Origin of the sequence: Pseudomonas sp. BF-R-26 (assembly GCF_019947395.1) — a bacterium.
Classification (GTDB): Bacteria; Pseudomonadota; Gammaproteobacteria; order Pseudomonadales; family Pseudomonadaceae; genus Aquipseudomonas; species Aquipseudomonas farris.
In genome coordinates this window covers 57,187-114,857 of record NZ_JAGYGK010000017.1, presented here as the reverse complement: position 1 = coordinate 114,857, position 57,671 = coordinate 57,187, and the positions used below count along the sequence as shown (strand labels likewise).

The following is a 57,671-nucleotide window of genomic DNA, read 5'->3' as shown; positions in this document are numbered from 1 at the left end:
GAAGCCAGGAGCCCAGTGGCATCGTGCGCATTGCAGCGATGGCTGATTTCTTCGACTTCTTCCCTATGGAATGGGTGGCCGATTTTCTAGCCTTGCATCCACGGGTTCAGCTTGACTTCGTACTCAGTGATGCACGCGCCGATTTGATCGCTGATCGGATCGACATCGCGTTTCGAGGGGGCACTTTGCAGGATTCGGGATACGTCGGTCGCCAACTCATTGGCGCAGGTAATGAAGGTTTGGTCGCCAGCCCCAAGTACCTCAATAACCGAGGTGTGCCCGCTACGCTAGAGGATCTGGTCAATCACGACTGTGTGAGTTTCGGTCATCCTAGCGGCGTCACCACGTGGCGTCTTAATGGGCCAAACGGTGTTGAGGAAGATGTGCAGATGACCAGCCGTTTCAATGGAAACACGGCTCAGGCATTGCGTAAGGCCACGGTGGCTGGCTTGGGCATTGCGTTGCTGCCGTCCACGATAGTTAATTTCGATCTTCAGGCTGGCCGCCTTGTGCCTGTATTACCGCATTACCATCGCACTGGATACGGCCTGCATGTGCTTTATCCCAGTCGGCAACATTTGCCGTTGGCGGTATCAGCCTTTATAGGGCTGGTGATGGAGAAGCTAAAAGTGGAAGCATTCCCGGCAAGGGTTTTACCTGAGCAGGTTTGACACGGTATTTGGGCTTATGACTTCTCTGTTGGACGCCTCAAGCTCACAGGTTCATCCTTGCCCCCTGTGAAAAGATCGGGACAGTTGAATGAATGGTTTGTGGGCCAAGGCTCTGTTTGCTGGAATGTTACTTTCGTTAAGCGCGGCCAGCTTTGCTGGTCAGGAAAGCGATCTTTATTCAAACCTTGATGCTGGCAAGGCGCAGACCGTCGTAGCTTATGGTACGAGCTTGACGGCCTCCGGCGCCTGGGTGCAGCAGCTTGGGGATGATCTGAATCAGCGTTACCCTGGACGTGCCACGATTATAAATAGTGGCAAGGATTCGATGTGGTCGGGATGGGGTGTTGAAAATCTCGAAAGTCGAGTCATCTCCAAAAGCCCGGATACGGTGTTTATCGAATTCGCGATCAACGACGCTTTCCTTCCCAACAAAACCACCGTCGTACAAGCACGGAAAAACCTCGAGCTAATGATTGACCGGATCAAGGCTGCCAAGTCATCGACGGAGATCATTTTAATGGTGACGAATCCAGTGATTGGAGGCTCTGGAGTGCAGAGACCGAAGTTACTGGATTACTTCCAGATGTACCGGGATGTTGCAAAAGCCAGGGGACTTCGTTTGATCGACAATTACCCAAGGTGGGAGGCGGTCTTGAAATCAAATCCCGACCTGTTTAATCAGTATGTTGCGGATGGATTGCACCCAAATGCTGATGGATATCGCGCAGTGGTGACCCCGTCATTGATTGAAAATTTGAGTGGCGTCTCGCCAAATTGACCTGAACATAGGGTTGTCGAAGTGGCGCAAGTCGGTACGCAGGATGCCGGGGCCGACCTGCCAATCGTATTTGAGGTCCAGAAAGTTCTGTTTGTAGAAGTCCGGTTGCCGTAGTAGTACTGCTGCGCTCAACCAACGCCGATCAGCCGAAAAGCTTCTTCAAAGACAAGCGCATCAGCTCCACCAAAGGCTCGACCTCCGAGCAGTCGATCCGAATTGCCGGGGCAACACCGGTGACGTTCCAGGACCCCGGTTCGGCTTACATGGCTTTGCAACAGAACAAAGTCGTGGGTGGCTGTGTGAATAACGCCTGTGATATCTCCGATCGCTGTCTGGATGCCAGACGGCTACCGAGTCACCCATTCTCTTTAATAAGTGGCATCAAGAAGTAGGGAGCAGCGCTCAATCAATGACGGCGAAACCTGCTCCGAACTCCGGCATCTCGCCCTCGCACCTTCCGGTGACGCGGGGCTTGTCGGCCAATGTGGCTATTGCAAATCACCCTTCGTACGCATGACAATGCGAGTCATTATCACTCGCGAATTATTCCATCGTCATGTCCGCCAACGATTTATCCCTGCGTAGCGCCGTCAATGATCTGTATTGCGACCATCACGGTTGGCTCAATGGCTGGCTACGCAAGCGTCTGGGCAATGCTTTCGATGCGGCAGACCTGGCGCAGGACACCTTTGTTCGGGTAATCAAGGCGCGAAACGCGCTAGAGATTTGCGAGCCGCGACCTTACCTGTCGATGATCGCCAAGGGCTTGCTGATCGATCTGTTTCGCCGACGCTCATTGGAACAGTCCTACCTGGAAGCCTTGGCCGCTATGCCCGAATGGCAGCAGCCTTCGTTGGAGGAACAGGCGATCCTGTTGCAAGCCCTGATGGAAATCGACCGCCTGTTGCAAGGATTGGGGACGAAGGTCAAGCAGACGTTCATCCTGTCTCAGTTCGACGGTCTGACCTATCCGCAGATTGCCGAGCGCTTGAATATCAGCGCCCGCACGGTCAACAACTACATGGCCAAGGCCATGGAGCATTGCTGTCTGATGCAGATTCAGTTGCAACTGGCGTGAGCCTTTCGCCCGCTGAGTTGAAGGCGATTGGCGTCGCTGCCCAGTGGTACGCCCGACTTCGGTCTGGTGTCACCACCGATTCGGATCTGGCAGCCTGGAACGACTGGCTGGTCTCCGATCCTGCTCATCGCCAAGCCTGGCAACGCATGGTGGACGTAGGCGAGCAGATGGCGAGTGTGCCGGGCTCCCTGGCTTCGCCAGCGTTGCGCGGCGCTGATCGATCCCGGCGTCAGGTGTTGCGCAGTGTGTTGGTGCTCGCGTCAGCCAGTTCGCTGGGCTGGTTGGGCTGGCGCAGTGAAACGTCCCAGAACCTGTTTGCCGATTTTCGCACCGCCGTGGGTGAGCGCCGTGAATTTCGGTTGGCCGATGGCAGCTTGTTGCTGCTCAACACCGACACGTCAGTCAACCTTCGTTTCGACGGTCGTCAACGTGTACTCGAACTGTTACGGGGCGAGATCCTTGTGACGACTGCTGTCGATCCCTTGCAGCGGCCGTTCAAGGTGCTCACCCATCATGGAGAGGTGCTGGCGCTCGGGACGCGTTTTATCGTCCGGTCCCATGAGCAGGGCGGTGGGGTGGCGGTGATCGAGAAGGCCGTAGAGGTCCGTTCGGCTGGCGGTGGCTCGACGGTGCGTGTGGAGGCCGGCCAGTCCATGGACTTCGATGGCCACTCGTTGGGGGTTGTACGGCGCAACGATGCTTCGGTCGGTGCGTGGCAACAGGGAAGCATCATTGCCATTAATCGTCCCTTGGCCGAGTTGCTGGCCGACCTTTCGCGCTATCGCACAGGCGTGCTGCGCTGCGATCCGCGTATCGCCCAACTGAAGGTGTCAGGCGCGTTCCCCATTAATAATACCGACCTGGCGCTGGCTGCGCTGGAGAGTGGATTTTCGCTACGGATCACCCGGTACAGTCGCTACTGGGTCAATGTTTCAGGCGGTGATGTGCATTAGCGTGCGCCGCGCAAAAAAAGTTTTAGGGCTTTTGCACTTTTCATACGCATCGTTCGGCTCATCCCTCAGTGAGTTTTTATTGATGGTCTTTGGGGGAGGGTGAGCATGTATCGGGTGTACGCGCCAGGTCGTCTGGCGATTGTAGTGAAGGTCGGGTTGCTCGCGGCAACGTCGATTTGCGTATGGCCGGTCGCCGCGATCGCGGCGCCGACGCAACAGCACAATCAGCTTCAATCCTTCGACATCGCCGGGGGCAGCCTGACTGAAGTCCTCAGCCATTTCGCCAGTGCGGCGGGTGCCGCTATTTCCTTTGATGCGCGGCAGACCGACGGGTTGAAATCCCCCGGGCTCAAAGGTGCTTTCGGGGTCGGCGAAGGGTTTGCACGGATTCTGGGTGGCAGCGGTCTGCAAGCTGAACCACAGGCCAACGGTACTTACGTTTTGCGCCCGGTACCGGCTGCCGGGTCGGCGCTGGAACTGGGCGCCACCAACATCAACGGGCAGATGTTGGGCGCAACGACCGAGAACAGCGGTTCATACACCACCGGCGCGGTGACTATCGGCAAGGGCGAACATTCCCTCAAGGAAACGCCGCAATCGGTCACGGTGATGACCCGCAAGATGCTGGATGACCAGAACCTCAACACCATCGATCAGGTCATGGAAAAGACCCCGGGCATTACCGTCTACGACTCGACCATGGGCGGCAAATATTTTTATTCGCGCGGTTTCCGGATGTCGGGCCAGTATCAGTACGACGGTGTACCGCTGGACATGGGCAACCTCTATGTTCAGGCCGACAGTTTCAGCGGTGACATGGCGTATTACGACCGGGTCGAAATTCTTCGCGGCGCAGCGGGAATGATGAAAGGTTCAGGTGGCACTGCTGGCGGCGTGAACTTCGTGCGCAAACGCGGCCAGACGGCCCCGCACACCGACATCACGCTGTCCGGTGGCAGCTGGGACAACTATCGCGGACAGGTCGACACCGGTGGCCCGCTGAACGACGCCGGCACAGTACGCGGACGGGCCGTCGTTGCCGAGCAGAGCCGGCATTACTTTGTGGACGACGCCAGTCGCAAGGATCAGGTGTATTACGGCGCGCTCGATGTTGATCTGAACCCTGACACGACGCTGGGGCTGGGCGTTGCCTATGAAGACGTGGACGCCAATCCATGCTGGGGTGGCCTGCCGCGCTACAGGGATAGCAGCGATTTGAAGCTCAGTCGTTCGACGTGCCTCGATCCTTCCTGGAACACCTGGCGCAGCCAGCGCACCACGGTGTTCAGTGATCTGAAACACCAGATCAACGAAGACTGGGCCTTGAAGGTCGCCAGTGTTTACACAAAAAACACTCAGGACATCAAATACGCGTTCGCCTCCGGCGCCGTGACTCCCGGCACCAACACCACCGGTGTGCTGGGCAGTATGTACGATTACGATCAGGTCGATTACGGCCTGGACGCCTACGTGGATGGCAAGTTCGACGCGTTCGGTCAGCAACATGAATTGGTCGTGGGCTTCAACGCCAGCCGTTCGAAAAAGGACGACTTCTACTCGGTGGCGTTTTTGCCGCAGCGCCAGAATGTGTTCAACCCCGACAAGCATATACCGGAGCCGGATGACAGTTACTTTATCGACAACTCATCTCGCGGCGGGCCGGTCAGTTCAGTGACTAAACAGAAGGGCATTTACTCGACACTGCGTTTGAAACTGGCTGATCCGCTGACAGTTGTCGTCGGCAGTCGGGTGAGCTGGTACAACTCCGATACCGACTCCGACTTCATCGACACTGGCACCTCGGAACACTCCAGCACTACAGAGACCGGGCAGGTTACGCCGTTTGCCGCTGTGCTGTTGGACCTGAACGAGAACCTGACGGCCTACGCCAGCTATTCGGATATCTTTACCCCGCAAGGCAATTACCGCTCAGAAGGCGGTTCGGCGCTTAAGCCGCTCGTGGGCCAGAGCTATGAGCTGGGGATCAAGGGCGCCTGGTTCGACGGTCGACTGAACAGCTCCTTCAACCTGTTCCGTACGATCCAGAAAGATCAGGCGCAGACTGACTACAATTCGTCCTGCCCGTCGTCCGATGGTTACTGCTACGTCAATGCCGGCAAAGTTCGCGCTCAGGGGGTCGAGGCCGAGATCAGCGGGGAAGTCATTGAACGCCTGCAAGTACTGGCAGGTTACACCTATACCCAGACCAAAACCCTCGACGACATCGACACCAGCCTGAACGGAGCAGCGTTCAACAGTTATGTGCCTCGGCATGTATTGCGTATGTGGGGCGATTACGCGCTGAGCGGGTCACTTGAGCGGTTCACGATCGGCGCTGGCGTTAACGCGCAAAGCGATAACTTCCGGGTTTCACCCTCCAGTGGTGAGAAAATCAGCCAGTCGGGCTATGCGATCTGGAACGGCCGCATTGGCTATCGCATCGACGACACCTGGTCGGTTGCGCTCAACGGCAACAACCTGTTCGACAAGCGCTACTACGCCACCATCGGTACCGAGACCTTCGGTAACTACTACGGTGATCCACGTAACTTTATGTTGTCGGTCAAAGCGAGTTTCTAACGCAGACAGAGATAAAAACGCCACTCAGCCGGTGAACGAAATGCCCGGATCGCAAGACGCGGGCATTTTTGTTATGCATTGCATCCCAGACGATTTCAAGTCCAGGGTTAGGGCCTGAACCGACCGCCTTCACCGAAAGGCCTTGGCCTGTTCAATGAAGGCGACGATTACCCGATCAGCTTTGCGCCGCGCTAACGGCACCCATTGGCATGGATTTATTCCGAACAGTCCTATACAGCAAGCTGGACACCATGAACCCAAGAACGGCCAACAGGCTCATCAAGCTGAAGACGTAGTTGTAGCCTTGTTGACCCGGGAAATGGTCGAGGATTGCGCCGTAGATGACGTAAGCGAACATGCCCGGTGCGTAGCCGATCAGGCAGCCGATACCGAAGGCTGAACCGGTGATGTGCGAAGGGATGCCGACTTCACCCATGGGCGCCCAGAATACGCCGCGCATGGAAAATACAATCAGCGCGAAGGACAGTGTGGCTGCCATGCCCGCATAGATAAAACTCGGGCTTTTCGGGATCAGCAGGATGACGCCCATCAACGGCAGCAAGGCCAGGAATGCCCACTTCAAATAGCGGCTGGTGCTCTTGAACTGCTTGTCGGCAATGAAACCACCGGCGGGGCCACCGAGGATCTTGAGGAAGTACTGATTGATGATGCCGTAGGCGCCCACCAGTGCCACGGGCAGCCCGTACACTTCCTTGAGGTAGGGAATGAAATAGGTCAGGCCACAGTAGACGATGTAGACCATGAACACGTTGAGGCTGACCAGCCAGATACCGGGTACCTTGATGGCCTCGAGCAGGTTCGACATACCGTTCTTCGGCTTGGCAATCGTCTGCGCGCTGCTGCCCTTGAGCAGGAACCAGGTCAGGGTTCCGGCAAGAATGTCGATGACCGAGTAGAAGAGGATTGCCGATTTCAGACCGGTTTCACCGGAGCCCATGGCGACGAAAACGCCCAGCGCCGAAAAAGCCACAAGCGTATCAATGACGCCACGCCCACCTTCCAACAGTCCAAACAACCGACCCTGTTCCTGATCGTCACCCAGATTGCGGATGGCTTTGAGCAGCGAGGGCCAGAAGATGCAATCGGCGCAGACGGCCAACAGGCTGAACACGATCAGCAAATTGCTGAACGGCGGAAAGGTCGCCAGATACAGCCCCAGGCCACCGGTACCGATGAGGCCGATGGGGATCAGTTTTCGCGTGTCGTAGCGGTCGGCGAGCATGCCGCCGACGACAAACAGTGCGGTGGCGATGATGGCGTTGGCGCTCAGCAGCATGCCGATTTCAGTGTGGCTCAAGCCCATGAATTCTTGCATGGGGATATAGAAGGCGTCTTTGAGGTTCGCCAGCTTGTAGATGGTGCCACCACCGAGGATGAGAATCAGGAATCTGAGCCATTTGGCCTTGTCACGAGTTGTCATTATTGTTCTCCAGGCGTGTTCGGGTAAGCAGTGCTGGTTGTCGTGTCAGGTTCAGGGATTAGCGGGGTTGGCCAGGGTCAACTCGGCCAGGGTTCGGAACTCGGCCAGCAGGCCTCGTACATAGGCGACCTGGTTGTTCGCCCAACGGTGTTCGTCGGCGAGCATTCGTTCGAGCGAGTAGCCGTCCGGGAGTGGCGTGTCACTCATTTCCCGGTACGCAATGAATGGATCGGCAGCCTCAGAGGTCTGGCGGAACGCCGGGGCGACGTAGTGGTTTTCCTGCTCAAGAATGAACGCGATCACCTGCGGGGTTGAGTCGCCGAGCATCAACAGCTCGAACAGCATGCGAGCGCTTGGCAGGTCGTCATCGTCGCTGCCCTGCAGCACGCCGAAATGGCCGAAGCCGTTGTGCTCGGGGACGATGCGCACACCCTTGAGGTGGGTCTGGCGTATATGCGGTGCCAGGGTCCGCAGCGCCGGCAGGGGCTGTTCGCAGGCATTGATCATGTTGCCGAAGTCGAACAAGGCATGCAGCCGTGGGTGGTTTAGCCGGCTCAGCAGTTGCGCGATTTCGGCGCTCTTGAGTTCCTCATGCTGCTCGAAGTCGAAGAACAGGTCGTGCTCGTCTGCTTGCTGCGCGAGGTAGTGCAGGTCTGACTCGATCACGTCCATGACCCGGGACAGCGTCCCCTCGTAACGTGAGTAAACGCGGATGTTGCGAACCCCAAGCGCTTTGGCAATGGCGATCACCTGATCGACATCTTTTTTCAGCGTGCTGCTGATTTCCAGGTGCACATCCAGTCCGAGCGCATTGGCCTTGTCGGCAAACGTCTGCAGCTGTGCGGGTGTCATTTGGCTCAGGCTGTTTTCCTCGCCGTCGAGCAAATGCAGGCTCAGACCCTGCAATTCGTGGCGATAGGCGAAATCCAGCAGGTCGGCAGGCGTGACACGGCCATGGGTGAGGTTGGTCAGCAAGGGATAGGCATGTGCAAACAAGCGCATCTGCCCAAGGCGGTCGAGCAGTTGGCGAGCCAGTGCTTCTGTCAGTAGGGGAGGTGTTCCGGCCTCGGCAGCCTTGTGGCTGAGCAAGGCATTGAATCGCTCTTGGATCTTATTGTTCATTCGAGTCGTTCCTGGTCAGACGCCGGGTCTACCGGCGCAGCCTTTATCGCGCCAGTCAGGAACTCTCGATAGATCCATTATCAGTTAAACCATAAGACCACTTGCCTTGCTCAAGTGGCCTGCAGGTACCCCATTTTGCTCAAGGCCCGGGCCAGCGCTTCGACGCGTTCTTGCGCCTGGCCCTCAGGCGTACCGGCGAAACCGATGAGCAGGGCAGGTGGCAGGACATGCTCAAGGCAGTAGTCGCTCAGGGCGTAGGTGTGGATGTTGTGCCGGGCCAGTTCTCTGGCGATGGCATCGTCATCAAGCGTGGGTGGCAGCCAGGCGATCAGGTGCATGCCGGCTTCCACCGGGGTGATGTTGAAGAAGCCGCCCAGTTGTTGCTGGAGTTGCTTGAGCAGTGCTTGCTGGCGAGCCTGGTACAGCGCACGCATGCGGCGAATATGGCCGAGGAAGTGGCCTTCGCGCATGAAGTCCGCCGTCGTCGCCTGGAGAAGCGTGGGCGGGCTGCGATCCATCACCGCGCGCAGGGTACAGAAGGGTTCGACCAAGGCTTGCGGCAATATCACATAGCCCAGTCTTAGCGAGGGGAAGAGCACTTTGCTGAAGGTGCCGACATAGATCACTCGAGCCATCTGGTCCATGGCGTAGAGCGCGGGGAGGAGGCGGCCGCTGTAGCGAAATTCACTGTCGCAATCGTCCTCGATGATCCAGCTTTGATACTGCGCAGCCCAATCGATGAGCGCCTGGCGCCGCGCATAACTCATGGTCACGCCCAAGGGATGCTGGCGAGATGGCGTGGTGAATACCAGGCGGGCGTCGGGGCACTCGGCCAGGCCTTGCTGAATATCAATCCCTTGTTCATCGATCCGCAACGGGACCACCTGAGCCCCTTGGGCCTGCAACGCAATGCGCGCCGCGATGTGTCCTGGGTCTTCCATCCACACGCTGTCCTGCGGATTGAGCAACAGCATGCCCAACAGGTTGAAGGCTTGCTGGGCGCCGGAAACGATCACTACCTGTTCGGCGCTGCAGTCGATGCCACGGGCATCAAAGACGTACTCGGCAATCGCCGTGCGCAAGGCCTGTAACCCTTGCAGTTCGCCATAGCCAAGCATGGCCTTGGTCGGCTTGAGCAGGTGGCGGTTCATCAAGCGCCGCCACACAGCGAGGGGGAACGCGTCGTAGGTACTGTGGCTGGGCAGGAATGAGGTGGGGGTCGCGGGGTCCCAATCGGTATAGGAAACCCCGCGAAAGTGACTGCTGCGCAGCGACAGCATGGACTGGCTCAGGTCGGACAGGCGAGGTGGCTGGCGCTGCTCTTCGTCGGCAATCCCTCGGCTCTCCCACTCATCGCCGACATAGGTGCCCGCCCCGGTACGCGACGCCAAAAAGCCTTCGGCAATCAGCTGATCGAATGCATTGAGAATGGTGATCCGCGACAGCGCCAATTCTTTGCTCAGGGTCCGCGTCGACGGCAGGCGCACGCCCCCTTGCATTTTTCCGCTGAGAATCTGTTTGCGAATCTGCAAATAGAGTTGGCGGTACAGGGGGATGGCGCTGGCACGGTCCAGCTCAATAGCCGACAGCAGCAAACCTGCAGGGGATTTCATCACATGCTCGTCTGGAGGGAGGGTGGTTTGACCTGGAACACCATCATACCGAGGTGCGCAGGGTATCGAGAGGCACTGGATAAGTCATCCATAGCAGACGTTGATGCAACGCACACTGTCATGAAATGAAAAGCCATTGTCGTCTGATGAGAAGCGACTCGCCAGACGGCGTCCTACAGTCCAATCAGCGCAATTCGACGCAGCACGCCCAACTTGAGACTGGAGAATAAGAAAAAATGGCCAAAGCCGTACGCTTCTACGAAACCGGTGGTCCCGAAGTCCTTCGTTATGAAGAGGTCGAAGTCGGCGATCCCGGTCCAGGCCAGGTTCGTCTTCGTCATGTGGCGGTGGGCCTGAACTATGCCGACACCTACTTTCGCAATGGCACTTACCCGATCCCGATGCCCAACGGCATGGGGGTTGAAGCCTCCGGTGTGGTCCAGGCCATCGGCGAAGGGGTGACCAACGTACAAGTCGGTGATCGCGTTACTTACACCGGTTTTCTCAATACCTTGGGTGCCTACAGCACCGAGCGTCTGATCCCGGCCGCGCCGCTGATCAAGCTGCCGGAAACCATCAGTTTCGAGACCGCCGCGGCCATGACCATGCGCGGCCTGACATCGTCGTACCTGATGCGGCGTATTTACGACTTCAAGGCCGGCGACAGCATTCTGTTGCACGCCGCTGCCGGTGGTGTAGGCCTGATTGTTTCGCAGTGGGCCAAGCTGCTCGGTCTGAACGTCATTGGCACCGTGTCTACCGAGGCAAAGGGTGAAATTGCCCGGGCCCATGGCTGCGAGCATGTCATCAACTACAGCCATGAAGACGTCGCCCAACGCGTTCGCGAGCTGACGGACGGCGTGGGGGTCAACGTGGTGTTCGACAGTGTTGGCAAGAACACCTTCATGGGCTCCCTGGATTCGCTCAAGCGCCGCGGCCTGATGGTGTGTGTCGGCACGGCATCCGGTCCGATCCCGGCCTTCGATCCGGTACTGCTGGCGATGAAAGGCTCGCTGTTCATGACGCGTCCGGCCCTGGCCGATTACATCGCCGACCCGGCGGAAAAAGCCGTGTTGGCGGGTGAGTTGTTCGACCATGTCGGCAGCGGTCGGATCAAGATCGAGATCAACCAGCACTATGCTTTGCAGGATGCCGTGCAGGCCCATCGCGACCTGGAATCACGCAAGACCACGGGCTCATCGATTTTCGTCATTTAAGGGAGTCGTCTGCCATGAAAGTCGAACAATTGACCTGCAGCATTGGCGCGGAGCTGGTGGGCGTCAACCTCGCCGACGCGGTGCATGACGACGGTCTTTTTGCCGAGATTCGTGCTCAGCTGCTCAAGCATCGGGTGGTGTTTCTGCGTGATCAGGACATCACTCGCGCCGAGCATGTGGCATTCGCCCGGCGCTTTGGCGAGCTGGAGGATCATCCGGTGGCCGGCAGTGATCCGGATCATCCAGGGCTGGTGCGCATCTACAAGCGGCCGGACCAGCCGATGGACCGTTACGAAAACGCCTGGCACACCGACGCTACCTGGCGCGAGGCGCCGCCGATGGGTTGCGTGCTGCGCTGCGTAGAGTGCCCACCGGTGGGCGGCGACACCATGTGGGCCAACATGGTCGAGGCTTATGCGCGCTTGCCGGAAGACGTGAAGGTGAAGATCGCCGACCTGCGCGCCCGCCACAGCATCGAAGCGAGTTTCGGTGCCGCCATGCCGATCGAAAAGCGTCTGGCGCTCAAGGCGATGTACCCGGATGCCGAGCACCCGGTGGTGCGCACCCACCCGGAAACCGGGGAAAAGGTGCTGTTTGTCAACGCCTTCACGACGCACTTGAGCAACTACCACACCCCCGAGCGGGTGCGCTTCGGCCAGGACGCCAACCCGGGCGCAAGTGAGCTGCTGCGCTACCTGATCAGCCAGGCCTACATCCCCGAGTATCAGGTGCGCTGGCGCTGGAAACCCAACAGCATCGCCATCTGGGACAACCGCAGTACCCAGCACTACGCCGTCATGGATTACCCGCCGTGCCATCGCAAGATGGAACGCGCCGGCATCATCGGCGACAAGACTTACTGATCGACCGCCGCTGCATTCGCTCTCGTAGACATGCCTGCCCGGCACGATCTGGGCGTGCGTAACAATCATAAGAACAGGAGTAACTCATGCAATTCTTCGACGATTCCCTGCACCCGGAAAATATGGAAAAGGTGGTGATCACCGTGGCCCCGTATGGCCCCGAATGGATGCCGGAAGATTTCCCTGAAGACATCCCGCTGACCATGGACGAGCAGGTGCAGAAGGCGGTTGATTGTTATGAGGCGGGCGCAACGGTATTGCACCTGCACGTGCGTGAATTGGACGGTAAGGGTTCCAAGCGTCTGTCCAAGTTCAATGAGTTGATCGCCGGTGTGCGTGAAGCCGTGCCGGACATGATCATCCAGGTCGGTGGTTCGATTTCCTTCGCCCCCGAAAGCGATGGCGAAGCCGCCAAGTGGCTGTCTGACGATACGCGCCACATGCTGGCCGAGCTGACGCCAAAACCGGATCAGGTCACGGTGGCCATCAACACCACCCAGATGAACATCATGGAGCTGCTGTATCCGGAATACCTGGAAGGCACGTCCCTGGCCAATCCTGCCTATCAGGCGGCCTACAGCGAAATGACCGTACCGGCGGGCCCGGCCTGGGTCGCGGAACACCTCAAGCGTCTGATGGACAACGGTATCCAGCCGCACTTCCAGCTGACCGGCATGCATGCCATGGAAACCCTTGAGCGCCTGGTGCGCAAGGGCGTCTACAAGGGCCCGTTGAACCTGACCTGGATCGGTATCGGCGGCGGTTTCGATGGCCCCAATCCGTTCAACTTCTTCAACTTCATCCACCGCGCGCCGGACGGTTGCACCCTGACTTCCGAGTCGCTGCTCAAGAACGTCATGCCGTTCAACACCATGTCGATGGCCATGGGGATGCACCCGCGTGTGGGCAATGAAGACACTATCATTGATCACAAGGGCGATCGTTTCGGCTCAGTTGCGCAGATCAAGCAAACCGTACGCATCGCCCATGAACTGGGTCGGGAAATCGCCACGGGCAAAGAAGCCCGCGCGATCTATCGCATCGGTGTGCAGTACCAAAGCATCGAAGAAACCCTATTGGCCAATGGCATGGCCCCCAACCGCAAGGCCGGGCAGAAAGGTGTGCCGCAACGCGGCTGATCGGCAGACGACGCGGGAGGTCAATGGCTTCCCGCTCGCTGCATTGCAACACGCTTGATAACAACAATAAAACAAAGCTTTGAGGAGGCTGCATGGCCTTTCACCCAATCGCCGCAGACGATGATGACTGCAGTGGCGTCGGCGTTGCGCGCAAGTATGCCTGGATCGTCTTTGCACTGACGTTCGGCTTGTTGATTTCCGATTACATGTCGCGTCAGGTACTGAACGCGGTGTTCCCGATGCTCAAGGGCGAATGGGCCCTGAGCGACGGTCAGCTCGGCCTGCTCAGTGGCATTGTCGCCCTGATGGTGGGGCTGCTGACAATTCCCCTGTCATTGCTGGCGGATCGCTTCGGCCGGGTCAAGAGCCTGGCGCTGATGGCTTTGCTGTGGAGTCTGGCCACGCTGGGCTGCGCGTTGGCGCAGGACTATCAGCAGATGTTCATTGCACGGTTCATGGTCGGCGTCGGCGAAGCGGCGTACGGCAGCGTCGGGATCGCGGTGGTGATTTCGGTGTTTCCCAAACACATGCGTGCAACCCTGGCCAGTGCCTTTATGGCGGGTGGCATGTTCGGTTCGGTATTAGGTATGGCACTGGGCGGGGCAATCGCCGCCAAGCTTGGCTGGCGCTGGTCGTTCGCCGGCATGTCGCTGTTCGGCCTGCTGCTGGCGGTGCTTTACCCGATCATCGTCAAGGAAGCACGCATTGCGCCGCAACGTGCCGCCCAGGTGGCGAACAAAACGGCTGCTGCGATCAAGCGTCCTTTGCGCACGCTGTTTTCCAGCCGCTCGGTGATCGCTGCCTACATCGGCAGTGGCTTGCAACTGTTCGTCGGCGGCACCGTCATTGTGTGGATGCCCAGTTACCTCAATCGTTATTACGACATGGCCACGGACAAGGCGGGCGGCGTCGCGGCGATCATCGTGCTGTGCAGCGGTGCGGGGATGATCCTGTGCGGCATGCTCAGCGATCGACTGTGTCGCCATTCGCCGGAGCGCAAAGTCGCTTTGGCCATCGCCTATTGCCTGGGCAGTTGTCTGCTGTTGTCGGCAGCGTTCGCCCTGCCGGCAGGGCCTGTGCAATTGGCGCTGATCTGCCTGGGCATGTTGATTGCCGCCGGCACGACCGGCCCTTGCGGAGCCATGGTTGCCAACCTGACCCATTACTCGGTCCACGGCACGGCGTTCGCCACGCTGACCCTGGCCAACAACATGCTGGGGCTGGCGCCTGGGCCGTTCATCACCGGCAGGGTGTCCGACCTCATCGGCTTGCAGGCCGCTTTTCAAATGGTGCCACTGGTCAGCATCGCGGCAGCGGCCGTGTTCTTTTATGCCAAGTGTCACTACCACAAGGACATCGCCCGGCTTCGAGGCGAGCAAGTCCACGATTCGATTGGCAAAGCGGCGTTAGAGGTGAAGTTGTGAGTGGTCGTTTACGTATTGATGTGTTCTTCGATTTTATCTGCCCGTGGTGCCTGATCGGCAAGCGTCAACTGGAGCGCGCGCAAGACCAGCTGCGTGTCCAGCAGCCCTGCGTGGAAATCATCACGGTGTGGCACGGGGTGCAATTGCTGCCGCAGCTGCCGGCACAGGGTGAACCCTTCGCCGAGTTTTATCGCAAGCGTCTGGGTAGCCCTGAAGTTGTAGCGATGCGCCAGGCCCAGGTGCAGCAGGCCGCCATGGACGTTGGGCTGGCCATCGATTTGAGCCGCATCACGACGATGCCCAACACCGCGGACGCCCATCGTCTGCTGGAGCGTGTCAGCGTGTTGGGCAATGTTGAGCTGCGTGATGCCTTGCTTGAGCGTTTGTTCGCGGCGTATTTCCAGAACGGCGAAGACCTGGGTTGCCGTGAGACCTTGATCGCCATCGCCCGGTCGTGCGGCGTTGAAGCGGGCGCCGTGTCTGACTGCTTGCTGGGCGACGCCAGTCCCTTTGATGGTTTCCCCTGGGCCACCAACGGCGTGCCCAGTTTTCGGTTCGACAATCGCCTGACGGTGGTGGGCGCACAGCCTGCCGAAGCGCTGCTTGATGCCATGTGCGAAGCCTTGCTCAAAAATGCTCATGAGCGGCAACCGATATGAGTCTTCGTATCCCCGTGCCTGCCGGAAAACTCCCGCAGGCGGGTGGTCGTGCGCTGTTCGAATTCGATGGCAAAAGCCTGGCGTTATTCAACATCGAAGGTGACCTGTTCGCCATCGACGACAGTTGCCCGCACCAGGGCGCCTCGCTGTGTGGCGGGCGCCTTGAGGGGCGAGTGATTCAGTGCTGCGCCCATGGCCTGCGCTTCGATTTGCGCAGCGGTTACTTGCTCAATTCAACCCAGCTCAAAGTCGCCAACTACCCGGTCGAGATCATCGACGGCCAGGCATTTATCGTCATCGTTCCCGAGGAGTCCGTGCCATGAGCGCTATCGCTCTTACCCGTATCCATAGCCGAACGCGCGAACTGGCGCCGGGTTTTGTCGTCAGCCTGATCGTGGCGGCGGCTGCGTCCTTTTTGTCCGAGCATTACGGCGCGCCGGTGATGCTGTTTGCCTTGCTGTTGGGCATGGCGCTGAACTTCCTGGCCGGTGACGGCGCCTGCAAGGCGGGCATCGAGTTCACCGCACGCACGGTGTTGCGCATTGGCGTGGCGTTGCTGGGCATGCGCATCACGCTCGAACAGATTGCCGCGCTGGGCTGGAAGCCTGTGGCGCTGGTGGTGATTGTTGTGGTGGTGACGATCGGCGTTTCGGTGATCGCGGCAAAGGCGCTGGGATTCCAGCGTTTGTTCGGCATGCTCACCGGTGGGGCTACTGCGATTTGTGGTGCGTCGGCCGCGTTGGCGCTGGCGGCGGCATTGCCGAACCATCCGCAGAAAGAACGCGCAACGTTATTCACGGTGATCGGGGTGTCGGCGCTGTCGACCCTGGCGATGATCGTGTACCCGATGATTGCCAACTGGCTGTCGTTGTCGCCGCAAGTGGCGGGCGTGTTCTTGGGGGCGACCATCCATGATGTCGCCCAGGTGGTCGGTGCCGGTTACAGCATGTCGACCGAGACCGGCGATACAGCCACGGTGATCAAGCTGATGCGGGTTGCCATGCTGCTGCCGGTGATCGTCTGCGCCGCCATGATTACCCGCATGCAGGGCGCCGACCCGGCCGGCAAACGACCGCCGCTGCTGCCATGGTTTGCCGTCGGGTTTCTGATTCTGGCGTGTATCAACAGCACCGGCTGGATAGCCCCGGTGGTGCAGGGATCGGTCAATGAATTGTCGCGCTGGTGCCTGGTGGTTTCCATCAGCGCCCTGGGCATGAAGACCCAGCTCAAGGAGCTGGCCGCTGTCGGCATCAAGCCCATCCTGCTGATGGTGGGGGAGACGGTGTTCCTTATCGTGCTGGTGCTGTTGTTGCTGCGCTGGGGGCTGTAAGACCGTTAAAAAATACTGGCTGCGGCGCACTTTTTGTAGCAGCTGGCGCAGCCTGCGTTCGAGGACGAAGTCCTCGCAAATCCGGTATGCGCGGGTTGACTGACACACCGCGTTGCATGGTTTTACGACTGCTTCGCAGCCGAACGCAGCCTCGCGGGCTCGGCAGCTGCTACAGGGCCGCACTGCGTTGACTCCTCGGCCGGTGCTATAAACACCGGTTCTTTTGCGGCGACTGTACCAGCAGTCGCCGCTTTTTTTTTCATGCCCTGCGTCTGTTGCGTCCGGTTCAGGGCTCGCGGGAGCCGGGCAGGGTGGTCAAGTCCGGCGGAGCTTTGACGGTGTGCTTTTGCGCGCTGCGCCATGCGGCGGGCGGCATGCCGAACTGGGTGATGAACCAACGGGTGAAGGAACTCGCCATCGAATAGCCGAGCATGTCGGCAATGCGCCCTAGCGAATAATTCGGGTTTTCCAGGTAGCGCAACACCAGGTCGCGGCGCACGTCGTTGATCAGGTCGTTGAAGGCGCAGCCGTCGTCTTTCAGGCGACGTTGCAGGGTGCGTACGTTCATGCCCTGGGTCTGGGCGATCTGCTCGATGGTGGCGCGTCCCATCGGCAGCAGCAGGTAGATGGCTTTGCGCACCTCGAACAGCATCGAGGGACCTTCGTGACTCAGCAGCGAGTCGAGGTAGCTCTGGGCATAGCGCGCCATGGCCGGGTCGGCATTGGGGTTGGTCACGTCGAGGCTGGCGTCGGAGCAGACAATGCCGTTGAACTCGCTGCCGAATTCCAGCTTGCAACCGAACAGGCGGCGATGCAGTTGCAGGTTGTCGGGAGGCTGGTGCGTGAAGTTGACGCTGTAGGGATGCCAGTGGGTGCCGAGCAGGGCGGCGCACAGGCGGAACATCACCCCGATGGCCAGTTCATTGGCTTGCCGGCAAGGCATCGGCGATTCAGTAACCACCTCTTCGCGAATGATCACCATCTTGCCGGCCTCTTCGATGAAGAGGGCCAGCGAGTCGTTCATCAGATGACGGTAATGCACCAACACTTGCAACGCATCTCGCAGCGTTCGCTGGTGGCTGAGTAACAAGCTGACCACACCGAAGTCCGAGAGCTGGCGCGACTCAGCCATGCTCAGGCCGAAGCTCTGGCAGCCACTGGCGGCGGCCGAATCTTCCAGCAGGCGTACGGCGGCATCAATGGGGATGCGGTGTTCGGGCGCTTGCAGCAGCGCTTTGCTCAGGCCGACGCCGGCCAGCACATCGCGCGGATTGAACCCCAGGTACTGGGTGACCTCCAGGTAGTTGGTCAAGACGGCGGCGCGAACAAGCTTGGGCATGCGAAGGTCTTTCCTGGGCCGGTTGCGATTCAGATGAGCGTGGCGACTATATCCAGCACATCAGCAATTGAACAGTTGTGACGTTGTCGAGGGCGCTCGCCCGATTCTGTCCAGAATCACCTCCGTTGTTGTCGAGCAATCGACGCTCACCCATTGATTACAGTGACCCACAGCGAAGCTGCGGGGTTTTTCGACCAATGGTCGGGGCACGCCAACACCTGGAAATTTGTCATGAAAAGAAAAGTGCCTGACGTCCAATGAAAAGCACCTCGGGTGGGCGCTCTTTAATGTCAGTCCTACAAAAAGCCCCTGGCGATAGAGCCAGTCGAGTCATCGAGAAAGCGAAGGTGTTGAAGTGGACAAACTGCAAACTGTCGCAACCGTTCTGATCGTACCGGGTCTGCGTGAGCACGTTGCCGAGCATTGGCAAACGCTGCTTGAGGCAAGGCTCTGCAAGGTGCGCAGTGTGCCGCCGCTGGAAACCGACAAGCTCGATTGCACCAAGCGGGTCGAAGCGATTCAGCGCGAGCTGGAGCAGATCGAAGGGCCGGTGATTCTGGTTGCTCACAGCGCCGGTGTGCTGATGGTCGCGCACTGGGCTGCGCAGCACAGTCGGCCGATCAAGGGCGCGCTGTTGGCTACGCCTCCGGATCTCGATGCTCATTGGCCGCAAGGCTACCCATCCGCTGAAACCCTGCGCACCCAGGGTTGGAATCCTCTACCAAAAGGGCCACTGCCGTTCCGCAGTCTGGTGGCCGCCAGTACCAACGACCACCTCGCCAGCCTGGACGCCGTCACTCGACTGGCTGAGGGCTGGGGCAGCGAACTGCTCAACGTGGGCGAGGTGGGTCATCTCAATCCGGTTGCAGGGTTTGGCCACTGGCCGCAAGCCGAAGCACTCATCCTGGCGCTGGATAGCTAGTTCAGGCGCCGGTTGGCCCCAGCCATCCGGCATTTGCCCTCACTCCTGAAAAACGCAAATCCCTGGAACAAGGGTTGCGCGAGGGCGGCTGCGCTTAAAACAAATACAAAAAGGCGGAGACAACGCAATGCACAACAATAAGAGTCACGGGTTCGCACCCTCGCGTTACACCTTGTTGGCCTCGGCCATTCTGGCCGCCGCCGTGCCGGTCGCGCAGGCGGTCGAACTCGACACAGGTAACCCGGACTGGACCGTGCGTTTTGATAACACCGTGAAGTACAACTACGGCGTACGCACCGAAAGCGCCGACAAGCGCATGTTGGCGACACCGAACAACAACGATGGCGACTACAACTTCCGCAAGGCCGGGACCAACATCACCAACCGTGTTGACCTGTTGACCGAAATGGATGTCGTCTACCAGAACCACATGGGCTTTCGCGTCAGTGCCGCCAGTTGGTACGACAGGGCGTACGAGAACACCGGTTCCAATTCCAACCCGTTCGTCAACGGCAATGACGCACGGTCGGGTCTGGTCGCCAACGATCCGCGCCTGGCCGGGGTCACCGGCGACAATGTCGGCAATGGCAGCCCGCACCTGAGCAACTACGCCCAGCGTTACTACACCGGTCCTTCCGGCGAAATCCTCGATGCCTTCGTGTTCTACAGCACCGAAGTGGGCGAGGAGTCGCTGTTGAGCGTCAAGGCCGGTCAACACAACGTGTTCTGGGGTGAAACCATCCTCAACCCGGTGCACTCGATCAGCTACGGCCAGTCCGGCCTCGACCTGGCCAAACTGGCCGCATCGCCGGGAACTGAAGCCAAGGAACTGTTCGTTCCGCGTAACCAGTTGTCGATGTCGTTCACGGTCAATCCCGAGTTGACCGTGGGCGCTCAGTATTTCCTCGATTGGGATGCCGCCCGCCTGCCTGAAGCCGGTACTTACTATGGCGGCTCCGATCTGGTCGGCTTCGGTGCGCAGTCGTTCCTGTTGGGCAACACCAATGGCGTGGTGCCGGGCAGCCCACTGGGTTGTGGTCTGGCGCCCTGCAACGGGCTGACCAATGTGCGTCGCGGTCACGACCTGACGCCGGACAAGCGCGGAGACTGGGGCGTGATGGCCAAGTGGTCGCCGGCCTGGCTGGATGGCACCCTCGGTGTTTACTACCGCAATACGTCGGAAATCCTGCCGCAAGCCTGGCTGAACGCCACCGGGCTGACCTCGGCCAATCCCAACGGTACCCCGCCTGCCGGCATGGTGCCGGCGGTGGTCAACACCCTAAATTCGTTGAGCACCAGCACCTATCAATTGGCCTATGCCGACAACATTCAGATCTTCGGCCTGAGCCTGTCCAAGGATGTGGGCGGTATCAGTGTGGGTTCAGACCTGAACATTCGTCACAACATGCCGCTGGCCAGTATTCCAGCCGTTGTCAGCTCGACAGGGCCGCGGGGTTTGGGCGCAGGTCTTGGGCTGTTGCCGGCCCGCACGGCGGCCACCGGGGTGATCTACGACACCCCGCAAAAGGGCGACAGCATGAGTGCCACTGGTGACACGTTGCACTGGACGCTCAACGGCCTGATGACCTTCCCGAAAACACCGGTGTTCGATTCGGCCAGCCTGCTCGCCGAGTTGTACTACAGCAACCTGCTCAAGCTCGATAGCAAGAACGAAGCGCTCTACAAGGGCAAGGACACCTATCGCGGCATCGACCAGCCAACCCGGGACAACTGGGGCATCGCGGTCAACTTCACGCCGACCTGGTACCAGGTGTTTCCCGGCGTCGATCTCAACGCACCGATGTCCATCAACGTCGGCCTTGACGGCGTGTCACCGGTGTCTGGTGGCGGTGCCAAAGACACCGGCAACTATGCCGTGGGCGTGGGTGCCGTTGTGTACAACAAATACTTCATCGACCTGAAGTACGTGGACTCCTTCGGCAAGACCGACAAGTGCGACGCCAGTGGTCTGAGCACCGGTGCGGCCAATGCCGGCAGCGGCGACGGCTCCACACCCAATGCCTTTAGCGGCAATGAAAACTACGCGTGCTACGGCGGTGGCTACTCGGCCTTCTCCGGTGGTGGTGCCACGACTGAGGACCGTGGCGCCGTTTACCTGACGATGAAAACCACTTTTTGATTCACCACTGATTTGCTCAATGCAAGCAGGAGAATAACAAGATGAAATTCGCAAAAACCGTGTTGGCCGCTTCGCTGGCCATGGTCCTTGCCGCCCAGGCACAGGCCGCTGTTTCAACTCAGGACGCTGCCCGGTTGGGCAGCAGCCTGACCCTGGTGGGGGCCGAAAAGGCCGGGAACGCTGATGGTTCCATCCCCGCCTATGACGGTGGCTTGACCACGCCGCCGGCCAGTTTCAAATCCGGTGACAGCATGCGTCCGGATCCCTTCGCCAACGAAAAACCATTGCTGGTGATCGATGGCAAAAACGTCGATCAGTACAAGGGCTTGCTCAGTGCAACCACGGCGGAACTGGCCAAGCGTTTCCCAAGCTTCCACGTCAATGTCTACCCGACCCACCGTACAGTCTCTTTGCCCAAGGCTGTGCTGGACAATGGGGTGAAAAATGCCACCGGCGCCAAATCCCTTGAGGGTGGGTTGGCCGTCGATAACGTGCTGCCCGGCGTGCCGTTCCCGATTCCGCAGTCGGGCAACGAGGCGATGTGGAACTTCCTGTTGCGTTATCAGGGCGTCAACATCAACTCCAAGTACGACTCCTGGAACGTCGATTCCGCTGGCGTGCCGACCCTGGCGACCACCGGGCAGGCGTTCATTTCCTATCCGATCTACGAGAACCTCGCGCAGCCGATCAGCAGCGCCGACGTGTACTACCAGATGAAGCTGTCCTATACCGGGCCTGCGCGCCGGGCCGGTGAAGCGGTGATGCTCAAGGACGCCGCCAACCCGCTGCAGCAACCGCGCCGCGCCTGGCAATACTTGCCTGGCCAACGTCGGGTCAAGCTGGCACCGAACCTGGCTTACGACACGCCTAACCCTGGCACCGCCGGTGCCGGCACCTACGACGATGTTTTCGTGTTCAACGGGGCGCTGGACCGCTACGACTGGAAGCTGGTGGGCAAGCAAGAAATGATCGTGCCCTACAACACCTACAAGCTGACCTACGCCCAGGATCCCAAGTCGCTGACCACTGCCAATCACCTGGCACCGGATTATGTGCGTTGGGAAAAGCACCGGGTCTGGGTGGTGGAGGGCAACCTCAAGTCCGGCGCCCGACACATCTATCAGAAGCGTCGCTTCTACCTCGATGAAGACAGCTGGACCGCTCTGGCCTCTGACCAATACGACGCTCGTGGTCAGCTGTACCGTGGCTCGTTCGCGTTCCTCAGCCAGAGCTACGACAAGCAGATCCCGGACTCCACGCCCTTCATGATCTACGACCTGGTGGGTGGCTCTTACAACATCAACGGTGTGGTCGGCCCTTACGGCGGCATCAAGTACATCGATCCGCTCTCCAAGGCGCAGTGGTCGCCTGAGTCCCTGGCCGGTAGCGGGATTCGCTAAGCAAACCGTGACAAAGCGTCTGTTCGGTCTGCTGCCTGCAAGGCAGGGGACCGCACGACGGTCGGCGCATGCCGATCGTTGCGGGCGCCAGGTTGGAACGTCAGGCACACGGACGTGTGTCCCGGCGCGGTTATCCGAAGAGGACGCGGTATGTGTTCGTACAAGAATTACCTGCAGCTGGCGCTCGGCGCTCTGCTTGCAACGTTGCAGGGCCTGAGCCAGGCGTCCGCTTATGTCGACGTGCTGGATCTGCCGGCCAGGGTCAGCGCCTTGGCCGCCAACAGCCCGTTATCCGGTATGGCTCGCGCCGGCGATCGTCTGATCGCAGTCGGGCAGCGTGGCCACATTCTGTATTCCGATGATGCCGGCAAACACTGGCAGCAGGCGGCGGTGCCGGTCAGTGCCGACCTCAATGCCGTGAGTTTTCCTTCCGCCACCCAAGGCTGGGCGGTGGGCGGCGACGGCGTGGTGTTGCACAGCAGTGACGCTGGCGCGACCTGGCGCAAACAACTGGACGGCCGCGAGATCGGTGCCTTGCTGGTCAAGCATTACGGCGCGTTGGCCAGTGCAGAACCGGGCAACGAGCAATGGCCACTGCTGGTTGCCGAAGGTGAGCGCCTGATGGCGCAGGGGGCCGACAAACCGTTGCTCGATGTCTGGTTCGCCAACGACCGCCTCGGCTATGTGGTCGGGGTGTTCAACCTGATCCTGCGCACCGAAGACGGCGGCCAGAGCTGGACACCGTTTCAGGACCGCACCGACAACCCGCAGGGCTTTCACCTCAACGCCATCGCCTCTACCGGCGATGCGCTGTACATCGCCGGAGAGCAGGGTCTGCTGCTCAAGTGGAATGACACCCAACAGCGGTTCGCTGCCGTGCAGACACCCTATCAGGGCAGTTTTTTCGGTGTGCTCGGCAAGCCCGGCGAAGCGCTCGTCTACGGCTTGCGCGGCAATGTGCTGCGCAGCACCGATGGCGGTCACAGCTGGACCCCGCTGAAGAATGGCCTGCACGTCAGCATCACCGCCGGCATCGTCGATGCCCATGGTAATTACCGCTTGTTCACCCTGGGCGGGCAGATGCTGGTCAGCCAGGGCGCAGGTGCGCAATTGCATCTGGTTCAGCAACGGGCACCGACACCGGTGACCGGCGCCACTCAGTCCGCCGACGGTGCTCTGGTGGTGGTTGGCAGCCGTGGTGCACGGATGCTGTCCGTTGAATAAGCCCTCGAACCCTTAGAGCGAGAACCCAGACATGGGCCATACCAAACAAGAAACCATGCCGGTGATCCGCGATCTGCGGGATTTCGACCGCCATTCCGGCAATCGGTTGGAGCGGTTGGTGTTCAACTATCGCCCGCTGTTCATGCTGCTGATGGCGCTGGCCACCGTGGTGCTGGGCTACATGGCCGCGACTCGCCTGGAGCTGCGTCCCAGTTTCGAAAAGATGATTCCGCAGAGCCAGCCGTACATTCAGAATTTCCTGGAAAACCGTCAGTCGCTGCGCGGTTTGGGTAACTCGGTACGGGTGGTGGTGGAGAACACTCAGGGCGATATTTTCGACCCCGCTTATCTTGACGTACTCAAACAGGTCAACGATCAGCTGTTCGTCACCGAAGGCGTCGACCGCGCCTGGATGAAGTCGTTGTGGAGCCCGGCGGTGCGCTGGACCGAAGTCACCGAGGAAGGTTTTCAGGGTGGCCCGGTGATGCCCGATACCTACCAGGGCAAGCCTGAAGAAATAGAACAGCTGCGCCAGAACATTTCCCGCGCCGGTATCGTCGGCAGTCTGGTGGCCAGCGACTACAAATCGAGCATGCTCATTGTTCCGCTGCTGGACAAAGCCACGGCCAGCGGTCAGCGCATCGACTACCACGCCTTTTCGCAAATGCTCGAGGAGCAGTTGCGCGACAAGATCGAGTTCGCCGGTGACAGCGCGGCACGCAAGGCCGGGGAGGAGGGCAAGGGCCAGTACAAAGTCCGGGTGATCGGTTTCGCCAAACTGATGGGCGACCTGATCGACGGCCTGATTCAGGTGATGATGTTCTTCGGCCTGGCCGTCGTCACGTCGCTGATCATCATTTACGCCTACACCCGATGCGTGCGCAGCACCTTGCTGGTGGTCGGCTGCTCGCTGATCGCGGTGGTCTGGCAACTCGGCATCGTCGCCTGGCTCGGCTATGCCATCGACCCATACTCAGTGCTGGTGCCTTTCCTGATCTTCGCCATCGGTGTGTCTCACGCGGCGCAGAAAATGAACGGCATCATGCAGGACATCGCCCGTGGCACCCACAAGCTGATCGCCGCACGCTACACCTTTCGCCGCCTGTTCATTGCCGGCGTCACCGCGTTGCTGGCCGACGCTGTCGGGTTCGCGGTGCTGATGTTGATCGACATTCCGGTGATCCGCGACCTGGCGATCACTGCCAGTATCGGTGTGGCGGTGCTGATTTTTACTTCGCTGTTGCTGATGCCGGTGGCGCTGTCTTATGTCGGCGTCGGCACCAAGGCTGCCGAGCGTGCGCTGAAAATCGACACGCGTGCAGAAGGGCATAAAGGCTTCGGCAAACTGTGGGACTTGCTCGACCGCTTCACGACACGCAAATGGGCCACGGGGGCAGTATTGGTCGCGGTGCTGATGGGCATCGGCGGCTTCATGGTCAGTTTGCAGCTGAAGATCGGCGACCTGGAAAGTGGCGCGCCGGAATTGCGTGCCGACTCTCGCTATAACCGTGACAACGCCTACATCACCAGCCACTACGCGCTGTCCAGCGACCTGTTCGCGGTGATGATCAAGACCGCGCCGGAAGGCTGCTTGAACTACAAGACGCTGGTTCTCGCCGACCGTTTGGCCTGGGAGCTGCAGCAGTATCCGGGCGTACAGGCCACGGCTTCGTTGGTCAACGCGGTGCGCCAAATCACCGCCGGCACTTATGAAGGCAACCCCAAGCTCAACAGCATCCAGCGCAATCAGGACGTGCTGAACTACGCCGCGCAGCAAGCCTCGGTCAACTCCCCGGAGTTGTTCAACACCGATTGCTCGTTGATGCCGGTGATCACCTTCCTCAAGGATCACAAGGCCGAGACGCTGGATGCCGTGGTGGGCATCGCGGAAAAATTCGCCCGGGAGAACAACAGCGAAGATCGCCAGTTCCTGCTGGCGGCCGGGTCGGCCGGAATTGAGGCGGCGACCAACATTGTGGTGCGCGAGGCCAATCGCACCATGCTGCTTTACGTCTATGCGGCGGTGACGCTGTTCTGCCTGATCACCTTCCGCAGCTGGCGCGCGACCCTGGTCGCCCTGTTGCCACTGGTGCTGACCTCGATCCTTTGCGAGGCGTTGATGGTGGCCATGGGCATTGGCGTGAAGGTCGCGACTCTGCCGGTGATCGCATTGGGTGTGGGCATCGGCGTGGACTACGCCTTGTACCTGCTCAGCGTGCAGTTGCATTACCAGCGCCAGGGCCTGCCGCTGAGTCAGGCTTACCGCAACGCCGTGTCGTTTACCGGTCGGGTGGTGGGCCTGGTGGGCATCACTCTGGCGGCGGGCGTTGTGTGCTGGGTCTGGTCGCCGATCAAGTTCCAGGCCGACATGGGCATCCTGCTGACCTTCATGTTCCTGTGGAACATGCTCGGCGCGCTGATCCTGATTCCAGCCCTGTCGTACTTCTTGCTACGTCACCCGGTTCCACAAGCCCAAGTGGCGCAAACCGGTGAAACCGGTACATCCCAACGTCAGGACATGTCGCATGCCCTGACCACTTCCGAGTAAGCCAACAATGTCTGATTACAAAGCTCCTTTGCGCGACATGCGCTTCGTACTCAACGAGGTCTTCGAGGTGTCCCGGCTATGGGCCCAATTGCCTGGCATGGCCGAGGTGATTGATGAAGAAACGGCCGCCGCCATTCTTGAAGAGGCCGGCAAGATCAGCGCCGAAGTGATCGCGCCGCTGAACCGCAGCAGCGACGAGCAGGGCTGCACCTGGAGCAACGGCGCGGTCAGTGCGCCGGACGGCTTTGTCGCGGCCTACCAGGCATTCGCCGAAGGCGGTTGGGTGGGTGTTGGTGGCGATCCGCAGTTCGGTGGCATGGGCATGCCCAAGGCGATTTCGGCTCAGGTCGAGGAGATGGTCAACTCGGCGAGTCTGTCGTTTGGTCTGTACCCGATGCTGACCGCCGGTGCGTGCCTGTCGATCAATGCCCACGCCAGTCAGGAACTCAAGGAACGCTATCTGCCGAACATGTATGCCGGCACCTGGACCGGCTCGATGTGCCTGACCGAGGCGCATGCCGGCACTGACCTGGGCCTGATTCGCACCCGAGCCGAACCCCAGGCCGACGGCAGTTTCAAGATCAGCGGCAGCAAGATCTTCATCACCGGCGGCGAGCACGACCTGACCGAAAACATCATTCATTTGGTGCTGGCCCGGTTGCCGGATGCACCGGCCGGTCCCAAGGGAATTTCGCTGTTTCTGGTGCCCAAGGTGCTGGTCAATGACGATGGCTCGCTGGGCGAGCGCAATTCGCTGTCCTGCGGTTCCATCGAGCACAAGATGGGCATCAAGGCATCCGCCACCTGTGTGATGAATTTTGACGGGGCGACAGGCTGGATCGTTGATGCGCCGAACAAGGGCCTGGCGGCGATGTTCACCATGATGAATTACGAGCGCCTTGGCGTAGGCATCCAGGGCCTGGCGTTGGGTGAGCGCTCATACCAGAACGCAATCGAATACGCCCGTGATCGTCTGCAAAGTCGTTCACCGACTGGCGCGCAGAACAAGGATAAAGCCGCCGACCCGATCATCGTGCACCCGGATGTACGACGCATGCTGTTGACCATGAAAGCCTTGAACGAGGGCGGGCGTGCGTTCTCCAGCTACGTGGCGCTGCAACTGGATACTGCCAAGTACAGCGATGACGCGGCAACCCGCACCCGCGCCCAGGAACTGGTGTCGCTGCTGACCCCGGTGGCCAAGGCGTTTCTCACCGACATGGGGCTGGAAACCACGGTGCACGGCCAGCAGATCTTCGGCGGCCACGGCTACATCCGCGAGTGGGGCCAGGAGCAATTGATTCGCGATGTGCGCATTACGCAGATCTACGAAGGCACCAACGGTATCCAGTCACTGGATCTGGCCGGGCGCAAAATCGTCGGAAGCGGCGGGGCGCTGTACCGGCTGTTCGCTTCGGAAATCCGCAAATTTACCGCCAATGCCTGCGCTGACCTCGGCGAGTTCACCAAACCGTTGAACGCCGCTGTCGACACCCTCGACGAACTGACCGCATGGCTGCTGGACCGAGCCCAGAGCAACCCGAATGAAATCGGCGCGGCTTCGGTCGAGTACCTGCACGTGTTTGGCTACACCGCGTACGCCTACATGTGGGCACGAATGGCCAAGGCTGCCATGAGCACGCATTCCAAAGACGATTTCTACGTCAGCAAACTGGCTACCGCGCGCTTCTACTTCGCCCGTCTGCTGCCACGCATCCACTCGTTGAGCGCGTCGGCCAAGGCTGGCAGCGAATGCCTCTACGAGCTGGACGCAGCGCACTTCTGAAAGGACAAGGAACCCAACCATGATGGCGACAAAAATAATTCCGCCCGCCGATGGCGCCTATGCCTATCCCTTGCTGATCAAGCAATTGTTGCTGTCTGGCGTGCGCTACGAACCGGGCCGGGAAATCGTCTACGCCGACAAACTGCGCTACAGCTACCAGACCCTCAACCAGCGGATCCGCAGGCTGGCCAACGCCTTGACCGCTGCCGGCGTCAAGGCCGGTGATACCGTGGCCTTGCTCGACTGGGACAGCCATCGCTACCTGGAATGCTTCTTTGCGGTACCGATGATCGGCGCGGTGCTGCATACCGTGAACATTCGTCTTTCGCCGGATCAGGTGCTCTTCACCATGAACCATGCCGAGGACGATCTGGTGCTGGTGCATGATGATTTCCTGCCGCTGGTTGAACAGATTCAGGGGCGGCTTGAAACCGTCAAAGGTTACCTGCAGCTCACGGACGACACAGCAATCGATACGTGGTTACCGGTGCTGGGGGAATATGAAAACGTATTGTCCAGGGCCGCAGACCAGTACGACTTTCCCGATTTCGATGAAAACTCGGTGGCGACCCTTTTCTACACCACGGGCACCACTGGCGACCCTAAAGGCGTGTATTTCACCCACCGCCAATTGGTCCTGCACACCTTGAATGCCGTGGGCACTTTGGGCGTCTATCAAGGCCTGCCGTTGCTGCGTTCCGATGATGTGTACATGCCCATCACCCCGATGTTTCACGTGCATGCCTGGGGTGTGCCTTATGTCGCCACCCTGATGGGGCTCAAGCAGGTGTACCCCGGCCGCTACGAACCCAACAGCCTGGTCAGGCTGTATCGTGAGGAAAAGGTCACTTTTTCCCACTGCGTGCCGACCATTCTGCAGATGATCTTGAGCTGCGAGGAAGCGGGACAGACCCGTTTCGATGGCTGGAAAATGCTCTTGGGTGGCAGCGCACTGACGCTGGGAATTGCCAGCGAAGCGAGCGCCCAAGGTATTCAGGTGCACAGCGGTTACGGCATGTCGGAAACATGCCCATTGCTGTGCCTGACGTACCTGCGTGATGAAGACCTCGAACAATCCACGCAAGCCCAACTGGCCACCCGCATCAAGACTGGCACGCCGGTGCCGATGGTCGACCTGAAAATCATCGATGCCAATGGCAATGACGTTGCCCATGACGGCGAGTCTCTGGGCGAGATCGTGGTGCGCGCACCCTGGCTGACCCAAGGCTATTTGAAGGAGCCCGAAAAGGGCGCCGAGTTGTGGCACAACGGCTGGATGCACACCGGCGATCTGGCCTCTATCGACGCCTTGGGAGGAGTGGAAATCAAAGATCGAATCAAGGATGTCATCAAGACGGGAGGGGAGTGGATCAGCTCCCTGGAACTGGAAAGCCTGATCAGCGAACACGCGGCGGTGATGTCGGTCGCGGTCGTGGGCATTGCCGATGAGCAATGGGGTGAACGGCCGATGGCGCTGGTGGTGTGCGAGCCTGGGCAATATCTCGACCGCAAGATCCTGGAGGTGCATCTGCAAGGATTTGTCGAGCGTGGCCGCATCAACAAATGGGCGATCCCCAAGCAGTTCAAGTTCGTCGCGCAGATTCCTAAAACCAGCGTTGGGAAGATTGATAAGAAGCTGATTCGGGAAAGCGAATTGGGGTGAAAGGCGCGGTGGATGCTACGTCAACCCTGACTACTCGTACTACCGATCAATCAAGCTCGCCAAAGTTGTAATGCTGTTCATTCAGGCGAGACTCTTCAGTCATGCTGACCTTTGTGGCGAGCGAGCTTGCTCGCGCCGGGCTGCGTAGCGGCCCCGAAAATCTGACAACCATTGCCGATTTTTGTGAGTGCTACGCACTCAAGCGGGAGCAAGCTCCCTCGGCACAAGTTTCTCACTGACTCAAGACTCTCTTAAGTGAACAGTATTACGCCAGGGTTGGCGCTTTCTCATACCTTCACTTACCTGATCAAAACGTCTGCCCCATAGAGAACTGAAACACTTGCGTATCCGCGTTATCAGGCGTTTGAACCGGAAACGCCAGGTTGACGCTCAAGGGACCCAATGGGCTGTACCAAGTGACGCCAACACCCACGGAACTGGCCATCTGGTTGAGGTCGACACCGTCGCAAGCCTGGGTGGTGCTCAGGTAGCACTTGTTTGAGTAGACGCTACCGACGTCCCAGAAAATTGAGGTGCGCAGGGATTTATTGTCTTTGATAAAGGGCAACGGAAACAGGTATTCCACGCCGCCGGTGATGAGGATGTTGCCGCCCAGTGCTTCGGTGTCCCGATCGGAATAATACGTCTGTCCGGCACTGGCATACGTGCCAGTGGCCGGGGTGTTGCGCGGGCCGAGGGTGCCGCTTTCAAAGCCGCGCACCGAGCCCTCGCCACCGGCGGTGTAGTTTTCATAGAACGGCAGACCGTCTGTTGAGCCATAGCTGTTGCCATAGCCGAGCTTGGTATGGAACCGCAGCGAGGTGGCGTCGCTGACCGGCAGGAAGGTCTGTCCCGTGTAATCGATCTTGTAGAAACTCAGGTCACTGCCGGGTACCGTCACCGTCAGGTTCAGGTTTTGCGAATGTCCGCGGGTGGCCAGCACGCTGCGGTTCAGGGTCGATTCCGACCAGCCGAGATTGGCCTTGAAGTTGGTGAACTCCTTGCCCTCACGTTCGATAAAGTCGTAGATCTCATCGGCGCTGTAGGTGCCTGGATCGATGCTGTCATGTTGCACAGTCAGGCCGAAATTCAGCCGTGAGGTTTCATTGATCGGGTAACCGATGGTGGTGCCGGCGCCATAGCTATTGATGGAATAGTACGAAACACCGTCATCGTAATAATCGTTGTAGTCGGTGGCGTTGTAGAACAGGTTGTAGCCCAGGCTCACGCCGTCCGGCGTGAAGTAGGGGTTGGTAAAACCGAAATTGTACTTGTTTTGATATCCCGAGCGGGTAAGGCCCAGGCTGGCGTAATTACCCGTGCCCAGGAAGTTGTTCTGGGTAATCGAACCACCGAGGATAAGACCTGAGCTCTGGGCAAAACCGACGCTGGCGGTGATCGAACCGGACGCCTGTTCTTCGACGCCGTAGTTCACATCGATCTGGTCATCGACGCCCGGCACGGCCGGCGTCTCGACGTTGACTTCCTTGAAGAAGCCCAGACGTTCCAGGCGCGTCTTGGACTGGTCGATCAGGTTGGTCGAAGCCCAGCCACCTTCCATCTGACGCATCTCACGGCGCAGTACCTTGTCGTCGGTCTTGGTGTTGCCCCGGAAGTTGATGCGGTTCACGTAGGCACGCTTGCCCGGATCCACGGCGAACGTGATGTCTACGGTGTGGTCATCATTGTGCGGGGTCGGTACGCCGTTGACGTTGGCGAAGGTGTAACCCTCGTTACCCAGGCGACGGGTGATCAGTTCGGACGTAGTGGTCATCAGCTTGCGCGAGAACACCTGGCCTTTCTGAACCAGCAGCAGGGACTTGACCTGGTCTTCAGGGACTTTCAGGTCACCGCTGAGCTTGACGTCACGAACGGTGTACTTCTCGCCTTCATTGATGTTGACGGTGATATAGACGTGTTTCTTGTCCGGGGTGATGGACACCTGGGTCGAAGCGATATCCATATTGATATAGCCGCGATCCAGATAGTAGGAACGCAGACGCTCCAGGTCACCGGAGAGTTTTTCACGGGCGTACTTGTCATCGTTCTTGAAGAACGACAGCCAGTTGCTGGTCTTGAGGGTGAATTGATCGGTCAATTGTTCTTCGGTGAAAACGGTATTGCCCACCACGTTGATGTGCTGGATGGCCGCAACGGCGCCTTCGTCTATCTTGATTTTCAGGCCCACACGATTGCGCGGTTGCGCGATCACCTCGGCATCGACCGACGCCGAGTAGCGACCCTGAGCGACGTATTGCCGCTGCAGCTCATTACGCACACCTTCGAGGGTGGCGCGCTGGAAGATTTCGCCTTCGGCCAGACCGGATTGCTTGAGGCCCTTCATCAGGTCTTCAGTGGAGATCGCCTTGTTGCCTTCGATCTCGATACTGGCGACCGAGGGCCGCTCGACTACAGTGATGACCAGGACATCACCCTCATGCCCCAGTTGGATATCTTGAAAGAAACCGGTCTTGAATAGCGCACGGGTGGACTCCACCAAGCGGCGCTCATCGGCGTCATCACCGACGTTCAATGGCAAGGCACCGAACACACTCCCGGCGGAAACCCGCTGAAGGCCGTTGATGCGAATATCGGAAATTTTGAAGCCTTGAGCATGCACCAGTGTGGCATTGAGTAGCAGTGCAGCCGAGCAGAGCAGGCGCGAAAAATTCATCAAGATCTTATCCAGAACACATCGACAAGCAGCGTAGGCGGGCGCGGATATCTCACAGTAAGACGAGTCCGCGGAGCGAGCAGGCTGGTGGAGGTGAAGCATAAAAGCTCGGTGCGTTTGGTGCGGTTAACCAAGTGTCAAGTTAGGTAAAGGTTCGCCCCGGGGCGATGACGGTGTGCAGTGCAAGGGCGATAATGCGTGGACACACACTCAAGAGCTCCCCATGATCTCCGTATTGCTAGTCGACGATGACCAGGAACTGACTGGAATGCTCAGCCAATACCTGGAGCGTGAAGGCTTTGAGGTGACAGCAGTGCACACGGGCGAGGAGGGTGAGGTCCAGGCGCTGTCCGGGCGCTACAGCATCGTGGTGCTGGACGTGATGCTGCCGCGGCTGTCGGGTATCGAGGTGCTCAGGCGCATTCGGGCCGTGAGCCAGGTGCCAGTAGTGTTGCTCACCGCCCGAGGCGACAACATAGACAAGATCACCGGCCTGGAACTGGGCGCCGATGATTATGTGCCCAAGCCCAGCTCACCGGGGGAATTGGTGGCACGTTTGCGGGCAATCATGCGCAGGGTGCAGCCGGTGGATCAGCCAACCACAGAAGTGATCAGGACCGGCCCGCTGGTCTTGTGGCCCGGCAAGCGTCAGGCCCTCTGGCAGGGGCGCGAGCTGGGGGTGACCAGTACCGAGTTCAGCTTGCTCGAAGAACTGGCCCGTTGTGCCGGGCAGGTGGTGAGCAAACAGGATCTGTCGCTCAATGCCTTGGGGTGTCCCTTGACTCGCTACGACCGGCGTATTGACGTGCACATCAGCAGCATTCGCCAGAAGCTGGGACCGCGCCCCGACGCCAAAGCCTGGATTCAGAGCGTGCGTGGCCTCGGTTACCTGTTGATCGCCGAATGATGAAACCCAGCCGACTGTTCTGGAAACTGTTCCTGGCGTTTTGGCTCGCCACCAGCCTGACGTTTTTTGTCGGGTTGGGCGTTCTGGTGCTGGGCAGTTTCAGGCCCGGTGATCCTCATCTGGAAGCGATCCTTGCCAGCGAAGAACAGCTGCTGCGCCAGTTTGGTGTCGAGTCGGGCCGGCAGCTGCTGACGGTGTGGGAGCACCCCGGAGACCAGGCCATTGGCGTGTATGACAGTGCAGGCCAGCTAGTGGCGGGGTCGCCGGTTCCACAACCGGCTTATGAGCGATCGGTCATCAGCAAGGACGGTATTGCGCTGTCGCTCAGGTCTACACATGCCCTTGGCAAAGAAGGTGACAGGGGGCCGGGGCGCTCGATTCCGTTGTTCATCGGCACGGTGATGAGTGCGCTGTTCAGCGGGTATCTGGCGTACTACCTGGCATGGCCGTTGGCCTATCTTCGGCGGGCCATGAGCGACGTGGCCCAGGGGCGTTTCGAAACCCGGGTCAAGCCGATGATGGGGCGACGCCGTGATGAAATCGTTGATCTGGCCGAGGATTGCGATCGAATGGCCAACCAGTTGAAGCTGCTGGTGGAGGCTCAGCAACATCTGCTGCACGACATTTCTCACGAACTGCGTTCACCGTTGACGCGCATGCAAGCGGCCATCGGGCTGTTGCAGCAAGATCCTGCACGCCTGGAAATGGTGGAGCGCATCGATCGCGAGTCGGTGCGCATGGACACGCTGATCGAGGCGTTGTTGACCCTGGCGCGCATGCAGGGTCGGCCCGAGAGTATCGAGTGCGAGCCAATCGATATCGTCGAGTTGCTGTCGGTGATCGTCGAGGACGCTCAATTCGAGGCGCAAATGAAAGGTTGCCGGGTGAGCCTGCAGGCGTGTCCGGCCTTTGTCAGTCGTGCCAGCGGCGAACTGCTGTATCGGTGTTTCGAGAACGTCATTCGAAACGCGGTGCGCTATACCAGGCTGAGCACGGCTGTTGCTGTCGTGGCGCAGGTCAATCTCGACGCAGACTACCTGACGGTGCAGATTACCGATCGGGGGCCGGGTGTTGAAAACGAGCGACTGCAGGACATTTTCCATCCGTTCGAGCGCGGCCTGAACGAGACCAGTGCCGGTTTCGGGCTGGGCCTGGCGATCGCTTCAAGGGCTGTGGAGATACACGGCGGCACGATTATGGCGCGCAACGAGTCGTCCGGTGGGTTGACTGTGGAAATCAGCTTGCCCCATCGGGCGTGATCTTTACACGATATTACATTGGCTTGACGGCCCTGTACGCCCCGCCTCAGTAGACTTTCCGCTCAAACTTACTCAGCGGTTGCTGATGTTTTAGCGTGGAGGTGGTCATGTTTCTGGTTCATAAAAAGGGTTTCGTTCCCGGCAAGAAAATGGTCGACGGGCTTGTGCCCTATGACTTCTTTTGCGAAGACAATCCGGCCATTAATCTGTTTGTATTCACGGGTTCCACCGCCCAAGGCAAAGCCGTCGAGGAACAGACACTCTGGGGTTTTACCCGTCTGGAGCGCTTTGAGGCACTGACCGGCACCCTCGTGTCGAACAAAAAGAATGAAGGCTGGTTTCAAACGGTCAATGTGCTTACGGGGCCGGCCCATAACGGTACTCAGAGCGTGAAGTTTCAGCGGGTGCTGAAAATCATCAAGCATGCCGATGCATCGGGCCGTGTCGCCAGCAAGGTCGACTACGAGATTCAGACAGATGAAGGCGACACCTACTTCACCCGCCGCCTTGCTGCATCCGACAGCGCGCAAACCGTCATCTATGCGGCGGATCAATAACGTCCATCTCGACGACGCTCAGGTGTCGGCGAGCTGAAACCGATAGCCTACCCCATACAACGACTCGATCGGATGCTCTCCCGGGCAGGCCTGTTCGAGCTTGCGTCGCAGATTACGGATATGGCTGTCGACCGTGCGGTCGGTGACCACCCGGTGATCGGAATAGATCCTGTCGAGTAACTGATCCCGGGAAAACACGCGTCCCGGAGAGCGGGCGAGGGTGCTGAGCAGGCGCAGTTCCAAGGGTGTCAGGTCCAGTGCGATGCCGTCGAGGGACGCCAGGTACTGCTCTTCGTCAATGTGCAGACGCGCAGCAGCAGACGACAGAAAATGCGGGCTGCGCCGCAGAATGGCTTTGACCCTGGCCACCACTTCGCGGGGGCTGAAGGGTTTGCAGATATAGTCGTCGGCGCCCAGATCCAGCCCGAGCAGGCGATCCACTTCTTCGACCCGGGCGGTGATCATGATGATAGGCACGGCACTGAAGCTGCGCAGTTCCTTACACACTTGCAGTCCATCACACCCAGGCAGCATCAGGTCGAGAAGGACCAGTCGCGGCTCACTGGCCCGTACTGCCGGCACCACCGCCAGCCCGTTGTCCAGGCATTGGGTCGTATAGCCCGCGGCGATCAAGTAGTCGCGCATCAACGCGGCCAGTTTGGGTTCGTCTTCGACGATGAGAATCGGGCTGTCGTTGACCATGGTTCAGGCGTTCCGTGGCAGGCGCAGGGTCAGCCAAAGGCCACCCAAAGGAGAGTGATCGGCACTGAGGCTGCCACCGTGGGCCAGGGCGATGCTGTGACAGATGGCTAACCCCAGACCGGCGCCACCACTGGCGCGATTGCGTGAAGTTTCGCCGCGGTAAAAACGCTCGAACAGCCGCGGCAACTGATCCGCGTTGACCCCGGGGCCGGAATCCTGGAAGTCGATGCGTACGACGTCGCCATCGCTGGCCGCACGAATGCGCAGCATGCCGCCTTCATCGGTATAGCGCACGGCGTTTTCCAGCAGATTGGCGAACAGTTGCTGCAAGCGTTTGGGGTCGGCCTCCACCCTTGGCGGCGGGGTAGGCAGCTCCAGCTCCAGACGCAGATGCCGCGCATTGCAGCGTTCCTGGAACATCGCCACGCAACCGTCCAGCAGCTCGTTGAGATCGCATTCGCTCTTGCGGTAAGTCAGTGCGCCCACATCGGCCAGGGACAGTTCATACAGATCATCCACCAGTTTGCTGAGCATGCTGACTTCGCCTTGCAGCGATTTCATTGAGGATTGATCGAGGGTGCGCACACCGTCCTCGATGGCCTCCAGTTCACCACGCAACACCGACAGCGGGGTGCGCAGTTCATGGGAAACATCGGCCATGAACTCCCGGCGCATTTTTTCGTTTCGTTCCAGCGTATATGCCAGCTGATTGAAGTCACGGGCCAGTTGACCGACTTCGTCATTGGAGGACACCGACACCCGGTTGCTGTATTCCCCGGCGGCCAATCGGTGCGTGGCGGCGGCCACCCGCTTGACCGGGTCAAGCAGGGTGCGGGCGATCCACCAGGCGATCAGCATCGCCAGCAACAACGAAAGCACGCCCACGGCCAGACTGGTGCGCAACAGGTACAGACGAAAGCGTTCGCCACCGGCTTCGGTCACGTTCTGGAACGGTGTCACCGCCAGCCAGCCGACGGTTTTACCGGCGACCTCGATAGGGCGCATCAGGGCATCGTCGGCAATCGCCGAGTAGCCCATGACGAGTTGCTTTTGCTGGTCCAGCAGGGCGATGCGAAATACCGCTCCAGTCAGGTCGGAAGTGGGCAGAGTGGGCAGCTGTGGGCCGGAATGGTTTTCGCCTGGCTCCGGACGCATGAGCTCGAACCAGCGATCCGGCTGGTTGCGCAGGAATTCCCAGCTGCCTTCGCGCTCGTAGGCGCTGGCCAGGCGCGGCAGCACCGGCGTCATGCGCACCAGGGCCTGTTCGTTGAGGTAGTCGAGAAAACCTTTGCCAAAGCTCCAGCCGTTGGCCAACCCCATGCTCAAAATGACAAACAGCACGCTGGCCAGTACGGCGATAAACAGCTTGGTGGAAATGCTCAGTTTCATGGGCTCGGGCAGGTCGGTGAATGGCACGCCCATTTAGGCCTTGGCGCGACGAAGATTCAAGGGCGGCGGGCAATCTTCAATTTTCCTGCACATTTGCCTCGCAGTATGGCGCCTGACTTGCTCCATCCCGTCTTGCAGAGGCATTTATGTCGACCAAACTATTCGCCAAATCCCTGGTGACCGCCGCCGTTCTACTGTCCTTGATTGTTCTGCTCGTGTTGAGCGGTTGCTCCCCCGGCGAATCCGCGCCCGTGATCGAACCGCCCAAGGTGTCAGTGATCACGGTGCAGCCCAAAAGCCAGGCGCTGACCACAGAGCTGGCCGGGCGCACTCAAGCGTTCATGGTCGCCGAGATCCGCCCGCAGGTCGGCGGTATCGTCCAGCAGCGGCTGTTTGTCGAAGGTGCCGAGGTCAAGGCCGGGCAGGCGCTGTATCAGCTGGACGCGTCCTCTTACAAGGCTGCGTTGGCTGAAGCACAGGCGACCCTGGCCAAGGCGCGCGCCACGTTGAAGTCGGCCCAGGCCACGGCCAAGCGCGATGCACAGTTGGCGAAGATCGATGCCATCAGCCAGCAGGACAACGAGGATGCCCAGGCCAGTCTGCTGACCGCCGAAGCCGAACTGCAAGTGGCGCAGGCCGGCGTGGATACCGCGCGCATCAACCTGGCATATACCCGCATCAGCTCACCCGTCAGCGGGCGCATCGAAACCTCGACGGTCACCCCCGGTGCACTGGTGGTGGCCAATCAGGACAGTGCGCTGACCACGGTGCAGCAGTTGGACCCGATCTACGTTGACGTCACCCAATCGACCACCGAGCTGTTGCGCCTCAAGCGCGACCTGGCCAGCGGCGTGCTGCAAAGCAACGGCGAAGGCGAAGCACGGATCAGTCTCAAGCTCGATGACGGCAGCACTTACGCCCATGAAGGGCGTTTGAAGTTCAGCGGGGTCAGCGTCAATGAGGGCACCGGCACCGTGACCTTGCGGGCTGAAATAGCCAACCCGGAACGTCTATTGCTGCCGGGTATGTACGTGCGGGCGGTGCTGGAACAGGCTCGGGACGATCAGGCGATATTGATTCCGCAACAGGCGGTGAACCGCAGTGCCAGTGGCATGACCTCGGTGCTGGTGGTGGTCAATGGCAAGGTCGAGCAGCGCGTGCTGACCATCGACCGCGCCGTGGACAATCAGTGGTGGGTCGCGGCGGGTCTGAAGGCGGGTGACCAGGTAATTGTCGAGGGCGGGCAGAAAGTCCGAGTCGGTGAATCAGTGGTGGCGCAGAACCCCGGCACTCGCAGCCGCACGCCGAAATCGGCACCTGTCGCCATTGCGCAGGAGGGCTGAGCATGGCGCGTTTCTTTATTGATCGGCCGATTTTTGCCTGGGTCATCGCCATCGTCATCATGCTTGCCGGGGCCTTGTCGATCAGTCAGTTGCCCCTGGAACAGTACCCGGACATCGCGCCGCCGACGGTTAGTATTTCCGCCACCTACACCGGCGCCTCGGCCAAGACCGTGGAAGACTCGGTGACCCAGGTCATCGAGCAGCAGATGAAAGGCCTGGATAACCTGACCTACATGTCGGCCTCCAGCAGCTCGGCGGGCAGTGCCAGTATCAAGCTGACGTTCACCGCGGGCACGAACCCGGATGTGGCGCAGATGCAGGTGCAGAACAAGCTGCAACAGGCTGAGTCGAGACTGCCACAGTCGGTACAGAGCGAAGGCCTGACCGTGACCAAGGGCGGGTCGGACTTCCTGATGATTGCCGCCCTGGCTTCCGACAACGAAAGCGTGACCGGCACCCAGATCGGCGATTACATTTCCAGCACCTTGCTGGACCAGATCAGCCGTATCGATGGCGTCGGCGATGTGCAGACTCTCGGTTCGGGCTACGCCATGCGCATCTGGCTGGACCCGGCCCTGCTGGAAAAGTACGCGTTGATGCCATCGGACATCAGCAGCGCCCTGGAGGCGCAGAACACAGAAGTCTCCGCCGGCCAGCTCGGTGCATTGCCAGCGGTGGCCGGGCAGCAACTGAATGCCACCATCAGTGCCCGCAGCAAACTGCAAACCGCCGAAGAGTTTCGCAATGTCGTGGTCAAGTCCACCAGCAATGGGGCCGTGGTGCTGCTGGGGGATGTGGCGCGAGTCGAGCTGGGCAGTGAAAGCTACGACGTGAGTTCTGCCCTCAACGGAAAACCCGCCGCCGCCATGGGCGTGCAGCTCGCCGCCGGGGCCAATGCCCTGAGCGTGGGTGAAGCAGTGAAGGCCAAACTCAAGGAACTGGAGCCTTTCTACCCGACGGAAATGCAGCTCAAGAACGTGATCGCTTACGACACGACACCCTTTGTCAGCCTGTCCATCGAAGAAGTGGTCAAGTCCCTGGGGGAGGCCATCGTTCTGGTGGTGCTGATCATGTTCCTGTTCCTGCAGAACCTGCGGGCCACGCTGATCCCGGCGATCACCGTGCCGGTGGTACTGCTCGGGACGTTCGGCGTACTGGCGCTGTTCGGCTATTCGATCAACACCCTGACCATGTTCGCCATGGTCCTGGCCATCGGCCTGTTGGTGGACGACGCGATTGTGGTGGTGGAGAACGTCGAACGGGTGATGGGCGAACAGGGGCTGTCGGCCCTGGCCGCCACGCGTCAGTCAATGGATGAAATCACCAGCGCCCTGGTCGGCATTGCCCTGGTCCTCAGTGCCGTGTTCATTCCCATGGCGTTTTTTGGCGGTTCTACGGGGATCATCTACCGGCAGTTTTCGGTGACCATCGTTTCGGCCATGGTGCTCTCGGTGCTGGTGGCCATGACCCTGACGCCGGCGTTATGCGCGACCCTGCTCAAGCCGTCCGATGCTCAGGGGCATGGTGCTCAAGGCGGGTTCTTCGGCTGGTTCAACCGCAGCTTCGAACGCGGCGCCGAGGTCTATAAAGGATGGGTGGGGGCAATTTTTCAGCGTGGACGCGCAAGTCTGCTGGTCTATGGGCTGGTGGTGCTGGCGATGGCGGCCGGCTATTTCAGCCTGCCGACTTCGTTCCTGCCTGATGAAGACCAGGGCATTCTCATGGCTCAGGTGCAGTTGCCGGTGGGGGCCACGGACAGCCGCACACAAGCAGTGGTGAAGCAGTTCGAAAGCTACATCCTCGAACAGCCGGAAGTCGAGGCGCTGATCAGCATCTCTGGCCTGGGCATGAACGGCAACAGCCAGAACACCGCCCGCGCCTTTATCCGGCTCAAGGACTGGAGCGAGCGGTCGGGGGCAGGGCAGGACGCAGCATCGATAGCCCAGCGGGCGACCATGGCGCTGTCGAGCATTGGCGATGCCAATGTGTTCGTCATGCAACCACCGGCTGTGCGGGGCCTGGGACAGTCTTCCGGCTTCGACCTGCAACTCAAGGATCTCGGTGGCCTGGGGCATGATGCGCTGGTGGTGGCGCGGGAGAAGTTTATCGAACTGGCCAACAAAGACCCTCGACTGCTGGGGGTACGCAGCAATGGCCTGGACGACTCCCCGCAGCTCAAGGTCAGCATCGACGATCGCAAGGCCGGGGCCTTGAACCTGAGCACCAGCGACATCAATACCACCTTGTCCACGGCGTTGGGCGGCACTTACGTCAATGACTTCCTCAACCAGGGGCGTGTGAAGAAGGTCTACGTTCAGGGCCAGGCTTCGTCGCGGATGCAGGCGGTCGACCTGGAGCACTGGTTCGTGCGCAACAGTAACAATGAGATGGTGCCTTTTTCCTCGTTCGCCAGCAGTTCGTGGAGCTATGGCTCACCGTTGCTGGAACGCTACAACGGCAACGCATCGCTGGAGGTGGTCGGCGATTCTGCTCCGGGGGTAAGTTCCGGGGTCGCCATGGATGCTGTGGAAGCGATTATCAAGCAATTGCCGGAAGGCATCGGTTACGAGTGGACCGGGCAGTCCTATCAGTTGCGCCTTTCCGGTTCGCAAGCACCGTTGCTTTACGGGATATCAGTGCTGTTTGTGTTCCTCTGCCTGGCCGCGCTTTATGAGAGTTGGTCGGTGCCATTCTCGGTGATGCTGGTGGTGCCGTTGGGTGTGGTCGGCGCGGTGCTGGCAACCCGCTTCAGTGGTTTGAGCAACGATGTGTACTTCCAGGTCGGGCTGTTGACCACCGTGGGGTTGGCGGCCAAAAACGCGATTCTGATCGTCGAATTCGCCAAGCACCTGCAAGAGCAGGGCAACAGCTTGCGGGAGGCGACGCTGATCGCCGTGCGGCAACGCCTGCGGCCCATTCTCATGACGTCCCTGGCGTTCATGTTCGGCGTGCTGCCTCTGGCCCTGAGTTCCGGCGCCGGTTCCGCCGGGCGCCAGGCCATCGGCACCGGCGTGCTGGGCGGCATGTTCACCGCCACGGTGCTGGGGATCTTCTTCGTACCGTTGTTCTTCGTACAGATTCGCCGTCGCTTTGGCCGTGTTTCCACGGCTTCGACCTCCGTCCAATCCGCCCAGTCAGGTGATGCATGATCAACTTTCGCTGGCCACTGCTGGCCGTCTTCGCGCTGCTCGGTGGCTGTATCAATCTGGCGCCACAGTATGAGCGTCCGCAAGCGCCAGTCTCTGAACAATGGCTGCCTGCAGCCCGTACGCCCAAGGGGGAGGTAAGCGCCGATATCGAGTGGAAGCAGTTCTTCACTGACAGCCGTCTGGCGCGCTTGCAGTCCCTGGCCCTGGCCAACAATCGCGACCTGCGTCTGGCCAGCCTCAACATCGAGAAGGCCCAGGCTCAATACCGGATTCAGCGAGCCGAGTCTTTGCCTTCGATCGATGCCAGCGTCAGCGGCACTCACAGCCGCACGCCCGGCTCGTTGTCCAACACTGGCTCGGCGGTCACCAGTCATGACTACAGTGCGCAACTGGGCCTGAGCAGTTATGAAGTGGATGTGTTCGGGCGAGTACAGAACCTTCAGGACGAAGCGCTGGAAGACTATCTGGCACTGACCGAAACCCGGCGTAGCACGCAGATCAGCCTGGTGGCCGAAGTGGCCACGGCCTGGTTGACCCTGGCGGCTGACAATGAACGCCTGCACCTGGCCCAGGAGACCTTGCGCAGTCAGCAGACGACCTACGAATTGACCCAACGCAGTCACGCAATGGGTGGCTCTTCCGGTCTGTCAGTGGCGCAGGCGCAAACCACCGTGGAGTCGGCCCGGGGTGACGCGGCGGTCTATGAAAGCCAGATTCTTCAGGACCGCAATGCCTTGCGCCTGCTGGTCGGCAGCGATATCCCCGAGGAGCTATTGCCAGGCGCGAATCTGGAATCGGCTGCGGCGCTGGTTCAGGTGCCGGCCGAGCTTCCGTCCAGCCTGCTGCAACGGCGCCCGGATGTGTTAGCCGCCGAACACACGCTCAAGTCGGCCAATATTGACATCGGTGCGGCCCGTGCGGCGTTCTTTCCGAGCATCAGTCTGACGGCCAATGCCGGTTCCTCAAGCTCGGCCCTGTCCGGTCTGTTCAAGTCCGGCAGCGGCGCCTGGACGTTTGCCCCGAGCATCAGCCTGCCAATCTTCGATGCCGGCAGTAACCGCGCGACGCTGGACTCGGCCAAGACCGAGCGCGAGATTCAGGTGCAGACCTACCAGCAAACGCTGCAGAGCGCCTTCAAGGAAGTGGCCGATGCCTTGGCGGTGCGCAGCACATTGGATCGACGCATCGCGGCCCAGCAAGCGTTGACCGACGCCAGCCGTAAAAGCTTCGAATTGTCCGACGCCCTATACCGTGGCGGTTCGCAAAGTTATCTCGAAGCCCTGGACGCCCAGCGTTCACTCTACAGCGCGCAGCAGGACCTGATCACCCTGCGTCTGACCGAACAGAGCAACCGGGTGACGTTGTACAAGGTGATGGGCGGCGGGTGGAATTGATTATGCGGCAGTCGATTTCACTCTGATGTCGTTCGCGGTATCACGGAATAGCCGAGGTGACATGCCGAACGTCGATTTGAAGTGCCTGCTGAAATGGGAACTGCTGCCGTAGCCCCAGGCATAGGCAATTTCGGTGAGCGAGCGATGGGCATGTTCCCGGTTGCGCAGATCTTCGGCGCAGCGCGACAAACGCCGTTGCCAGATGTATTCGCTGACGCTGCAACCCAGCTCATCCTGGAACGCTCGATGCAAGCTGCGCACCGAGCACTGTTCGGCGTTGGCGATGCGTTCGATGGTCAGGTCGCGGTCGGCCAGGTGGCGCTCGATATAGGCTTTAAGGCGGTTCTGCTTGAAGAAACGGAAGTCGTGTTCGAGTTGCTTTTCTTCCTGTTTGTTCTTCAGAACGTTATCCAGAAGCCCGGCGATACTGTCGCCGATCAGCCCGGCCGAGTTGCTGTTGAGCAAGGGGTATTGGTTGTAAGCATCACTGATCAAATGCATCAGCATGCGGCCCAGTCCATTGCGACCGTTAAGATGCACATCGCCTGTTCGCGCGGGCTGTCCGGGCGCCCCCTGGAACAGCAGGATGAAGTGTTCGCAGCCTTGCGTGCTGGTAACGCTGAAAGGTTTGCCACAGTCGACCAATAGCATTTCGTCAGGTGCCAATACGCTGCTTTGTTGACTTTGCTCGAAGTGACTGACGCCAGCAATCTGCAGTATCAACATGCGCGGGGTGTCGAGCGAATCGACCGCCTTGCTCAGATGGCGTGAATATCGATGGGCACTGGCGGTCATTCGACAGAAGCGCAACTGACCTAAATCTCCATACTCCAGTCGTCCCTGAAAGTTGCTGTCATGCAACGGGTCGATGAACGTCGACTCCAGGCGCTTTATATACTCTGGCGTGCGGCCCAGGTGATCACTCATGAACTCTTTCCACTTCATCAGTCGGTCGGAGCGAACGATCTGATTGGTAGACACACAGGCTAAGTTGTTCATTTTTTCGCCTCTTTTTTATTGTTATTTGCTGATTGGGCAAAAGGGTCAAAACTTGCCCAATCCTGGCAGGGTCAATGTTGGCAAATGATCAGAAAGGGTAGTGATGGCCTCCGGGCTGCCAGGTGACCCAATGGGCACGGGTGAACTCATCCAGGGCGTAATGACCATTGAAGCGTCCGAGGCCGGAGTTCTTTTCACCACCGAAGGGTGCATTGGGCTGGTCATCGACGGTGATGTCGTTGATATGAGTCATTCCCGCCACAATGCCACGGGCAAAGTTCAAGCCGCGGGCCATGTCCCGGGTGAACACCGCGCTGGAAAGGCCATACTCGCTGGCGTTAGCCAACGCCAGGGCATGGGCTTCGCTTTCAGCGATCAGCAGCGGCAGCAAAGGCCCGAACGTTTCATCGCGTGCCAATTCCTGATCGGCTCCCACTTCACCGAATACATGGGCGGGCAGCACCAGCCCGGATGCCTGACCGCCACAAAGCTGTTTCAGGCCGGCGCTCTGGGCCGTATCGATCTTACGCAGCAAGCCATCGAGCTGGTTCTGATTGACCACCGGCCCGATCACGGTATCGGCCTTGGCGGGGTCGCCAGTCTTGAGGTTGCGCACGCGCTCCACCACCAGCGCCGAGAAGTCTGCATAAAGCGAGCGGTCGACGATCACTCGGTTGACGCTCATGCAGATCTGGCCTTGGTGCAGGAAGCGCCCGACCACGGCGGCGTGGGCCGCTATCTCAATGTCCGCATCATCCAGGACCACCAGGGGAGCGTTGCCGCCCAGCTCCAGCGCCACGCGTTTGATGTGTTTGCCACCGGTTGCAATGCGGCCGACATTGCGACCGACATCCGTGGAACCGGTGAATGAAATCAGGCTCGGTACCGGGTGCTCGACGAAGGCATCGCCAATTTCCGAACCGGCGCCCACCACGACATTGAGCGAACCGTTCGGGAAGCCTGCCTCTTCGAACAGATGGGCAATCAGAAGGCCGCCGGTCACGGCCGTGTCGCTGGCAGGCTTGAGCACGACCGTATTCCCCAGTGCGAGTGCGGGCACTACCGAACGCATACTCAGGTACAAGGGAAAATTCCATGGGCTAATCACACCGACGACACCCAGGGGCTCTCGAAAGACAAAGCTCTGTTCGCCGGGCTTGTAGCTCGTCAGGATCCGTCCTTCAACCTGCATCGGCAGCGCTGCGCACTCACGAACAAGGTTCAGCGTGAACTGCCATTCCATGCTCGCCTTGATACGGGTGCTACCGGACTCACGAATGAGCCAGTTGATGATTTCTTCGCTGCGGTTCTGGATGACGTGCGCCAGTTTTTCAAGGTGTGCGCTGCGCTGTGTCGGGTGCAGCTGTGCCCACGCCGTTTGCGCACGATGTGCAGCCTGATAGGCATCATCGAGATCGGCAATCGATGCCAGCGGCATCTCCAGCAGCTGTTCGCCATTGAAGGGGTTGCGGTCATCCAGGCGTCGAGAGGAACGACCTGCACACCAGGTGCCGTTGATGTATTGGTCGCCATTGATGGCGTAAGGGGCGAGCTGTTGAGTCGTCATAGTCTTACCTTCGCAGGCAGGTGGCCGCGTCGTTCAAGGAAGTTGAGGGTGCAAACGCTGTAGGTGAAAAGTGCTCAACTCCTGATCCAGGCGCGTCCCCAGGAGTTGAGCGTGTATTCCTCCTGTGGCCAGACACCGGGTTGGCGGGAGGCATCGGTTACTTCGAGCTCGGCCGAGAACTCCAGGCGGTTGCGATCGGCATCGACCACCATGAAAAAAAGATTGTTACCCGGTCCATGTCGGCCAGGGCCGAAGAAGAGGGTGATACGTTCCTTGGCGAAGCGATCACCCCAGTCACGGATGTCATTCCATTCGTTGGTTTCGTAACAGTGGTGATCCCATTCGTTTTTCGAGCCGCGGAAAAACGCCAACGTATGATGCTCATCGTCCGAGCGCAGGAAACACGTCATGAGCTGGCCGGTCTGCTCATCGACGACATTGTCCGAGACGGTAAACCCCACCGTATTGACGTAGAAATCGATCATGGCTTCCAGTTCAGTGGTCTGGAATACCACGTGCTGCAGGCGGCCGGGCATGCCAGGTCGATCGGCCTGGGTATCGGCGCGAGCCACGCCAAATATCGTTTCCCGGCCCTGAGGGTCACGGATCAGAAAGGCCCCCGGTTCGAGCAACGGCGAGTCAATGTCTTCGACCGCACAGCCGTTCTCGATCAGGCGAACGCGCAGTTCTTCCAGTCGAGCCTGATTACCCAGGTCAAAAGCTGCCGCGAGCAGACCACAGTGGTCGGTAGGAGAGACCAGCATGGCGCGTTGCGGGCCGCTCAGTATCCAGCTGCCATCGGCCTGCGCCAGGCTGTCCATATCCAGCATCCGCCGATAGAAATCGATTTGCCGTTGCGGTTCTTTGCTCGCCAGGTGCAGGTAGCACAGGCGTGCAGGTGTGGAAGTCTGGAGTGTTTGCATAAACACCTCTGTGGCTTGAAAGGTTCAGTGAAAGACGGGGGCGATGCCCGCCTCGATTTCGCTGTTTCTGGCCGTGGCGATGCCCAATAGCGACTGCAACGATTCGGCAGCCTTTGTCTCCGTGGCCCTGTCGAAGATGGCGGCGATATAGCGATCAGGGCGCAGCAGCAAAAACTTGTTTGAATCGCCCAGTATTCCTTTGAGCAAACCCTCACGGTCCTGGAGCACCGTGCAGCCAGGAATCGAAGGCATGGTCTTGACGTGCTCGGGAAGGATCAGGATGCGTTTGGCTTCAAGATGGTCCCAGAGGTCATGCATGAGTTCATCGATACGTTGGCGGGTCGGCTCACCGTATTGAATCAAGGCGAAGCCGGCGCCGATGGTTTCGTCGAGGAGACGTTCGTGGCCATGGGAATCGGCGAGCATCGGTTGAGGGAACATCTGTCCGCAGGACAGTTTTCCAGCTTCACCTTCGGTGAGTACCAGCCCTTTGGTGAACCGGGGTTTAGGCTTGAAGCGCATTTGCAGGAAATAGTCCCGCAACGGTGGCAGCAGGCCGATCAGGGCGAATGCAGCGCTTATCATACGAGCGCGCAGGACGGTCGCCGGTGCCATGACCACACCGAGGTTCAAGGCCAGTTTTATCAATGCCCACGCATGATCGCGACGCTCGCTTTCATAAGACAGCAGGGCGGTTTCAGCCATTTTTCCCTTCAGCACGCCGATCAGCTTCCAGCCCAGATTGTGCGCATCGCGAACACCACTGTTCATGCCCTGTCCGGCATAGGGCGGGGTCAGATGCGCGGCGTCGCCGGCGAGAAACACGCGCTCGACCTGCCACCGCTCGGCGACCCGGGCGTGAAAGGTGTAAACAGTCTTGCGCACGATGGAAACCGGGGCGTCACCCTTGAATGGGCGAAGTAACGCCTGCAGGCGAGTTTCGCTGAGCACTTGCTCATCCGTTTCATCCGGCTTGAGCAGGAACTCGAATCGGCGAGTACGGTGGGGGCCTGGCACTTCGACGACGGGACGTCTTGCATCGCAATACACACGTGTTTGCCAGAACGGGTCGTCATCTTCATCGGTATCGACCACCAGCCAGCGCGAGGAGAAGCTCGACCCGACCATCTCAATCCCGAGTTGCTTGCGCACCGGGCTACGGCCGCCGTCACAGGCGACCAGATAGGCAGCGCTGACGTCTATCATCTCGCCATCGGCGTTACGGATCAGCGCGCGCACGCCGTGGTGGTCTTGACTGAATTCCAGCAGCTCATGGCCGAACCATGCCTTCAGACTGGCAAAGCGTTCGAGGCCTTTCTTCAGGGTGCTCTCGAAAAGGGGTTGGCGAAATGCATTGCGCTTGGGGAACCCATACAACTTGCCGGTAGGCTCGACTTTGCCAAAGCAGCGGCCGCCGGGCCGAGTGAAATAATGCACGCCGTAGCCAGGAACCACGTCACGCAACACGGCTTCATCCAGGCCGATGGCCTGCATGGTGCGCAAAGACTCGTCATCGATCGAAACGGCCCGTGGCTCGGTCACGGTGCCGGGCTTGCGGTCAATGATCAAGGTGTCCACATCGGCCTGGCCAAGCAGGTTAGCGAGGGTCAGTCCGGTAGGACCGGCACCGATGATCAGTACCTGGGTGGTGAAACTTTTGAGGGTTGTCATTGTTATTCCCTTCCGGATGGCTCAGTCCAGTTGCCTGGGGCGGTTGGCGAGCGCAGCCATGCGCTGCGACAGGTCCTGCGCCAGGGCGAGAATCTGCTGTCCTTGTCCCTCTTCCTGAGCACTGTCACGTTCTTGAATCGGGCGAACGCAGCTGATGCTGCCGACGACCTTGCCATCGCCGTCGAAGATCGGTGCCGCGAGGCCATAGACCCCAGCGTCGACCTCGCCTGCGCTGGCAACATATCCCTGACGACGCAATTGCTGCAGCGAACGGCGAAACTGTTCCCAGGTCTGGCCAAGGTTGCTGGCGCGCACCTCGTCGGGTTTTTCCAGAAATAGCTGACTGTGTTGACGCGAGGTCATGTTGGCGAGGATCGCCTTGGAGGTCGCACCCAGGAGCAAGGGTCTGGGTGAACCGCGGGAATAGCTGACCTCACTGAACAAATCGCCGTGCTGATGAATACAGACGACCTGGTCCTTGAACAGCCGGCAGATCAGCCAGACTTGTTGCTCGCTCCACCGTGGGAAGCTCGGCTCCAGTGATTGTGCGGCGCGCACCAGGGGGTCGCTTAGCCGCAATTGACGGTCCCAGGTAATGATCCGGGCACCGAGCGCGTAACGCCCGGCTTCGACCTGGAACAACAAGTTCGCCTCGGCCAGTTCGCGCACGTAGCGGTAGATAGTCGAACGGGTGAAACCCAATGCACCGCCCATGTCGTCGACAGCCCAGATAGGGCTCTCTTCGGTGAACAGGTCGAGTACCCGCAGCATGCGCTCCAGGCTCGAACCTTTGGTGTCGGCATCCTGTTCTGGCAGTTGTTCCGATGGGGGCAGTTTGGTCATGGTTTATTGCTCGTCAGCGATGCTGTTGCGCAGGATGCCGATTCGAGAGATCTCGATCTCGACTTCATCGCCGGGCTTCATCCATACCGGCGGCTCACGGAACGCGCCGACGCCACCGGTGGTACCACTGACAATGACGTCGCCGGGGGCCAATTCGGTGAAGGTGGAGCAGTATTCGATCAGCTTGCGTACATCGAAAATCATGTCGCTGGTGCTGGTGTGCTGCATCACTTCGCCATTCAGGCGGGTGGTTAATTCCAGGTCCTGTGGGTCACCGATTTCATCGCTGGTAACCAGCCAAGGGCCAAAGCCGCCGGTGTTCGGGAAATTCTTGCCCGGTACGAACTGAATGGTGTGCTTCTGCCAGTCGCGGACACTGCCGTCGTTGTAGCAGGCGTAACCGGCTACATAGTCCAGCGCGTCGGCTTGCTTGACGTGACGCGCCGCTTTACCGATCACCACTGCCAGCTCGCCCTCAAAATCAAGCTTGTGCGAGGCCTTTGGGCGAATGATGGGTTGCAGGTGGGCGGTTTGGCTGTCGGCGAAGCGGGTAAAAATCATCGGGTAGGTCGGCATCTCACGACCGGTTTCTCGCACATGAGTGGCGTAGTTGATGCCAATGCACAGCACCTTGCCCGGGTTCTGGATGACGGGCAGGAAAGTCACTTCCGTCAGAGGGATGCGCGGCAGGCTCGCCAGAACGACGCTGGTCAGCTCGCCCAGGCGATTGTTGGCGATGGCCTGCTTGAGATCGGTGCCGAAGGTTGGCTTGACCGATTCCAGATCAATGACCTGATCGCCTTCGACGACGCCGTAGGTGCTACGACCTTGCACAATAAAGCTCGCGAGTTTCATGGAGTCTCCTTGGTAGAGAGTGGTGCATGCGCACGGGATGCAATGAGGCTTAATCTAGTCTTGCAGGTAAATCCTGTAAAGTAGGATTTATGCATAAATCCTAAAATGTGGAATTTATGTAAAGTTTGCGGCTTTTTGCGAACCGCAGGATCGAGGGAAAAAGGGCGATGAGGGAGGTGTGCCACCCGTACGGTATGCGGATGGCAACGATGTTATGAGAGGTTGGAAAAGGGACGAGGGCTTAATACCCGTCAGCGATCTGTAGCAGCGGACGGAACCTGCATTCGGCAACGCGACACACAATGCGTCAGCTCGGTGCCCAGCACCCGTGCAGCGACATGCGCATCCGGAACGGGACTTTGATTCGCGCAATCGGGCCACTCTCCATGTCACGAGAGTCAAGAACGACGAGCTCACTACGGCCCTCTGCGATGAGATTGAGTAGGGAAATGACATAGCCATCGGCTTCCTCCGCATTTGGGGAGCGCGGAATGAAAATGGGCTCCTGGAAGCATCCGCTGTCACCGGGAAACCAGGCGTCGGTGGTTCCTGTTTTCAGGTTCACGTGAGCCAGCAAGTTGAAAAACTGAAACGGTATCGGTCCATTCTCGGGGTTGTAGGGGCGCTGCGGATCAAAGGCGAGCAGGAAGCCGTGCTCGTACTTTCGACCGATGTAGCGGTCATCACACCTTGGAAACTCACAGGGGTAGTCAGTCAGTGGCTGCGGTTGGATTTCGTCCTGCGAACCATTCAGGTCAAAGGTCCAGCGCATCAGGCTGGCGGCTAGCGTTTCAGGCGGTGGGACATAACCGTCCGCCTGGGGGAAAAAGTAGAAGATGTTCCCTCCGGTGACCGGCATATCGACGTAAACCTTGCCGTCCTCATCGAACGCATTGAGTGTATGACCCTGGAAACCTTCCTTGGGGCCCTTGAACCAGCGAACGTCTTGCGCACATCCGTTGCGTGGCACGACAGCGAAAAGCTGAGGTAAATCGGGTTGCCATTGGAAGTGCGGCCCCCCGTTTTTCATGCGTTCGATGTCCACTGTTAACGGAATGAGCGGGAACACGACGTAGTGTTCGGTCACCGCGAAATCATGAACCATGGCTGCATAAGGTGCCTGGAACCAGATCTCATGCAGCAGCTTTCCGTCTGGCGAGAGTTCGAAATAGGCCAGGTCAGGCGTGCCTTCTCCTTTGGCTTCATAGCTGAATGCCAAGAGGTTTCCTGTTGCCGGGTCGAGCTTGGGGTGTGCGGTGAACGTCGCTGATTTGATCTGCCCGTCAAAATTCCATTCGCCGAGGGTCTCCAGCGTTTCGAGATCCATTGCCCAAGGCATGGCATCTTCCTTGAGTGCGAGCAAGACACCGTTGTGTGGCACGACGGTGGTGTTCGCGGTGGTGTTGTTCTTCGCCGCGAGTGGATCATTGGTGTAGACGTTTCGATAGATACCATTGAGCGAACGACCTTCACGACGCTGGGCCAGCAACCGGTCCGTCTTCACGTAGCGGCGTCGCAGCGAAACCTTGCCGTTTGCGAAGTAGAACCCGCTGACCATTCCATCACCGTTGAAAAAGATATCGGTGCCCAGCATCGGTGGGTACTGCGGGTCTGGCGCGACCTGATAAAACGTCCCACGGATCGAGGCGGGAAGGGTGCCTTCAATCTCGAGATCGAACACTTCTGCTTCTACGCGGCTGGGCGTATAGAGCGCACCAGAAAACTCAGGGGTTTGAGGGAATGGAATAGTCATCAGGTCATCTCATTAATAGGCGGTTTCGTTCATGTTCAGGGTGAGCGTTCAGACCGATTGGGGGGACATTGCCGGCCCGGTAGGCTTCGCGCCTCGACGAAAGCGTGCAACGACCAGACACGAAATAATCAAGGCTGCCAAATAGGCTGAGGCGGCCAGCCATCCGACGGCCCGGAAGTGTCCCTCACCGACGACAAGTGCTGCACCAAATGGGCCGAGCCCTTGGCCGATAAAAATGGCGGCGTTACCCAAACCCGCCAGTCGACCGGAAGGGTCCAGTTCTGCCGCCATGGACAGCAGGTAAGGCAGGCTGAAAAACCACACCATATGGATCAGGCAGGCAGTGGCGGCAAAAGCAACGGCACTATCGCCATAGACCATGACCAGGGTCGCCAGCAGCGCTGTACCGAAGCTCAAAAGTTGCGGAAACAGCAAACCCAGGCGACGTCCGATCAGCCCGGCAAGACCTGCTCCAAGGGCGCCGGCAAGGATGCTGCCTCCGAGAATGCCACCAATCTGCTGCGGCGCCAGGCCAATGCTTTTGCCGATGCGCTCCTGGTAAACCCACAGGGCGGAATGTCCGAAAAACAGCAGCGCAAACAGCATGATCAACAGGATGGACGTGAGACCAAATGGCGGAGTCGAGAGGTTGGCCGAACGATGTGTTTCCGGGTAGCGCTTGGGCACCCTCCTGCAACCCAACACCGCGAGCACGCTGGTGATGGCCAATAGGGAAAATGCACCATTCACGCCGAATGTTTGCACGATCATGGGCATGGAGGTCACCAGCAGCATGCCCCAGAGGAGATTGCCGATATTGATGACTGCGAAAGTTGCATCTTTAGACGTGCGCAGTGCTGCTGTAGCGTAGACAACCGCCATAACAGCGCCGCCGCTTGCGCCGCAGATCATTCTGCAAATGAGTAGCCAAGTCTGGCTGTGCAGTTGAGTGCTGGCCAGATTGCCTGACGCCAGGATCAACAATGCAACCAGGGCGAAGCGGCGCCGGTCAATGCTCGCCATGAACATGGCGCAAACACCGCAGGCGATGGCCATCGCAATAAGCTCTGTTGCGAAAATGGTGCCTATTGCATTGAGCGGCAAGCCGAGTTGATCGATCAACGCGCCACCCAGAATAGGCTGGATTTGCAGCGTCCCTAGGGAAATGACCATCATCAGGCAAATAGCGCCCAATGATTTTTTGCTGTCGATGGAGTCGAGCGCGTTCATGAAGTATCACCTCGGGTCAGGGGGGCCACTCCTCATGCAGGAGCGGGCGCACACGTCAGTCAGAACTTGTGAACGTAACGAACCTGCACTTGGTAATCCGCTCGGGAGCGGTTTTCGACGCCGGTCTCTTTATAGGTGTTCAGCCAAAAGGCTTTGTCTTCGGTGATTTTCCAGAACAGACCCGGACCAATGCCCAATACCTTTTCCCGAGAATTGCTCAGCCTGCCTCCGTTGACTTCGTCATCCGATATCTGCCTGAAGTAGTACCCGTTGATGCCGACCGAGACCTTTGGGATCACTTCATACGAGGCCGTGAAGTTGGCCCACGCCGACTGTCCTGCCTGGGTGTCGCGTACGGATTGCCCTTCGAAATATTGCGCCGAGCTGCTGGCGGGGTCGTCGTTCTTGAAGTTGTACAGGTACTGCAACCTCCAGCTCACCTCCCAACGCGGTGCGGGCATCCAGGTCGCTGCCCAGTAGGGGTTCAGAGAGAAGTAGTTGGAGCCTGGGTTCAGGTCTTTATGTTTGTCGTATTTACCCGTTGGAAGGATGGTATCGAAGGCCACACGCTGCACAAAAACCGGCCTGCCGTGGGCGTCGACGATCGGATCGAACTGGACCTGAGGTCCAACCGTGATGTCACCGAGGCCGGTGGCGTTATCCTGGAGCTTGGCCCCGTTGTCTCCGAAGTCGCCGTCCAGAGAGACGATGGGCACCAACAAACTCCAGCCCAGGTGCGCACCGCCCCCGATGGTGTCAGGTGAGTAATAGCTCAGCTGATTGATCAGCGTGATGACGTTGATCTTCGGATTATCAAAGGCGCCATTATCCTTGCCTGCATTGTCCCTGATGCTGCTTGCGGTGCTGAACTTCAGATAGGTCTGATGCGTCAACCCGGGCGGTCCCGCGAAACCATCGTAAAAACTGGTGCCGCCCAGGTTTATGCCGCTGGGCTGGTTCACCGAGGGGGGTGGAGGGCCATCTGCTGCATGTGCGGCAAATGATGCGAAGGTGATTGCCAGGCAGGCTGGCAGGGATTTTGTCAGGCTCATCGCAGTGGCTCTATTTTTGTCATTGTGAGCGGGGTAACTTCCCCTGGCACTTCGACTTTAATTCCAGGAATTTTGTGATACTTGAGCACAACGGCCAGAGTTGACTGAGCGTGCCATGACGCAAGAAGACCGCAGGCCGCCCCTTCACCACCGCTGTGCCAATTTCGTCACCCCCTGCGCCAAAACCCATCAAGCCACCTTCCTGCAAATAGACCACCCTGACCGGTCTGTCCAAGGAGATGAGCATGATCCGACTGACCCTGATCGAAGCCCGTGAACTGGCCGAATCGATCCTGTTGCACAACGGTTTTAATCTGGCCCACGCGCAAGCGGTGGCGGCGACGGTGATCGCCGGCGAGCGCGATGGCTGTGCCTCCCACGGTTTGTACCGGATTCTGGGCTGCGTGAATTCCCTGCAGGCCGGCAAGGTGTCGGCCGATGCCGAGCCGCAGGTGATCGACCAGGCTCCGTCGATCGTGCGGGTGGATGCCGCTGGTGGTTTTTCGCAATTGGCGTTTCAGGCGGGGCTTGGGTTGCTGGCGGAGAAAACCCGGGCCAACGGGATTGCGGCGTTGGCGATCAATCGCTGTGTGCATTTCTCGGCGCTGTGGGTGGAGATCGAGCAGTTGACCGCTGCCGGGTTGGTGGCGCTGGCGTGTAATCCGAGTCATGCCTGGGTGGCACCGGCCGGGGGACATGTGCCGGTGTTCGGCACCAATCCCATTGCCTTTGGCTGGCCGCGTTCGGGGCAGGATCCGTTTGTGTTCGACTTCGCCACCAGTGCGATTGCCCGGGGTGATATCGAGTTGCATCGGCGTGCCGGCAAGGCGATTCCCGAGGGTTGGGGCGTGGACGCTGAGGGCCGGCCGAGCACCGATGCCAATGTGGTACTCGACGGCGGCGCGATGCTGACGTTCGGTGGGCACAAGGGCTCGGCGCTGGCGGCGATGGTGGAGTTGATCGCCGGGCCGCTGATCGGTGATCTAACCAGTGCCGAGTCGCTGGCCTATGACGCGGGCAGCAAGTCGTCGCCGTACCATGGCGAGTTGATCATTGCGCTGGATCCGCGACGTTTTCTGGGGGCGGCCACTGAGGAACATTTGGCCCGGGCCGAAGTGTTGTTTCAGGGCATTGAAGGGCAGGGTGCACGCTTGCCGTCGCAACGGCGTTATGCGGCGCGGGCACGCAGTGTGGTGGAGGGAGTGCAGATTCCTGAGGCGTTGTACAACGACCTGAAGGCGTTGCTGTCCTGATTGAATCAGAGTGCTCAACCCTGTGGGAGCGGGCTTGCCCGCGATTGCGGTGTGTCAGTCACGTTCAATTTGAAGGTGCCGACGTCATCGCGGGCAAGCCCGCTCCCACAGCTTTTTGAGTGTTTGTTAAACCGGTTCGCGGTGGATGTTGCCATCAACCAGTCGAGCAATGCCCAACGGGTTGGCGTTTTTCAGGGCGTCGGGCAACAAGGCGTCCGGGCAGTTCTGGTAGCACACCGGGCGCAGGAAGCGCTCGATGGCCAGGCTGCCGACCGACGTGCCACGGGCGTCGGAGGTCGCCGGGTAGGGCCCGCCATGCACCATGGCATCGCAAACTTCGACGCCGGTGGGATAGCCGTTGAACAGCACCCGACCGACCTTTTGTTCCAGCTGCACCAGCAGATCGGCGTGTTCCTTCAGGTCCTGTGCTTCGCCAATCAACGTCGCGGTGAGTTGACCGTGCAAACTGTTAAGCGCTTGTCGCAACTCGGCCTTGTCGGCCACTTCGACGACAATAGTGGTCGGGCCGAACACTTCTTCCTGCAATAGCGGATCACCCTTGAACAACAGACTGACGTCGGCCTTGAACAGTTGCGGCCGCGCTTGATTGCCCTGCTGATCGTGGCCTGCCAAGCGGGTTATTCCCGGATGGTCGAGCAAGGCCTGCACACCTTTTTGGTAGCTGCCGAGGGTGCCGGCGTTGAGCATGGTTTGCGCCGGTTGTTCGGCCATCAAGGCACTGAGCCGCGCGGTGAAAGCGCTGAAGTGGGGTGAGCGCATACCCATCACCAACCCCGGATTGGTACAGAACTGACCGCAACCCTGGACCACCGACGCCACCAGTTCACCGGCGATTTTCTCGCCACGGGCGAGCAGGGCTTCCGGCAATATGAGTACCGGGTTGATGCTGCTCATTTCGGCGAACACCGGGATCGGTTGTGGCCGTGCGGCGGCCATGTCACAGAGGGCGCGACCGCCCTTTAGCGAGCCGGTGAAACCGACGGCCTGGATCACCGGATGCTTGACCAGCGCTTCACCGACGCCCGCGCCGTAGATCATGTTGAACACACCGTTGGGCATGTCGGTTTGCTCGGCGGCGCGGATGATTGCATCGGCCACGCGTTCGGCGGTCGCCATGTGTCCGCTGTGGGCCTTGAACACCACCGGGCAACCGGCGGCCAGGGCGGCAGCGGTGTCACCGCCGGCGGTGGAAAAGGCCAGCGGGAAATTACTGGCGCCGAACACGGCCACCGGACCGACGCCGATCCGGTATTGACGCAGGTCGACCCGTGGCAGTGGCTGACGGTCGGGCAAGGCACGGTCGATGCGCGCACCATAGAAAGCGCCCCGGCGCAGAACCTGGGCGAACAGGCGCATTTGGTTGCTGGTACGGCTGCGCTCACCTTGAATGCGCCCGGTCGGCAGCGCGGTTTCGCGGGTGACCAGAGCGACGAATTCATCATCCAGCGTATCCAGTTGCGCGGCGATGGCCTCAAGAAATTCTGCACGGCGAGTCGCTGGCAAGTTGCGAAAGGCCGGGTAAGCGGTAGCAGCGGCCTGGGCGGCGGCGTCCACTTCCTCTGCGGTGGCTTGCATGAAAGAGAAGGGCAGTGCTTCGCCGGTACTGGCGTCGTGACTGTGCAGAGTGATGCTGCCAGCGGCGCTGCGGGAGCCGCCGATGTAGTTGTGGCCGATGATCTCGGGCATCGAAAAAACTCCTGTCGAAAAAGGTGGGTTCCCTGTAGGAGCGGGCTTGCCCGCGAAGACGTCGGCACAGTCAATATTGATGTCGCCTGATGCGCGGCCTTCGCGGGCAAGCTCGCTCCTACAGGTATTGAGCTCAGGCCAGTGAATCACCCCGGCGTGTGGCCGGCACGGCGCTATCCAGTGCAGCAATACGCGCGGCGGATTCCGCATCCACCTGATGCAACGACTTGCCACGCGTTTCCCGGGTCAGGCCGACGGCAACGATGGAGATCAGCGCGGCGCCCACCAGGTACCAGGCGATGGGTGTCGAGCTGTGATATTTGTTGAGCAGCGTGATGGCAATCAGCGGTGCAAGGGAACCGGCGAAAATCGGCGCCACCTGATAGCACAGTGAAAGGGCGGTGTAGCGCACGTGGGTCGGGAACATTTCGGCCATCAGAGCCGAGTAGGGCGCATAGGTCATAGACTCGATGCCCAGGCCCAGAATGATCGCCGCCATGATCAGCCAGTTATTGCCGGTGTCCATCATCGGGAAACCGACAAAGCCCCAGAAC

Annotated in this window: 44 protein-coding genes and 2 pseudogenes (2 of these 46 only partly in view); 27 read left to right on the top strand and 19 right to left on the bottom strand. The window is 59.6% G+C overall.

Annotated features, from left to right (window positions below; all coding sequences use genetic code 11):
* Both KGB18_RS24150 and KGB18_RS24145 read left to right on the top strand, forming a co-directional pair.
* Positions 1 to 671, top strand: partial view of a LysR family transcriptional regulator gene (locus tag KGB18_RS24150; RefSeq protein WP_223570593.1) — the 3' portion only. 256 nt of this gene lie to the left of the window's left edge; only the last 671 of its 927 coding nucleotides appear in the window; its start codon lies beyond the left edge, outside the window; it ends in the stop codon at positions 669 to 671.
* 88 nt (positions 672 to 759) lie between these two features.
* The gene (locus KGB18_RS24145) at positions 760 to 1,449 is read left to right on the top strand and encodes an SGNH/GDSL hydrolase family protein (RefSeq protein WP_123721003.1); all 690 of its coding nucleotides are present in this window, start codon (positions 760 to 762) and stop codon (positions 1,447 to 1,449) included.
* 12 nt (positions 1,450 to 1,461) lie between these two features.
* Here KGB18_RS24145 and KGB18_RS24140 read toward each other — a convergent pair.
* Positions 1,462 to 1,571: pseudogene (locus tag KGB18_RS24140) on the bottom strand (hypothetical protein); the annotation flags it as partial.
* A gap of 3 nt (positions 1,572 to 1,574) precedes the next feature.
* Between KGB18_RS24140 and KGB18_RS24135 the strand changes: the two are divergent.
* From KGB18_RS24135 to KGB18_RS24120, 4 genes and pseudogenes are all read left to right on the top strand, one after another.
* Positions 1,575 to 1,754, top strand: a pseudogene (locus KGB18_RS24135) (ABC transporter); the annotation flags it as partial.
* Between the two features lie 251 nt (positions 1,755 to 2,005).
* Positions 2,006 to 2,527, top strand: a complete 522-nt coding sequence (locus tag KGB18_RS24130) for a sigma-70 family RNA polymerase sigma factor (protein WP_123721004.1) — start codon at positions 2,006 to 2,008, stop codon at positions 2,525 to 2,527.
* Positions 2,524 to 3,480 carry a FecR domain-containing protein gene (locus tag KGB18_RS24125; protein ID WP_201060018.1) on the top strand — a complete coding sequence of 319 codons (957 nt, stop codon included), beginning with the start codon at positions 2,524 to 2,526 and terminating at the stop codon, positions 3,478 to 3,480. Before KGB18_RS24130 ends, KGB18_RS24125 begins: the two co-directional genes overlap by 4 nt.
* A gap of 105 nt (positions 3,481 to 3,585) precedes the next feature.
* A complete protein-coding gene (locus KGB18_RS24120) occupies positions 3,586 to 6,060 on the top strand; it encodes a TonB-dependent siderophore receptor (protein WP_223570592.1) in 2,475 nt (824 codons plus the stop codon).
* A gap of 175 nt (positions 6,061 to 6,235) precedes the next feature.
* Here the strand turns inward: KGB18_RS24120 and KGB18_RS24115 are convergent, their stop codons facing one another.
* From KGB18_RS24115 to KGB18_RS24105, 3 genes are all read right to left on the bottom strand, one after another.
* Complete coding sequence (locus tag KGB18_RS24115) at positions 6,236 to 7,501, bottom strand: MFS transporter (RefSeq protein ID WP_123721007.1); 1,266 nt, start codon at positions 7,499 to 7,501, stop codon at positions 6,236 to 6,238.
* A 51-nt stretch (positions 7,502 to 7,552) separates the two neighbouring features.
* The gene (locus KGB18_RS24110) at positions 7,553 to 8,623 is read right to left on the bottom strand and encodes a sugar phosphate isomerase/epimerase family protein (protein WP_223570591.1); all 1,071 of its coding nucleotides are present in this window, start codon (positions 8,621 to 8,623) and stop codon (positions 7,553 to 7,555) included.
* Positions 8,624 to 8,733: 110 nt separating this feature from the next.
* Positions 8,734 to 10,236: a PLP-dependent aminotransferase family protein gene (locus tag KGB18_RS24105; protein WP_123721009.1), complete on the bottom strand. Its 1,503-nt coding sequence runs from the start codon at positions 10,234 to 10,236 to the stop codon at positions 8,734 to 8,736.
* A gap of 236 nt (positions 10,237 to 10,472) precedes the next feature.
* Between KGB18_RS24105 and KGB18_RS24100 the strand changes: the two genes are divergently transcribed.
* The 7 genes from KGB18_RS24100 to KGB18_RS24070 all read left to right on the top strand — a co-directional run bounded on the left by KGB18_RS24100 (position 10,473) and on the right by KGB18_RS24070 (position 16,868).
* Positions 10,473 to 11,453 (top strand): quinone oxidoreductase family protein, encoded by a 981-nt coding sequence (locus KGB18_RS24100; protein WP_123721010.1) that lies wholly within the window; start codon positions 10,473 to 10,475, stop codon positions 11,451 to 11,453.
* Positions 11,454 to 11,467: 14 nt separating this feature from the next.
* On the top strand, positions 11,468 to 12,316 hold the full coding sequence (locus tag KGB18_RS24095; protein ID WP_123721011.1) for a TauD/TfdA dioxygenase family protein: 849 nt from the start codon (positions 11,468 to 11,470) through the stop codon (positions 12,314 to 12,316).
* An 86-nt stretch (positions 12,317 to 12,402) separates the two neighbouring features.
* On the top strand, positions 12,403 to 13,455 hold the full coding sequence (locus tag KGB18_RS24090) for a 3-keto-5-aminohexanoate cleavage protein (protein WP_123721012.1): 1,053 nt from the start codon (positions 12,403 to 12,405) through the stop codon (positions 13,453 to 13,455).
* A gap of 92 nt (positions 13,456 to 13,547) precedes the next feature.
* Positions 13,548 to 14,879, top strand: a complete 1,332-nt coding sequence (locus KGB18_RS24085; protein WP_223570590.1) for an MFS transporter — start codon at positions 13,548 to 13,550, stop codon at positions 14,877 to 14,879.
* Positions 14,876 to 15,538 (top strand): DsbA family oxidoreductase, encoded by a 663-nt coding sequence (locus tag KGB18_RS24080; protein WP_223570589.1) that lies wholly within the window; start codon positions 14,876 to 14,878, stop codon positions 15,536 to 15,538. The genes KGB18_RS24085 and KGB18_RS24080 overlap by 4 nt, the downstream gene beginning before the upstream one ends.
* Positions 15,535 to 15,861: a Rieske (2Fe-2S) protein gene (locus KGB18_RS24075; RefSeq protein ID WP_123721015.1), complete on the top strand. Its 327-nt coding sequence runs from the start codon at positions 15,535 to 15,537 to the stop codon at positions 15,859 to 15,861. Before KGB18_RS24080 ends, KGB18_RS24075 begins: the two co-directional genes overlap by 4 nt.
* Entirely contained in the window at positions 15,858 to 16,868 is a 1,011-nt protein-coding gene (locus KGB18_RS24070) for a YeiH family protein (protein ID WP_123721016.1), read from the top strand. Before KGB18_RS24075 ends, KGB18_RS24070 begins: the two co-directional genes overlap by 4 nt.
* A gap of 286 nt (positions 16,869 to 17,154) precedes the next feature.
* Here the strand turns inward: KGB18_RS24070 and KGB18_RS24065 are convergent, their stop codons facing one another.
* Positions 17,155 to 18,207, bottom strand: a complete 1,053-nt coding sequence (locus tag KGB18_RS24065; RefSeq protein WP_123721017.1) for an AraC family transcriptional regulator — start codon at positions 18,205 to 18,207, stop codon at positions 17,155 to 17,157.
* Positions 18,208 to 18,562: 355 nt separating this feature from the next.
* On the opposite strand from KGB18_RS24065, the gene KGB18_RS24060 reads away from it, so the two are divergent.
* The 7 genes from KGB18_RS24060 (at position 18,563) to KGB18_RS24030 (ending at position 29,890) form a co-directional block, all read left to right on the top strand.
* Complete coding sequence (locus KGB18_RS24060; protein WP_223570588.1) at positions 18,563 to 19,129, top strand: RBBP9/YdeN family alpha/beta hydrolase; 567 nt, start codon at positions 18,563 to 18,565, stop codon at positions 19,127 to 19,129.
* 127 nt (positions 19,130 to 19,256) lie between these two features.
* Positions 19,257 to 21,269: a DUF1302 domain-containing protein gene (locus tag KGB18_RS24055; RefSeq protein ID WP_201060026.1), complete on the top strand. Its 2,013-nt coding sequence runs from the start codon at positions 19,257 to 19,259 to the stop codon at positions 21,267 to 21,269.
* 41 nt (positions 21,270 to 21,310) lie between these two features.
* A complete protein-coding gene (locus tag KGB18_RS24050; protein WP_201060027.1) occupies positions 21,311 to 22,669 on the top strand; it encodes a DUF1329 domain-containing protein in 1,359 nt (452 codons plus the stop codon).
* A gap of 150 nt (positions 22,670 to 22,819) precedes the next feature.
* Positions 22,820 to 23,893 (top strand): WD40/YVTN/BNR-like repeat-containing protein, encoded by a 1,074-nt coding sequence (locus KGB18_RS24045; RefSeq protein ID WP_223570587.1) that lies wholly within the window; start codon positions 22,820 to 22,822, stop codon positions 23,891 to 23,893.
* Between the two features lie 31 nt (positions 23,894 to 23,924).
* Complete coding sequence (locus KGB18_RS24040; RefSeq protein ID WP_223570586.1) at positions 23,925 to 26,441, top strand: efflux RND transporter permease subunit; 2,517 nt, start codon at positions 23,925 to 23,927, stop codon at positions 26,439 to 26,441.
* A gap of 7 nt (positions 26,442 to 26,448) precedes the next feature.
* A complete protein-coding gene (locus KGB18_RS24035; RefSeq protein WP_223570585.1) occupies positions 26,449 to 28,227 on the top strand; it encodes an acyl-CoA dehydrogenase C-terminal domain-containing protein in 1,779 nt (592 codons plus the stop codon).
* 19 nt (positions 28,228 to 28,246) lie between these two features.
* The gene (locus KGB18_RS24030) at positions 28,247 to 29,890 is read left to right on the top strand and encodes a fatty acid--CoA ligase (protein WP_223570584.1); all 1,644 of its coding nucleotides are present in this window, start codon (positions 28,247 to 28,249) and stop codon (positions 29,888 to 29,890) included.
* 307 nt (positions 29,891 to 30,197) lie between these two features.
* Here KGB18_RS24030 and bamA read toward each other — a convergent pair whose 3' ends face one another.
* Positions 30,198 to 32,564: an outer membrane protein assembly factor BamA gene (gene bamA / locus KGB18_RS24025; RefSeq protein WP_223570583.1), complete on the bottom strand. Its 2,367-nt coding sequence runs from the start codon at positions 32,562 to 32,564 to the stop codon at positions 30,198 to 30,200.
* Positions 32,565 to 32,787: 223 nt separating this feature from the next.
* Between bamA and KGB18_RS24020 the strand changes: the two genes are divergently transcribed.
* From KGB18_RS24020 to KGB18_RS24010, 3 genes are all read left to right on the top strand, one after another.
* Positions 32,788 to 33,471 carry a response regulator transcription factor gene (locus tag KGB18_RS24020; protein ID WP_052965321.1) on the top strand — a complete coding sequence of 228 codons (684 nt, stop codon included), beginning with the start codon at positions 32,788 to 32,790 and terminating at the stop codon, positions 33,469 to 33,471.
* Positions 33,468 to 34,730 carry an ATP-binding protein gene (locus KGB18_RS24015; protein WP_223570582.1) on the top strand — a complete coding sequence of 421 codons (1,263 nt, stop codon included), beginning with the start codon at positions 33,468 to 33,470 and terminating at the stop codon, positions 34,728 to 34,730. The genes KGB18_RS24020 and KGB18_RS24015 overlap by 4 nt, the downstream gene beginning before the upstream one ends.
* A gap of 107 nt (positions 34,731 to 34,837) precedes the next feature.
* Positions 34,838 to 35,287 (top strand): hypothetical protein, encoded by a 450-nt coding sequence (locus KGB18_RS24010; protein ID WP_052965319.1) that lies wholly within the window; start codon positions 34,838 to 34,840, stop codon positions 35,285 to 35,287.
* An 18-nt stretch (positions 35,288 to 35,305) separates the two neighbouring features.
* Here the strand turns inward: KGB18_RS24010 and KGB18_RS24005 are convergent, their stop codons facing one another.
* Complete coding sequence (locus KGB18_RS24005) at positions 35,306 to 35,989, bottom strand: response regulator (RefSeq protein WP_052965318.1); 684 nt, start codon at positions 35,987 to 35,989, stop codon at positions 35,306 to 35,308.
* A gap of 3 nt (positions 35,990 to 35,992) precedes the next feature.
* Positions 35,993 to 37,411 (bottom strand): sensor histidine kinase efflux regulator BaeS, encoded by a 1,419-nt coding sequence (baeS, locus tag KGB18_RS24000; RefSeq protein ID WP_052965317.1) that lies wholly within the window; start codon positions 37,409 to 37,411, stop codon positions 35,993 to 35,995.
* 113 nt (positions 37,412 to 37,524) lie between these two features.
* Between baeS and KGB18_RS23995 the strand changes: the two genes are divergently transcribed.
* Genes KGB18_RS23995 through KGB18_RS23985 form a run of 3 tightly spaced genes read left to right on the top strand, consistent with a single transcriptional unit; the run spans position 37,525 to position 43,264 of the window.
* Positions 37,525 to 38,721 carry an efflux RND transporter periplasmic adaptor subunit gene (locus KGB18_RS23995; protein ID WP_052965316.1) on the top strand — a complete coding sequence of 399 codons (1,197 nt, stop codon included), beginning with the start codon at positions 37,525 to 37,527 and terminating at the stop codon, positions 38,719 to 38,721.
* Positions 38,722 to 38,723: 2 nt separating this feature from the next.
* Positions 38,724 to 41,870 (top strand): efflux RND transporter permease subunit, encoded by a 3,147-nt coding sequence (locus tag KGB18_RS23990; protein ID WP_223570581.1) that lies wholly within the window; start codon positions 38,724 to 38,726, stop codon positions 41,868 to 41,870.
* Positions 41,867 to 43,264: an efflux transporter outer membrane subunit gene (locus tag KGB18_RS23985; protein ID WP_223570580.1), complete on the top strand. Its 1,398-nt coding sequence runs from the start codon at positions 41,867 to 41,869 to the stop codon at positions 43,262 to 43,264. The genes KGB18_RS23990 and KGB18_RS23985 overlap by 4 nt, the downstream gene beginning before the upstream one ends.
* On the opposite strand, the gene KGB18_RS23980 is transcribed toward KGB18_RS23985, so the two are convergent.
* The 9 genes from KGB18_RS23980 to KGB18_RS23940 all read right to left on the bottom strand — a co-directional run bounded on the left by KGB18_RS23980 (position 43,265) and on the right by KGB18_RS23940 (position 54,157).
* Positions 43,265 to 44,263: a helix-turn-helix domain-containing protein gene (locus KGB18_RS23980; RefSeq protein WP_223570579.1), complete on the bottom strand. Its 999-nt coding sequence runs from the start codon at positions 44,261 to 44,263 to the stop codon at positions 43,265 to 43,267. It lies immediately after the preceding gene.
* 88 nt (positions 44,264 to 44,351) lie between these two features.
* Positions 44,352 to 45,830 carry an aldehyde dehydrogenase family protein gene (locus KGB18_RS23975; RefSeq protein WP_223570578.1) on the bottom strand — a complete coding sequence of 493 codons (1,479 nt, stop codon included), beginning with the start codon at positions 45,828 to 45,830 and terminating at the stop codon, positions 44,352 to 44,354.
* Positions 45,831 to 45,904: 74 nt separating this feature from the next.
* Positions 45,905 to 46,753, bottom strand: a complete 849-nt coding sequence (locus KGB18_RS23970) for a VOC family protein (RefSeq protein WP_223570577.1) — start codon at positions 46,751 to 46,753, stop codon at positions 45,905 to 45,907.
* Between the two features lie 24 nt (positions 46,754 to 46,777).
* On the bottom strand, positions 46,778 to 48,424 hold the full coding sequence (locus KGB18_RS23965) for a bifunctional 3-(3-hydroxy-phenyl)propionate/3-hydroxycinnamic acid hydroxylase (protein WP_223570576.1): 1,647 nt from the start codon (positions 48,422 to 48,424) through the stop codon (positions 46,778 to 46,780).
* A gap of 21 nt (positions 48,425 to 48,445) precedes the next feature.
* Positions 48,446 to 49,267: an IclR family transcriptional regulator gene (locus KGB18_RS23960; protein ID WP_223570575.1), complete on the bottom strand. Its 822-nt coding sequence runs from the start codon at positions 49,265 to 49,267 to the stop codon at positions 48,446 to 48,448.
* Positions 49,268 to 49,270: 3 nt separating this feature from the next.
* Positions 49,271 to 50,122 (bottom strand): fumarylacetoacetate hydrolase family protein, encoded by an 852-nt coding sequence (locus KGB18_RS23955; protein ID WP_223570574.1) that lies wholly within the window; start codon positions 50,120 to 50,122, stop codon positions 49,271 to 49,273.
* A 307-nt stretch (positions 50,123 to 50,429) separates the two neighbouring features.
* Positions 50,430 to 51,875, bottom strand: a complete 1,446-nt coding sequence (locus KGB18_RS23950) for a carotenoid oxygenase family protein (RefSeq protein ID WP_223570573.1) — start codon at positions 51,873 to 51,875, stop codon at positions 50,430 to 50,432.
* Between the two features lie 48 nt (positions 51,876 to 51,923).
* Positions 51,924 to 53,105 carry an MFS transporter gene (locus tag KGB18_RS23945; RefSeq protein ID WP_052965286.1) on the bottom strand — a complete coding sequence of 394 codons (1,182 nt, stop codon included), beginning with the start codon at positions 53,103 to 53,105 and terminating at the stop codon, positions 51,924 to 51,926.
* 59 nt (positions 53,106 to 53,164) lie between these two features.
* On the bottom strand, positions 53,165 to 54,157 hold the full coding sequence (locus KGB18_RS23940) for a transporter (protein ID WP_052965285.1): 993 nt from the start codon (positions 54,155 to 54,157) through the stop codon (positions 53,165 to 53,167).
* Between the two features lie 245 nt (positions 54,158 to 54,402).
* On the opposite strand from KGB18_RS23940, the gene KGB18_RS23935 reads away from it, so the two are divergent.
* Complete coding sequence (locus KGB18_RS23935) at positions 54,403 to 55,410, top strand: Ldh family oxidoreductase (RefSeq protein ID WP_223570572.1); 1,008 nt, start codon at positions 54,403 to 54,405, stop codon at positions 55,408 to 55,410.
* Positions 55,411 to 55,536: 126 nt separating this feature from the next.
* On the opposite strand, the gene KGB18_RS23930 is transcribed toward KGB18_RS23935, so the two are convergent.
* A complete protein-coding gene (locus KGB18_RS23930; protein ID WP_223570571.1) occupies positions 55,537 to 57,117 on the bottom strand; it encodes an aldehyde dehydrogenase (NADP(+)) in 1,581 nt (526 codons plus the stop codon).
* Positions 57,118 to 57,250: 133 nt separating this feature from the next.
* A protein-coding gene (gene abaF / locus KGB18_RS23925) for a fosfomycin efflux MFS transporter AbaF (protein ID WP_223570570.1) crosses the window boundary here: on the bottom strand, positions 57,251 to 57,671 show its 3' end. The gene runs 974 nt beyond the window's last position; the window shows 421 of its 1,395 coding nt (coding positions 975–1,395); the start codon falls outside the window, past its right edge; it ends in the stop codon at positions 57,251 to 57,253.

What these genes read in the sequence shown, in the direction of transcription:
- KGB18_RS24145 (WP_123721003.1), top strand. Translation starts at nt 760, where the DNA reads ATGAATGGTTTGTGGGCCAAGGCTCTGTTTGCTGGAATGTTACTTTCG.
- KGB18_RS24130 (WP_123721004.1), top strand. Translation starts at nt 2,006, where the DNA reads ATGTCCGCCAACGATTTATCCCTGCGTAGCGCCGTCAATGATCTGTAT.
- KGB18_RS24120 (WP_223570592.1), top strand. Translation starts at nt 3,586, where the DNA reads ATGTATCGGGTGTACGCGCCAGGTCGTCTGGCGATTGTAGTGAAGGTC.
- KGB18_RS24115 (WP_123721007.1), bottom strand. Translation starts at nt 7,501, where the DNA reads ATGACAACTCGTGACAAGGCCAAATGGCTCAGATTCCTGATTCTCATC.
- KGB18_RS24110 (WP_223570591.1), bottom strand. Translation starts at nt 8,623, where the DNA reads ATGAACAATAAGATCCAAGAGCGATTCAATGCCTTGCTCAGCCACAAG.
- KGB18_RS24105 (WP_123721009.1), bottom strand. Translation starts at nt 10,236, where the DNA reads ATGAAATCCCCTGCAGGTTTGCTGCTGTCGGCTATTGAGCTGGACCGT.
- KGB18_RS24100 (WP_123721010.1), top strand. Translation starts at nt 10,473, where the DNA reads ATGGCCAAAGCCGTACGCTTCTACGAAACCGGTGGTCCCGAAGTCCTT.
- KGB18_RS24095 (WP_123721011.1), top strand. Translation starts at nt 11,468, where the DNA reads ATGAAAGTCGAACAATTGACCTGCAGCATTGGCGCGGAGCTGGTGGGC.
- KGB18_RS24090 (WP_123721012.1), top strand. Translation starts at nt 12,403, where the DNA reads ATGCAATTCTTCGACGATTCCCTGCACCCGGAAAATATGGAAAAGGTG.
- KGB18_RS24085 (WP_223570590.1), top strand. Translation starts at nt 13,548, where the DNA reads ATGGCCTTTCACCCAATCGCCGCAGACGATGATGACTGCAGTGGCGTC.
- KGB18_RS24075 (WP_123721015.1), top strand. Translation starts at nt 15,535, where the DNA reads ATGAGTCTTCGTATCCCCGTGCCTGCCGGAAAACTCCCGCAGGCGGGT.
- KGB18_RS24070 (WP_123721016.1), top strand. Translation starts at nt 15,858, where the DNA reads ATGAGCGCTATCGCTCTTACCCGTATCCATAGCCGAACGCGCGAACTG.
- KGB18_RS24065 (WP_123721017.1), bottom strand. Translation starts at nt 18,207, where the DNA reads ATGCCCAAGCTTGTTCGCGCCGCCGTCTTGACCAACTACCTGGAGGTC.
- KGB18_RS24055 (WP_201060026.1), top strand. Translation starts at nt 19,257, where the DNA reads ATGCACAACAATAAGAGTCACGGGTTCGCACCCTCGCGTTACACCTTG.
- KGB18_RS24050 (WP_201060027.1), top strand. Translation starts at nt 21,311, where the DNA reads ATGAAATTCGCAAAAACCGTGTTGGCCGCTTCGCTGGCCATGGTCCTT.
- KGB18_RS24045 (WP_223570587.1), top strand. Translation starts at nt 22,820, where the DNA reads ATGTGTTCGTACAAGAATTACCTGCAGCTGGCGCTCGGCGCTCTGCTT.
- KGB18_RS24040 (WP_223570586.1), top strand. Translation starts at nt 23,925, where the DNA reads ATGGGCCATACCAAACAAGAAACCATGCCGGTGATCCGCGATCTGCGG.
- KGB18_RS24035 (WP_223570585.1), top strand. Translation starts at nt 26,449, where the DNA reads ATGTCTGATTACAAAGCTCCTTTGCGCGACATGCGCTTCGTACTCAAC.
- KGB18_RS24030 (WP_223570584.1), top strand. Translation starts at nt 28,247, where the DNA reads ATGATGGCGACAAAAATAATTCCGCCCGCCGATGGCGCCTATGCCTAT.
- bamA (WP_223570583.1), bottom strand. Translation starts at nt 32,564, where the DNA reads ATGAATTTTTCGCGCCTGCTCTGCTCGGCTGCACTGCTACTCAATGCC.
- KGB18_RS24020 (WP_052965321.1), top strand. Translation starts at nt 32,788, where the DNA reads ATGATCTCCGTATTGCTAGTCGACGATGACCAGGAACTGACTGGAATG.
- KGB18_RS24015 (WP_223570582.1), top strand. Translation starts at nt 33,468, where the DNA reads ATGATGAAACCCAGCCGACTGTTCTGGAAACTGTTCCTGGCGTTTTGG.
- KGB18_RS24010 (WP_052965319.1), top strand. Translation starts at nt 34,838, where the DNA reads ATGTTTCTGGTTCATAAAAAGGGTTTCGTTCCCGGCAAGAAAATGGTC.
- KGB18_RS24005 (WP_052965318.1), bottom strand. Translation starts at nt 35,989, where the DNA reads ATGGTCAACGACAGCCCGATTCTCATCGTCGAAGACGAACCCAAACTG.
- baeS (WP_052965317.1), bottom strand. Translation starts at nt 37,411, where the DNA reads ATGGGCGTGCCATTCACCGACCTGCCCGAGCCCATGAAACTGAGCATT.
- KGB18_RS23995 (WP_052965316.1), top strand. Translation starts at nt 37,525, where the DNA reads ATGTCGACCAAACTATTCGCCAAATCCCTGGTGACCGCCGCCGTTCTA.
- KGB18_RS23990 (WP_223570581.1), top strand. Translation starts at nt 38,724, where the DNA reads ATGGCGCGTTTCTTTATTGATCGGCCGATTTTTGCCTGGGTCATCGCC.
- KGB18_RS23985 (WP_223570580.1), top strand. Translation starts at nt 41,867, where the DNA reads ATGATCAACTTTCGCTGGCCACTGCTGGCCGTCTTCGCGCTGCTCGGT.
- KGB18_RS23980 (WP_223570579.1), bottom strand. Translation starts at nt 44,263, where the DNA reads ATGAACAACTTAGCCTGTGTGTCTACCAATCAGATCGTTCGCTCCGAC.
- KGB18_RS23975 (WP_223570578.1), bottom strand. Translation starts at nt 45,830, where the DNA reads ATGACGACTCAACAGCTCGCCCCTTACGCCATCAATGGCGACCAATAC.
- KGB18_RS23970 (WP_223570577.1), bottom strand. Translation starts at nt 46,753, where the DNA reads ATGCAAACACTCCAGACTTCCACACCTGCACGCCTGTGCTACCTGCAC.
- KGB18_RS23965 (WP_223570576.1), bottom strand. Translation starts at nt 48,424, where the DNA reads ATGACAACCCTCAAAAGTTTCACCACCCAGGTACTGATCATCGGTGCC.
- KGB18_RS23960 (WP_223570575.1), bottom strand. Translation starts at nt 49,267, where the DNA reads ATGACCAAACTGCCCCCATCGGAACAACTGCCAGAACAGGATGCCGAC.
- KGB18_RS23955 (WP_223570574.1), bottom strand. Translation starts at nt 50,122, where the DNA reads ATGAAACTCGCGAGCTTTATTGTGCAAGGTCGTAGCACCTACGGCGTC.
- KGB18_RS23950 (WP_223570573.1), bottom strand. Translation starts at nt 51,875, where the DNA reads ATGACTATTCCATTCCCTCAAACCCCTGAGTTTTCTGGTGCGCTCTAT.
- KGB18_RS23945 (WP_052965286.1), bottom strand. Translation starts at nt 53,105, where the DNA reads ATGAACGCGCTCGACTCCATCGACAGCAAAAAATCATTGGGCGCTATT.
- KGB18_RS23940 (WP_052965285.1), bottom strand. Translation starts at nt 54,157, where the DNA reads ATGAGCCTGACAAAATCCCTGCCAGCCTGCCTGGCAATCACCTTCGCA.
- KGB18_RS23935 (WP_223570572.1), top strand. Translation starts at nt 54,403, where the DNA reads ATGATCCGACTGACCCTGATCGAAGCCCGTGAACTGGCCGAATCGATC.
- KGB18_RS23930 (WP_223570571.1), bottom strand. Translation starts at nt 57,117, where the DNA reads ATGCCCGAGATCATCGGCCACAACTACATCGGCGGCTCCCGCAGCGCC.